Source organism: Cellulomonas sp. Leaf334 (assembly GCF_001424195.1).
Taxonomy (GTDB): Bacteria; Actinomycetota; Actinomycetes; order Actinomycetales; family Cellulomonadaceae; genus Cellulomonas.
On record NZ_LMOO01000001.1, the window covers coordinates 968588 to 1026258 of the forward strand.

Genomic DNA, 57671 nt, shown 5'->3' on the forward strand with positions numbered 1-57671 from the left:
GGCGTCGCGATCAGGGGCACGATCACCGCGAACGTCGAGTTGACCATCCCCACCTGCGCGAAGAGCCGGAACAACGGGATCATCGTCGCCGCGAACGGGATCATGATCGCCAGGAGGAGGATCGCCATCACGGTGTCCTTCGCCCGCGAGTGGTAGATCTCGAACGCGTACCCGGCGATCGAGCACAGGATCAGGGCGAGCACCGTCGTCGCGATGGCGTTGACCGACGAGTGGTAGAACGCCGACCCCAGGGGCTGGGAGTCGACGAGCGTCTGGAAGTTCTCGAGGAGGTGGCTTCCCGGCAGCAGCTTGGACGCCACGACCTCGTTGCTCGTGTTCGTCGCCGAGACGGCCATGAAGTAGAGCGGGAAGACCGACAGGACGACGGCGAAGGACAAGAACACGTATGCGGGGATCCGGCGAAGCTGTGTCTTAGTCACGCTTGTCGCCCACCTTCATTTGAATGGCGGCCAGAATGGCCACGATGATGAGGATCGCGTAGGAGATGGCAGCCGCGTACCCGAAGTTCGGGCTGTTGCGGAACGACACGTTGTACAGGTAGTGCGACACCGTCATCGTCGTGTTGCCCGGGCCGCCGTTCGTGAGGTTGAACGACTCGTCGAACATCTGCAGCGTCCCGTTGGTCGACAGGATCGCGCAGAGCAGGATGATCGGCTTGAGCTGCGGCATCGTCACGTACCAGAAGGTCTTGAACCCGTTCGCGCCGTCGACGCGAGCAGCCTCCAGCGTCGACCGGTCGATGTTCTGCAGCGCGGCCAGGAAGAAGATCATGTTGTAGCCGGTCCACCGCCACAGCAGGCCGAGGATGATCACCATCCGGGCGGTGCCGGTCTCGCCGAGCCAGTTGACGTTGGCGTCGAGCAGCCCGAACTTGATGAGCAGGTCGTTGGCGAGGCCGTCGGTCGCGAAGATCTGCCGGAACACCAGCGCGTACGACACCAGGCCCACCGCGCACGGCAGGAAGATCGCCGTCCGCCAGAATCCCTTGAACTTCAGCCACGGCGCATTGAGCAGGTTCGCCAGCACCATGGCGATGCAGAGCATGATCGGCACCTGGATGATCAGGTAGATGAACGTCGTGCTCATCGTCAGCCGGAAGGTCTCGTCCTGGAACAGCCGCTGGTAGTTCAACCACAGCGGCTCGGCCCAGCTCAGGCGGGTCCCGCGTCCCGTCTGCAGCGACAGGAACAGCGCCTGGATCATCGGCCAGAAGTTGACCAGCACGATGAGGGCTGCGGCGGGGATGATGAACGCCCACCCGGTCAGGCTGCGGCGGCGCGCTATCGCCGACAGGGGTACCCGCTTCGAACGGCCTAGGGACTCCTTCGTCCCTGGCGGGGGTGCGCTTGGTGCGCGGTCCTCGGTTGGTGCGGTGGGAGCAGACACGATCAGCTCACCTCTTCTTCGCCGTGACGGACTGGGCGGGGAAGCGGGCGGCGGAGCCAGGGACTGGCCTCCGCCGCCCGCCCGGGAATCACCCCATGGCGAACTCGACGGTCTGCTGCGCCTCCTCGAGCGCGGTGGCCGGGTCCGCGCCGTTGAGGATGTTCGTGATGGCCACGCTCACGGCGTCGCGTCCCTCGTAGTAGTAGGCACCCGTGTTGTTGCTGGGCACCTCCGCGGCGAACGTCAGGACGTCGGCGTAGATCGGCTGCCCGCCGAAGAACTCCTGCGGCTCGCTGTAGACGTCCGACTCACCCGCCGGGAGCCAGTTGGCGAGCGCGCCGGAGGCCGGGAGGATCGTGTCGTAGAACTCGGTCGAGCCGGCGAACGTCGCGTCCAGGAACTCGGCGGCGAGCGCCTCGTTGCCGTTCGGCGTGATCGCCCAGGACGAGCCGCCGTTCGCGGTGTAGTTGGTCGCACCGTCGACGCCGTCGAGCTTCGGGACGTTGGTGACGGCCCACTTGCCGGACTGGTCGGCGGCCGACTGGATCGAGCCGGAGATCCAGATGCCGTTGACGACACCGGCCGTGTTCGAGTTGACGATCGTGTTGATGTACTCGTCCCACGAGTTGACCTCGACGAAGACGCCGGCGTCGACGAGCTGCCCGTACATGTCGATGGCAGCCAGCAGCGCCTCGTTGTCCGTGATGGTCGGCTCGCCCTCGTCGTCGAACAGGCTCGCGCCGGCGCTCTGCAGCATCATCATGATCGTGTCGGCCGAACCGGCCTGGCCGGTGAGCATCGGCTTGCCGGTCTTGGCCAGCACGTCCTTGCCGAGGGTGAGGAACTCCTCCCACGTGATGTCCGTGAAGTCGTCGACCGTGTAGCCGGCCTGCTCGAGGAGGTCCGTCCGGTACGCGCCGATCGCGGTGCCGTTGTCGAACGGCACACCGTAGTTGACGTCGTCGTAGGTGGAGTACGAGACGACGGACTCGGGGAACTCGCTGAAGTCCACGTCGGAGTCCGCGAAGTCGGCGAAGATGTCCGGGTAGTTGATGACGTTCTTCTGGAACGCGTTGTTCTGCATGAGGAAGATGTCGGGCAGCTGGTCGGTCTCGCCGGACTGGGCGAGCGTGGTCAGCTTGGTCTGTACGTCCTCCCACGGCGTCTCGACGATCTCGAGCTCGAAGTCCGGGTTGTCGGCCTGGAAGACCTTCTCGGCCTCCTCGAGGGCGTAGATGTTGAAGGCCGGGTCCCATGCCCAGACCGTCAGCTTGTTGTCGCCGGAACCGCCGTCCGCGCCCGTGTCGTCGTCGCTCGAGCCGCCTCCGCCGCTGCAAGCGGCGAGGGCGAGGCTCAGCGACAAGACGGTGCCCAGCGCGCCGAGCGTGCGTGTCTTCTTCATCGGGTGATCCCTTCGTGCTGTCGGTCGTCCCGTGGACCGTCGCCGGCTCGCGCCGAGCCGCCGGCTCCCGCTCCCTCACCGCGACGTCGCGGTAGGTGAGCGGGACAGGTCGACTGTGCTGTTTGGAGGTTGTGCGCCGTGCTGAGGGTCAGGCGGTCTACCAGCTCCGCGCCGCGAGGGCCTGGTCCGCATCGACCGTGAGCGACACCTGCGTCGCTCGACCCCTCTGGCGTTTGGTGACGTCACCATAGCAGCGCCTCTCGGCTCCTTAGGCGACGCTTTGGTAACGGTCCGACACGCAACTTGGCTTCATGGTGACGTCACCATCCCCATTCACCACTAGCATCTGGCCATGACAACCGCGTCAGCACCTGGCCGCCGCCGCTCAGGTCCGTCGATCGGTGACGTCGCCCGCCTCGCCGGCGTCTCGCCCCAGACGGTCTCGCGCGTCTCGACCGGCGCTGACTCGGTCAGGCCGAGCACCCGCGCACGCGTCGTGCTCGCCATGGACCAGCTCGGCTACTCCCCGAACCGGGCGGCCCAGGCGCTCCGGAACGGCACGTTCGGCGCCATCGGAGTGCTCTCGACAGGCTTCCAGCGCACGGGCGAGGCCCTCACCGCCGAGGCCCTGGTGGAGGCCGCCGCGCTGGAGGACTACTCGGTCACGCTCCTGCACGTGCGCAACCCCGCTCGGGAGAGCTGGGACAGCGCAGCGCACCGCATCTCGCACCAGGCCATCGACGGCCTCGTCATCATGCGCGCCGAGCAGGCGTCACCGGCGACGCTCGCGCTCCCCGCGGGCATGCCCGTGGCGGTGTCCTTCTCCAAGTTCGCGGGCCACTACCCCACCGTCACCGCCGACCAGGTCCAGGGCACCGAGGACGCGGTCCGCCACCTGCTCGGTCTGGGACACCGCACCGTGCACCACCTCGCGGGGCCCCGGGACTCGGAGCACGCCCTGGTCCGCAGCGGCACGTGGCGCCGCTGCCTCCTGGAAGCCGGCCTCCGTCCGCCCGAGCCGGTGTACGGGGACTGGAGCGCGCACGACGGCTACGAGGCGGGGCAGCGGCTCGCGGCCGACCCCGACGTCACCGCCGTGTTCTGCGCCAACGACGAGATGGCGCTCGGCCTCGTGCGGGCACTGCACGAGGCGGGCCGCCGCGTGCCCGACGACGTGTCCGTGGTGGGCTTCGACGACATCGCCGTCGCCGGCTGGACCTCACCGCCCCTGACGACCGTCCGGCAGGACTTCCACGCCATCGGCCGCGCACTCATCACCCTCGTCGTCGGCCAGCTCCGCGTCCGTTCCGTCCCACCGCCGGCCCTGACGGTCGTGCCCACGGAGCTCATCGTCCGGGCGAGCACCGGACCACCTCCACGCTGAACCTCGACCCCGAGGTCGCCGACCGCGTCAGCCCCGGCGGACCGCGATCCGGACGGCCGCGGCCATGCCGCCGTCGCCGTACGTGACCTCCCCGACCGGAAGTGAGCGGTCTGCGGCCACGAGGTCCTCCCACCGTTCGGCCGCGTCCATGGCCCGGGCCTCGAGTGCCAGCAGCACCTCCCGCAGGTGCCGCTCGAAGACGGCGCGATGCTTGTCGACGAGCCCGCCGTAGAGCTCGAGCCGGGAGTCCATGGAGCGGACGTTCGCGGAGGCCGGCGCCGTCCGGTACTCGATGAGCGGCTCCCGCACGACGGTGACGTGCCCACCGTCGCCGACGAGCGACAGGAAGAAGTCCCAGTCCTCGAACCCGCTGCGCATGTCCTCGTCGTACCCGCCGCACGCACGCCAGGCGTCGCGACGCACCACCGCGGTCGCCGGGCAGGCGTTGCGGTGCAGGAAGTCGACAGCCGACCCTCCCCCGGGCCGCACGACCGCGTCGATCACGCCGTGCGCACGCAGCCACGACGACGCGGCGAGCGCGCCGGGATCACCCTGCAGGACCGCGACCGTCCGCTCGAGGAACGTCGGCGCGAGGCGGTCGTCGCCGTCCAGCACGGCCACGAGGTCGGTCCCCGCAGCGGCGATCCCCGCGTTCCGGGCCGCGCTGACCCCACGGTTGGGCTGCCGCAGCACCCTGACCCGACCGTCCCCCTGCAGCCGCTCGATCACCTCGACCGACTCGGCGTCGGTCGAGCCGTCGTCGACCACGATGACGGCATCCGGGGCGCGGGTCTGACGCAGGGCCGACCCGACCGCCTCGGCGACCAGCCCGCCCTGGTCGAACGCGGTGACGATCACGCTCACGCTCAGCACGCCTCATGCTGGCACGATCGAACCGGGGAGACGCCCCGACGTGCTCGGGGAGAGCAGCCACGTCCCCATCCCGTGTCCACCAAGACCGAAAGGCCGCTTCTCCACCAGGAGAAACGGCCTCGGACCTGATACTTCGGTGGAGCTGAGGGGATTCGAACCCCTGACCCCCTGAATCACCGCGCTGCATTCAGTCAGGCGGCAAATCTCGCCGATTCTCTGCGAATCACGCCGTGACCTGCCCGAACGCCGGGATCGGCATCCATCGCGCCACCATCGTATCGGCTCATTTCGGCACTTCTACAGGCAGCTCGACGCCATTAAGTGTCCTATTTCTGTCCGACGCCTGGAGAGCGCACCGTCGCCGATCCGAACTCTCGCAGGAGCCACCCTCCGCGCTCAGGCACACTCGCGGGTCACTCGGGCGCGCCCCCTCACTGCAACCCATCCTGCGACGCTGACACCCCCGAGGCGGGCATGACAAACGTCTCGCGCCGCGGGCCAGGTGTCGGAGGCTATGCGGGCAGGGCCAGCTACACCGGCAACGCATCGTGGACGTTGTCCTGTATCAGGACCACGTCGCGCGGCCTCCGTACAGCAAGGCCAAGATTGGTTCGGAGGACGTGCAGAACATCCAGGATGGCGCCGACTATAAGGACGATCCGTTCGCGCGAACTTCCTGCTCGAACTCGATCACCATTTGCTCCTGCACACAGCCACCACTACAGAAGCTCCTGGAGCCCGAGGATCGCTGGCCAGAATATAGCAACTGCCAATGCGCAGCTCGCAAATAGGCAAAGAAATGGCCATGCCCGACGCGGTCGTACGTCCCTACCGGCCACCGGCTCCGCGTCCGGATCCGAATCTGAATGATCTGAATCCGACCAGTTGACAACTGCGCGCAACGGGTCGAATCCCGTTCCCACGAGTAGGCATACATTCAGCAAGGAGCCGAGTAGCAACCCACCCCCGAAGCTGCCGGTTTGTAGGGAGATTCGCCAAGCGCCGAATCCCGCAAGAAGCGGAAGTGACGACGCGACGACAAAAGCCTTTTCGGGTTCGCGAGGGCCCCGAAGAGGGCGGAATGAGAAACCGACTACTGCGAGCCAGGTGAGGGCATAGATAATTGCAATAGTTCGATCCGTCATCTTTGCTTTTGCCGCGCAATCTTGTCCCAGTTGTCGACCATTTGTGTCATTCCAAAAACCGCGTACTGGACGTAGCTGCGATAGCCCCGAGCCCCCGGCAATCCTCGGTACGAAGGGTGCTTCGAAGCACGCAAGATCGCGCCGTCGACGCCCCCAAACCGACCGAGCCTACTATTGTTGTACGCGCGTGCGACCTTCGTCGCGGCTCGGCCAATCGCTCCCGTTCTAGCTGCCACCGAGGCGGCGCCCTTAAATGCGATTCTGCCAGCGCCGCCAAATGCAAGCCCCGCAGCCGTGGTCCCCAAAGTTCGCGCCCCCGTTGCGTAGTCCTTCGCTGCGAAGGACGCAAGCGCGCTACCCGTTCCGGCGACCAGAGCGACAGCACCGCAAATTTGACAGAACACAGCGGGCACGAAGCTAGCCGCCGTTGCGACGGCGTTGAGCGCAAGGGCAACACCCTTCCACGAGAGGCGACCATCAAGGTCAGTGCAGTTTACGGGGTCGGCCCTGCAGTAGTCGTAATCGTTCGCCGATCCGCCAGCCACGGGGTCAACTGAGAGGAATCTTCCGGTCGTTGGACTATAGAGCCGTACGCCCATGAGGATGGTGCCGGTGGGTGTGTCGGCGGAGCGTTGGGCGGCGCCGAGCCATCCGTAGCGTGGGGGTGCTTGCCCGGTCTGCCCGGAGGTCATGGGCTGGGGGACGCCGAACTCGTCGAAGGACGTCACACGCAGCGGAGTGAACGAGGGTGCCGTGTCGGGGTCGTCGTAGGGCACGGTGGCGATGACGTCGCCGTGCAGGTCGACGAGCTGGAGGACCCGGTCGCCGGTGGCGCTGGTCTGCGCTGCCATGGCGCCGTCCATGCCTTCGACGTAGCGGGTGACGCGGTCGGGCAGGGTGATGTCTTCGACGATCCAGGCGGGTTCGTCGTCGTCGCCGTCGTAGTGGCTGACCTGTTCGGTGGAGTTCACCCAGGCGCTGTTGATCCACTTGAAGGTCTGCTCCGAGGAGAACCGCTGCAGGGGGTCCAGTCCCCAGGTGCTCTTGGCGACGGCGGGCACTTCCTGGCTGGCGACCAGGTCGTTGACGAAGTACCCGTTCATGGCGGTGGCGCTGCCGTCGGCTGTCGGCATCGTCATCGTGCGACCGAACGCGTCGTAGGTCCAGGCCTTGCCGGTGGTCCCCGTGGTGGTGAGGAGACGGTCGGCCGAGTCGTACGTGGAGACTGCAGAGGTCGCACCTGCGGTGCCGGGACAGGCCGAGGTGCCGGCTCCTGCCGCCGAAGCGGTCTTGATTGACGTGCGGTTCGTGTGGGTGTCGTAGCCGTAGGTCCGCGAGGTGCATGTGCCCGTGGCGACTGATGCGTCGGCGACGTCGGTGAGTCGGCCGAGGCGGTCGTAGGTGTAGGTGCGAGTCCCGCTGTTGCTGTCGTGGGTGATCCATTGGCCGCGGTGGTTCTCTACGACCTTGTCGGAGTAGATCGTCTGTCCGTCGGCGGTGCGGGTGTAGGCCCGCTTGGTGGGGACGCGCGCGGTGTCGTAGGTGAGGGTGAGGGTCACACCGGCGGGCATCTTCTGCGATGCGAGTTGCCCGTCCGGTCCCCAGGTCGGCTCGAAGGTACCGGCGATCGGGTCCGTCATCTTCGTGACGAAGCCGCGGGGCTCTGCCTTTCGGTCGTAGACGTAGTCGCGTGTCCCGATCAGCGAGGTGCCGGCGAAGTTCTCGACCTTGATCGGCTGACCGAGCCGGTCGTAAGCCGTGGTGGTGACACCTCCATCAGCGTCGGTGTACTTGGTGAGCCGACCGAGGCCGTCGTACTCCTTGGTGATCGTGCCGCCTGATGTCGAGCTGTTCTCGACGACGTCACCGGTCGAGTTGTCGTACTTGGTGGTCGTGGTCCCCACCGCGGCGCCGGCCTCGGGGCTGTTGCCGGTCAGGGAGACGCTGATCACTCGGTCGGCGGCGTCGTAGGTAGTGGTCGCGGTGCGCTTGACCTGCCCGGCTCCGGCTGGGCCGACTGCGTCAGTCACGACGGTTGGTGAGCCGAACAAGTTGTAGGCCTCAACTCGCTTGACTGGCAGGTCAGCGCTTCGTGGGGTCGGGTCGCTCCACACCGCGGGGCCCGCTGCGCGGGTGACGCAGGGTTGGCCGGCCCATTCGGGCTTGTTTGCGCATGCGGGGTCGTCGGGGTTGGTGCCGGCGGTGTAGAAGACCGAGATCGTCGTTGCGGCGTCCGTCCCGGTCGAGCCGGGCTTGGAGGAGCGGATGGCCCGGCCTCGGGCGTCGTACACGACCGTGGAGGTCAGCTGGCTCGGTTGTCCGGCATCGACGGTGACCGAGGTCGGTTGGCCGTGCTTCCAGCCCGAGCTCGGGTCGAGCTTGGACACACCCTGCACGATCGGGTCGTACCCGTTCTTGGTCACCAACGGGTCGAACACGGTCCCAGTGGGGTACTCGACACCTGCCGAGGTCGTCGTGGTGAGCAGGTGGTAGGCGGCGCCGTCGGGCTTGCCCTCGTCGTAGACGTTCGTCGTGGTCGGACGCAGCGTGCGCACATCGTTCGCGTTGTTGTCGACAGCGAGACGCTGGAGCGGGCCGGTCTGGGAGAGCAGGTCGATTCCGTCATCGCTGTACGTGCTTCGGGTGTCGAGCAGTTGGGCAAGGTCGAGGGAGGTCTTGCCCTCCAGGCCGTACCCAGCCAGTGGGTCCGGTTCTGACCACTTCTTCAGCGCGTACAGGCGGTTGGTGGCGTCCAAGGTGCGTACGACATTGCCGCGTTTGTCGTACTCGGCAGTGTCGATGAACCCTTCGGCAGGAGCAAACCTGCCCATGGGCGAGGCGGTGTTGACCTCGAGGCCCGAGGAGTTCAGGTAGGAGATCGTGGCGTGCTTGTACTGATCCAGGGTGGGTGCATTCGGGGTCGCGGTGTTGACCCCGGGCGGGTTCAGCGGGTCGAAGATCGCGGTCGCGTCGGTGGGGCCGTCCTGCTGGGCCCAGTTACCGATCGTGGCGGCATCCAGGTCGTACGGCCCGCCGGCGCCGGTGGTCAGCGGCACGCCGTAGACGATGCTGGTGGTGTTGGTCGGGTGGTCGCTGTCGAGGCTGGCGCGGCTGACCGACAGCAGTCGACCGGGGTCGGGGTCGACCCAGTCCCCCGCACCCGTGGAGCTGTTGCCCGCGACGCCGTACGTGTAGGTGTACGGCTCCTCGCCCGGGGCCTTCACGGAGGCCAGCCGCCCGGCGTTGGCCTCGTAGCTGTAGGTGGTGACAAGCGGAGAAGCGCCTGCGGCCTCGATGCGGGGGTCCTTGACGGTGACCAGCTGGCCAGTCGAGTTGTACCCGTACTGGGCAACGGGCGTCTTGGCCATAGCCGTCCCGTTCCACGACCACACCGAGACCGTGGACAGTCGGCCCGCGAACGAATTGGGCTGGGTGCTGTCGCTGAAGTAGTCGAACTGCATGACCTCGCACCCCTTGGCGGGAGCGGCCTCGGGGAGATCGGTTCTGCAGGCTTGGGTGTTGGTGGGCCAGTCGTTCACGCCCGGCTCGATCGGCGCGATGATGCGCTTGAGCCGGGACACACCCTCAAGGGCGGTGTCGTAGACGTACTGGGCGCCGCCCGCTGCGGCCGGGGGTGTGGACATCCGCACGGGGAAGTCGCCGGTCGTGCCCGTGCGGGTGAAGACGGTGGTGGTGCCGTCGATCTCGGCAAGTTGGAAGGTGCCGGGGGCGACCGTGGTCAGGGTGAGGGCTTCGGCGCCGGGCTCGGGCCACCAGGTGCCGTTGCCGCCCTGGGTGAACCAGATCTCCCCGCCGCCGGTGAGCTGGACCGCGGCGATGTCGTCGTAGGGGCGGGTGACCTTGGTGTACGCGGTGCCGGAGGCGGCGTCGGTGGTGCCGGTGGACCACTCGGGGCCGAACGGGGACCACAGCTCGTTGACGGACAGGTCGTCGAAGTAGACGTCCTTGCCCGCGGCGCCGAACCCGTTGTACAGCCGCACGAGTGCGTCAGTCGCGGTGGCGGGGATGGTGACGTCGACGCTGATCTGCTGCCACGCATCCTTCAACGTCGGGAGGGGAGTTCGTGCCGTGTCGACCCAGTTGCCGTCGACCTTGGTCAGCACAGCGATCCCGAGCCCACGTGGGGAGCTCGGACTCAGGCCGGTCGCGGTGGGGACGTAGATCCATCCGGACATCCGGTAGGTGCGGCCGGCTCGCAGGGCACCGTTCGGCCCCCAGTTGGTCATGCCTGATCCCAGGGCGATGAAGGAGTCGACATTGCCGGACGCCGGGGGAAGCAACTTGAACGACGTCGTCCCGGTGTGGTGCCGCGTGGTGTCCACGCTGGCGATCGCGTTCGGGTTCGACGGCGTGGGCAGCGTGGTCGCGTCATGGTGGGCGGTGGGCACGAGGTCGGCCTGCAGCTGCAGGCCGCTGTCGGTGTCCCGTGAGGATGTTGTGCGCACCAGGGACAGGCCGAACTCTTCGGCGTCGGTGACCGACAGGGTGTGGTCACCGGTGAGCAGGTTGACCGAACCGGGGCCGATCGTGGTGGTGGCGGCGCCGTCGGCGTCCGGGTCGATGACGAGCGTGACCCACTGTGTCGGTGTCGGTGAGGCGCCGGTGGGCGAGGCGGACAGCTGCGCACGGACCTGGACCGGGCCGCCGGTGGACCCGAACTGACGACCCACATCCCACGTGGTGTAGCTGGTGCCGGTCGGCAGTTGCTGCCAATCGTTCGCCCACGTCAGCCCGGCGGACGTGGACAGCACCGCCGGCTTGATCGGTTCAGTCGTGGTCGCGTCAGGGCCGCGTCGCCACTCGAAGCTGACGTAGGTCAGGCTCGGCATCGCCTCCACGGACAGGCGCACCCGCCGCACGACGCGCGTGCCCTCATCCGGTCCGACGATGCCGCCCTTGCCGACCCGGAACGTGTACTTCGACGTCGCAGAGACGGCGCCGGCCCGGTCGATCGCCTGCACCTGCAGGGCATGCGTGCCGGCGTCCGCCGGTGACAGCTTCAACGCCGCGGGGTTACCGCCGGGCCCGGCGACCTGCTGGGCCGGGTCGGGAGCCTTGTCCAGCCCCCACCGGTAGGCCACGACCGTGTCGTCCTTCGGCGACATTGTGAAGTTGAAGGTTCCTTCGGTGCCCGGTTCCTGGGTCCAGCCAACGCTGGGGTACTGGGTGGACGTCACCGTCGGCGCCGGAGGTGCGGAGGTGTCGATGCCGAAGTTGAACCACGCCGAGCGAGGTCCCTCGATGATGTCGTCACTGACCCGTACCCGGAAGTAGTAGAAGTCGCTGTTGGTCACGACGTTCTTCGGGAGCGTGATGCTGGCTACCGAGCCCGACGGAACATAGAGAACGTTCTGGGTGTAGATGACCTGCTGGTTCTTGTCTGCGACCTCGAACATGCCGTGGATCTTGCCGCCGTCCGGGTCGGAGATCGTGGCGCTCAGTGTCGGGGTGTCCGACCGGGACCACGACCCGTTCGCCGACGGGTTCGGCGTCGCCGAGATCTGCAGCCCCGTGGGCATGCTCGGCGTCGAGTTGTACGTCATCCAGACCGACGGCACGTAGGCGCCGTAGTCGGCGGAGAAGAACTTCTTGAACCCGAAGTTGTCCGTCTCGGACTCGGCCCGGATCCCGACCCAGCCCTCGTTGCCGGACCCGTTGGCCCAGTCCCGGGCCATCGTGGTGATGTTCGCCGACGACCAACCACCGGCGCACGACGAGGAGTACCCGTGCGTGTCCGAGCTGGTGGCGTAGTGGCCACCCCACCCGGGCTGGTTCGCCCAGGTCGTGGCGGTGCTCGAGCCCCACGTGGACCAGACCTGCCAGTTCCGGGCCTGACAGGACCAGGAGTAGTAGTTGAGCCCCACTCGAAGTAGATGTCCGGGTCGACCACGACCGGGTAGGTCGTCTCGGGGTCCTGCAAGAAGTCATCCTGCGGCAGCAACGTGACCTGCGCGGTGTCCGCTGCGGGCAGCGTCACGGCCCGCTCGACCTCGATCGATCCTTCGGCGACGTCGATGGACCCGTCACCCACCACCGGCTCGGGCACCTGCGCCGCGGCCGCCGCGTCGACGGGCGTGTCATCTCCCTCCGTGGACCCGTTGCGGCCGTGGTCCTTGGCGACCACCCACGACGGCATCGGTGAGAGGCGGGGTGCGTCGGCGTCCTCTGCCGGCCGCTGTTCGGTCACCGGGTAGGCACGGCCCTGATCGGTGTCGGCGTCCCACATCTGCGCCACCGGCGCGGTCGCGACGACCTCACCGTCATCGACCACGCTCAGACCGCCATCGTCGGTCGCCGTGAGCTCAGCGCCCTCGGTCAGCACGGTCAATGGAAGCTCGAGCGGCGCCGCGCCCGGTTCGGGTCGCTCCGCCACCACGAAGAACTGCTCGAACCCGGTGCTGGTGGCCTCCAGGACCAGATCGACACCGGGACGCACGTTGTCGTAGGTCGCTCGGCGACCCTCCAGTCGCGGCTCCGGCAATGCACCGGTCCACTGCACGCGTGTCGAGACACCTGAGCTCGGGTCGGTCATCGTGACCACGTCCACCGGCTCGGTCCCTCCCGGCGTTCCACCGGAGAACGTGAGATCCCCACTTTGCGCGACCGGGCGCACTTCCCCGTCGTCGCTGACCTGCTAGGTCAGATCGACCGGTGCCCAGTCCTCGGTCGTCGTGCCGTCACCACCGAGTCGAACCCACACCGGGCCGGAGCCCTGGCCCGCCGCCATGGTCCCGTCGGGCAGAGCGAACACCGAGCCCACCTCGGTGCGCAGCCCGAGGACCTCAACCGGCTGGTCCTCCAGCCGGGCGATCGCCCGTGCGGACACCTCATCCGGCGCAGACAACGGCTCATCGCTGGCCGTAGCAGCCGTCGCCTCAGGCGACGTCGACGCCTCCGGCGCGGCGGCTGCGGCCGGCAGACCTGCAGCTCCCACGCCGAGCCCGGCCAGAGCTGCCGTGACGGGCACGAAGGTGCGCCAAGCCGCGGGGACACCGAAGAACGAACGCAAACCAGACACCAAAGACCCCGCACGAGAAGGCACCAGCCCCCTCAGTGGGACCGGGCGATGAATAGCGCGAAAGGAACGCGCCCGCCGAGGACTCACCAACACTGGGACCCGATCGGCGGCGGAACAGTAACCCGGAAAACGCCTACCGTCGAATTCGTCGGTCCTCCGTGCCGGGTTCGAGCAAATTCTCCGAAATGGCCCGCAAAACGCGCCCGGTGAGCGCTGAGATTCGGCACTCACGGGGTACTCACGTGCTGGCGCACCTACAGCCAGCGGCGCTGACAGGAGTCGACGCCCACGTTCTCCGGAGGCGTCCTGCGGCTCGCGCCAACGACGTCAGCATGATCTGCGCCACTGACCCGGACATCAGTCCGAAGGAGACCGGCCTGCCTGGCCTGGCAGTCGCGAAACAGGTCGTGGGGGCTCTCTTGATCTGAGGGCTCGTGGCATGCGCCGCGGCTCTGGAGAGTGATCAGTTGGGCGGTTGCCCGCCAGCGTGCGTCGGCGCATTCCGGTGTTGGCCCCGCTCGTCGGCTCGCGAGAGCCCCTCTCCGGGTCAGCACTTGGCGGAGCACGAGGAGCCCCGGTGTCTCCATCGCATCGGGACCTAGGCCCCGGCCGCGAGACTTCCAGGTCGGCTACAGCCCGAGGTCGCGGCTGGTGGTGATGGCCAGCGCCTCCATGGGGCGGATGTAATGCTCGATGAGGACCTTGAGGTGGCGGTGGCGGGTCTGGGCGGCGATGCGGTCCAGGGGCACGCCGGCGGCTGCGGCGGTGGTGGCGTGTCCGGCGCGCAGGGAGTGTCCGGTGATGTGCGGGGCGGGTAGCCCGGCGGCGCGAGCGCGACGGGTGACGATCTTCGAGGCGGCAGTGGCGGATATCGGGTCGCCGGTCGGCAGGCGTAGGTTGCGTAGGGCGGTGAAGACCGGGCCGGGCGCCGTTCCGCGCTGGTGCAGCCAGGCGTCCAGAGCGGCCAGCGGGCAGGTGGCACGGTGGTGGCCGGGGGCGACGGCGATGACTTGGCCGCGGGCTTCCTGGTCGGACTTGGACCGGCGCACGTGAAGCAGTAGCCCGGCGGGGTGCGGCTCGAGGTCGGCCAGGGTGAGGGCGGCGAGCTCGCCGGGGCGCAGTGCGGAGGCGAAGCCGAGCAAAATCAACGCTCGGTCGCGCGCGCTGGCTCGCCTGCTGTGGTCGATGGCGTCGACGATGGTCCCGATCTCGATCAGGTCCAGGGCGTGCGCTGGGCGCCGGGCGGCGGTGCCGACGGTGCGGCGCAGGCCGCGGCGGACCTGGCGGACGGTGTCGTCCCGGATCGGGTCGGCCAGGTCCCGGGCACGGTGGTGGGCGCCGATCGCGGCGCAGGCCAGCTCGAGGGTGGACATGCTGGCTCCGGTCTCGGCGCGTTCGGTGAGGTAGGCGCAGACCAGATGCGGTGACGCCGGCACCGGCGGCAGGTCGCGGCCTGCGCACCAGCGGGTCCAGGCCCGCCACGCAACGGCGTACACGGCGCGAGTGGCCGGGGCACGCCCGGCCGCTACGGCCGCGGTGATGCGGGCGACGTCGGCGGCGGTGAGACCGGTGGGCAGGGACGGAGATGCGGGGGCGGTGGGCATGGCCCAGTACCCGCGCTCGCGGCAGCGCGGGAAAGATCCCAATAAATGGCCGATGGCCACGTCGGGCTCCTAGGTTCAGGATCCCGGCGTGGCCTCTGACCAGCACTTTCGGTGGAGCTGAGGGGATTCGAACCCCTGACCCCCTGCATGCCATGCAGGTGCGCTACCAGCTGCGCCACAGCCCCGCGGCCCCCACGAAGGGGAGCCACCTACGCCCGTAGGCGCTCGGAGAGTCTAGATCGAACGCGGGCCGAAACGCTAATCGGGGTCCCGCGTCTCGGCGTCGGCGTCGTGGGTGCTGTCCGGGCCGGCGTTCCAGTCCGTCGACGCGTCCGTCGGACCGAGGTTGTACCCGACCATCCGCCAGGACGGCGAGAAGTCGCCGCGGGTGGCCACGAGCTCGGTCCAGTGGGCGTTCAGCATGCCGGCGAAGCCGTGCCAGTCGGTGGGCATGCCGAGCAGGTCACCGACGGCGCAGCTGATGGCGGAGCCGTGCGAGACGACGACGAGGGTGTCGTCGGGGCCGAGGGCTGCGGCGTGCTCGAGGATGCCCTCCCGCACGCGCTGCGCGACCTCCGCGCGGGTCTCCGCACCGACCCCTTCCGGCTGCCCACCGGCACGCCACACGGCGAACTCGTCGGCCCAGTCACGCCGCAGGTCGTCGCCGGTCAGGCCCTCCCAGAGCCCGAACGCCCGCTCCCGCAGGCGGGCGTCGACCGAGAGGGCGAGGCCGGCTGCTCGGGCCAGGAAGCTGGCCGTCTCGTGCGCGCGGCTGAGGTCGGACACGACGATCGCCGTCGGCTCATGTCGGGTCAGCAGCCGGGCGGCGGCGGTGCGGGCCTGCCAGCGGCCGACCGCGTCGAGCGGGATGTCCACCTGACCCTGCAGGCGCGCCTCGGAGTTGTACGCGGTCCGGCCGTGCCGGACCAGGAGCAGACGCCCTGCCGTCACGCGTCGGTGCCCTCGTCGGTCCCCCGCGCGTCAGCGGGGAGGTCGATCACGGGGCAGTCCTTCCACAGCCGCTCGAGGGCGTAGTACACCCGGTCCTCGGCGTGCTGGACGTGCACGACGACGTCACCGAAGTCCACGAGGACCCAGCGGCCCGCGGACTTGCCCTCGCGACGGATCGGCTTGGCGCCGAGCTTGAACAGCGCCTCCTCGACGGCGTCGACGATGGCGCCGACCTGCCGCTCGTTGGTGCCGGACGCGATGAGGAACACGTCGGTGAGGACGAGCTGCTCGCTGACGTCGAGAGCGATGATCTCCTCGGCCTTGATGTCGGAGGCGGCACGAGCGGCCGCCACGGCCAGCTCGATCGCTCGTTCGGTCGCAGCCACAGGTCTCCTTGGTTCGGGGGCAGGCAGGTCAGGCAGGTCCGGCCGGCAGGCCGGCCGTGACGTGGACGGTCGAGGGCGCCGCCGCGGTGGAGCCGGGGTCCTCTCCCGAGTTGTTGCTCAGCAGCAGGACGATGAGGAAGCCGAGCACGAAGGCGACGAGGGCCAGCACGATCAGGTGCAGCCATGTGTACGGGTGGCGCGGACGCTCGTCGTAGTCGTCGTCATCGTCGTAGTCGTCGTCATCGTCGTGGCTGACGCCGAACCCGACCCGGTCGGGCTGGCCGGTCGACGATGCGGCGGACGCCGGTGCGGCGGGCTCTCCCCCGGCACGCGGGGCGGGCACGGTGCCGGCGGACGACAGGCCCGTCGGGGCCCACGCAGCCGGTGCGGGAGCCGCATCCGGCGCCGGTGCGGCGGGCGCCTGGGCTCCGGACCAGCCGGGCTGCGCGGTGGGCTGCGCGGCGGGACGGCTCGTCGCGGGAGCGGCAGTCGTCCGTGCGGCCGACGGCGTGGCCTGCCACGGGGCGGGCTGGGCGGTGGGAGCCGGTGCCTGGGCGGGCTGCCACGGTGTCTGCGGCGGTGCGGAGGACTGCGGCGCCGGGGCCTGCGGCGCGGACGGCTGCGTGCCCCACGACCCGACGGTCCCGGCTGCTGCACCGGAACCTGCTCCGGTCCAGCTCGGGCTCTCGCGTCGGACGGGCGGTGCGGCGGATCCGCTCTGCGGGGGGTTCGTCGTGCGCTCCTGCGACGGCGACCACCCGGCGCCCGGCGCGGCCGGACCGGCCGGCTCGGCACTGCGCTGACCCCACTGCCCCGGAGCGCCGGACGAGGGCGCCGGACGGGAGGTGGCCGGGCTGCTCGGGGCGGGGGCGGCGGGGCGGGACGCCGCCGGGGGCCGCGAGATGGCGGGAGCGGTGCTGGAGGGCGCCTGACGGGGCGGGGTCGGCGGGGCGGCGGGGCGGCTGGTCGGCGAGGCGGCCGGGCGGCTGGTCGGCGGTGCGGCCGGGCGGCTGGGCGCCGGAGCGGCCGGCGGCTGCGTCGACCAGGCGGGGGTTCCGGCGCTGGCCGGGGCCGGACGCGAGCTCGTCGGGTCGAGCGACGTGTCGCGGATGGACCGCCGAGAGCGGCTGGCGTCGGCCGCGGTCCCGCGAGGCGGGGTGTCCTCGGCTCCGCTCGGCCCGCGCATGGCACGACGGGAGACGGGGGCGTCCGGACGTGCAGGGGTCCCCTGCGCTGCAGCGGACCCGGGGTCGGGTGCGCCGCCCTGGACGTCACCCGTCTCAGGGTTGCGATGGAGCTCGCGACGGCGTCGCCGCTCTCCCGGTTCACTCATGACTGACCTCGATACAACCTGTGCTTGGCGATGTACTGGACGACCCCGTCGGGGACGAGGTACCAGACGGGCTGCCCGGCGTGGGCACGTGCGCGGACGTCGGTCGAGGAGATCGCCAGTGCGGGGACCTCCAGGACGTGCACACGATCACCGGGGAGCCCGTCGACCGACAGTGCGTGCCCGGGGCGGGTGACCGCCACGAACTGCGCCATCGAGAAGAGCTCGTCGGCATCCTTCCACGTCAGGATCTGTGCGATGGCGTCCGCACCTGTGATGAAGAGGAGTTCGGCGTCGGGGCGTGCAGTCTTGAGGTCACGGAGGGTATCCACGGTGTACGTCACACCCGAGCGGTCCACGTCGACACGGCTGACCGTGAACCGTGGGTTCGACGCGGTGGCGATGACCGTCATCAGGTAGCGGTGCTCGGCGGTCGTGACGTCCTGGTCCAGCTTGAACGTCGGCTGGCCCGTCGGGACGAAGACGACCTCGTCGAGGTCGAAACGCGCGGCGACCTCGCTCGCGGCGACCAGGTGACCGTGGTGGACGGGGTCGAACGTGCCGCCCATCACCCCCAGACGGGTCCTGTGCGTCCTGCGAGGCCGCTCGGTCATCTGTTCGGTGCCTTCCGGTCCGTCGGTCAGTGGCGCGTCCCGACACTCCGGAAGGCGAACGTGATGAGCAGCATGGCGACGAGACCGACGAACGCACCGACGCCGAACACCACGGGCGGGAACGGCAGCTCGTTGGTGTGCTCGGCGGCCTCAGCAGCGGCGATCAGGGCAGCGTGCACGTCAATCCTCCAAGGTGGGCGAGAGCCCTCAGTGTCGCACGGTCGGCTGTGCGATCAGGGTCGTACGTGCCCGTCTCCGTGCACGATCCACTTCGTGGTGGTGAGCTCGGAGAGGCCCATCGGCCCCCGCGCGTGCAGCTTCTGCGTCGAGATGCCGATCTCGGCTCCCAGGCCCAGCTGACCGCCGTCCGTGAACCGCGTCGACGCGTTGACCATGACGGCCGCGGAGTCCACCTCGGCGACGAACCGTTCCGACGCCGCGAGGTCCCGCGTGACGATCGCCTCGGTGTGCCCGGAGCTCCACTCACGGATGTGCTCCAGAGCCTCGTCGAGCGAGTCCACCACCCGGACCGCGAGGTCGAGCGAGAGGTACTCGGTCGCCCAGTCCTCGTCGGTCGCGGGCACGCAGGACACCTCGTCGGGCGCCAGGGCGAGGGTCGCCTCGTCGCCGTGGATCGTCACGCCCGCGTCGGCGAGCATCGCCAAGGCGACCGGCAGGAACTCGTCGGCGACCGCCTGGTGCACGAGCAGCGTCTCCGCGGCGTTGCAGACGCCGACGCGCTGCGTCTTGGAGTTCAGCAGGATCGGGATGGCGACGGCGAGGTCGGCCGTCTCGTCGACGTAGACGTGCACGTTGCCGACGCCGGTCTCCACGACCGGCACCGTCGACTCGCGCACGACCGTCCGGATGAGGTCCGCCCCGCCACGAGGGACGAGCACGTCCACCAGGCCACGGGCGTGCATGAGCGCCACGGCGCCCTCCCGCCCCCACGCGTCGATGGACTGGACGAGCGCGCCGGGCAGGCGTTGCGCGACGAGGGCCTGCGACAGGACGTCGACGATCACCTCGTTGCTCGCCGCCGCCGCCGAGCCGCCCCGCAGGATGACGGCGTTGCCGCTCTTCAGCGCGAGCCCGGCGGCGTCGACGGTCACGTTGGGCCGCGCCTCGTAGATCATGCCGACCACACCCATCGGCACCCGGACCTGACGCATCCGCAGGCCGTTCGGCAGGGTCTGGCCGCGCACGACCTCCCCCACCGGGTCCGGCAGGGCAGCCAGCTCCCGCAGCGCGTCCGCGATCGCCACGATGCGCTCGGGCGTCAGGGCGAGCCGGTCCAGCAGTCCCGCGGAGGTGCCGTTCGCCCGGCCGCGCTCGAGGTCCACGGCGTTGGCGGCGACGATCTCGGGGGTAGCCGCGACGAGCGCGTCGGCCATCGCGCGCAGCGCGGTGTCCTTGGTCGCGCGGGTGGCGGTGGCGAGCCGACGGGAGGCGACCTTGGCCCGCTCGGCGACCGCACGGACCTGCGCGGTCACGTCCGTCTCGGCTGTCGTCTGCACCGGCTGGTCGAGCGACGTCGTCATCCGACCAGGGTAGTCCCGGCGCCGCGGAGGCCGACGGCCCGTCTCAGACCGCCACGTCCGTGCGCTGGTCAGCGGCGTCTGCGGACCAGGACCAGGTCGTCGCGGTGGACCAGCTCGCGGTCGTAACCCGGGCCCAGCGACGCGCGCAGCTCGGAGGTCGAGCGGCCCAGGAGCGGCGGCACCTCGTCGGCGTCGTACGAGACGAGCCCGCGCGCCACGAGGAGTCCGTCCGGGCCGACGAGCTCGACGGGGTCGCCGGCTTCGAACGTGCCCTCGACCCCGGTCACCCCGGCGGGCAGCAACGACGTCCCCCGCTCCAGCACGGCCCGTACGGCGCCTGCGTCGAGCATCAGCCGCCCGCGCGTGTTGGCAGCGTGCGCGAGCCAGAGGCGACGGATCGACGTCCGCCGGCCGGTCGCGGTGAACCACGTCCCGACGTCCTGCCCGGCCAGCGCCTGCGCGGCCTGCGCGGCGGACGTGAGGACGACGGGCACCCCGGACTGCGTCGCGATGGCGACCGACTCCAGCTTGGTCACCATCCCCCCGGTGCCGACGGCGCTGCCACGCGAGGCGACGTCGATGCCCTCGAGGTCCTGCGCGTGGACCACGGACGCGATGCGCCGGGACCCGTCGCGCGACGGCGGGCCGGTGTAGAGGGAGTCGACGTCGCTGAGCAGGAGCAACGCGTCGGCGTGCACCAGGTGCGAGACCAGCGCGGCCAGACGGTCGTTGTCCCCGAACCGGATCTCGTCGGTGGCCACGGCGTCGTTCTCGTTGATGACGGGCACGATCCCGAGGTCGAGCAGCCGGGTCAGTGCGCGGTGCGCGTTGCGGTAGTGCACCCGCCGGACGGTGTCGTCGGCGGTCAGCAGCACCTGCCCGACCTGCAGCCCGTACCGCGCGAACGCGGCGGTGTAGTGCGCGACGAGCAGCCCCTGACCGACGGAGGCCGCTGCCTGCTGGGTCGCCAGGTCCCGCGGCCTGGTGGCCAGCCCGAGCGGGCCGAGACCCGCGGCGATCGCGCCGGACGACACCAGCACGACCTGCCCGCCGGCGGCCCGGCGCGCAGCCAGCACGTCGACCAGGGCGTTCAGCCGCTCCGGGGCGAGCCGACCGTCCGGCCCGGTCAGCGACGACGAGCCGATCTTGACGACCACCCGGGACGCCGAGACCAGCTGCTGGCGGTCCTGCAGGGCGTCGACGGTCACGTCCCGCATTCTGCCGCGCACACGCCGCGGGTCACGCGCTTATCCGGGGACCGGACGATCAGCTCTCCGCCGCGTCGGTCCAGACGCCGGCCTCGCGCTCGGTCCACAGCTCCTCGCGCGCCTCCGTCTTGGCGTCCATGCGCTCCTTGTACTCCTGGCGCTTCTCGCCGCGCGTCGGGCGCGAGTGGTCCTCGAGCCGCAGGTCGACACCGCGCGGCCCACCGAGGAACTCGGACCCGGTCATGAGCGTGGGCTCCCAGTCGAACACCACAGCGTTGTGCTCCGGGCCGATGCGCACCTCGTCGCCGGCGACGGCACCCGTCGCGAACAGCTTGTCCTCGACGCCCAGCCGCGCCAGCCGGTCGGCCAGGTAGCCCACGGCCTCGTCGTTGGAGAAGTCGGTCTGGCGCACCCAGCGCTCGGGCTTCTCGCCGCGCACCCAGAAGTACACGCCCTGACCCTCGACCTCGCGGCGCGTCACGGTGAACCCGGCGTCGTCCACGGCCTTGGGACGCAGCACGACGCGGGTGTTCTCCGGCGCAGGCGCGTCGCGACGGGCCTTGTCGACGATCTCCCCGAGCGCGAACGTCAGCGGACGCAGACCCTCGTGGCTCGCGGTCGACACCTCGAACACGCGGAACCCGCGGGCCTCGAGGTCGGGCTTGACCAGCTCGGCGAGCTCACGTGCCTCGGGGACGTCGATCTTGTTGAGCACGACGATCTGCGGCCGCTCCAGGAGCGGCACACGACCACCCTCGATGCTCAGGTCGCCGGCGTAGGTCCGCAGCTCGACCTCGATGTCCTCGAGGTCCGAGAGCGGGTCGCGGTCGGGCTCGAGCGTCGCGCAGTCGAGCACGTGCACGAGGACGGCGCAGCGCTCGATGTGCCGCAGGAACTCCAGGCCCAGGCCACGCCCCTCGGACGCGCCCGGGATGAGGCCGGGGACGTCGGCGACGGTGTACCGCGCACTGCCCGCCTGGACGACTCCCAGGTTGGGGACCAGCGTCGTGAAGGGGTAGTCGGCGATCTTCGGCCGGGCCGCGGAGATCGCGGCGACGAGGCTCGACTTGCCGGCACTCGGGTACCCGACGAGCGCGACGTCGGCGATCGTCTTGAGCTCGAGGACGATGTCCTGCTCGGTGCCGGGCTCGCCGAGCAGCGCGAAGCCGGGTGCCTTGCGACGCTGCGAGGCGAGCGCGGCGTTGCCGAGCCCACCGCGACCGCCGGCAGCCGCCACGTACTCGGCGCCCACGCCGACGAGGTCGGCGAGCACGGTGCCGTCGGGAGCCTTCACGACGGTGCCGTCCGGGACACCGAGCACCAGGTCGGTGCCGGTGGAGCCGGAGCGGTGGTCACCCATGCCCTGCGTCCCCGACGGGGCGTGCCGGTGGGGCGAGTGGTGGTAGTCGAGCAGCGTGGTGACCTGCGGGTCGACCGCGATGATCACCGAGCCGCCGTTGCCGCCGTTGCCCCCGTCGGGGCCGGCGAGCGGCTTGAACTTCTCCCGGTGGATGGACGCACAACCGTGCCCACCGTCACCGCCGGTCGCATGCAGCACGACCCGGTCGACGAATGTCACCACGGCTGAACCTCCCTCGCATTGCTACATCTCGATACTCACACGCAGAAGGGGCGCACCGCACCGGTGCGCCCCTTCCACGAATGACCCGACGCGGACCGATGCCGCATCGTCCTGAAAACTCAGACCTCGGCCGCCACGACGATGTCGATGACCTTGCGGCCACGGCGCGTCCCGAAGGTCACGGCGCCAGGGGCGAGGGCGAACAGCGTGTCGTCGCCGCCACGGCCGACGTTCACGCCGGGGTGGAAGTGCGTGCCGCGCTGGCGGACGATGATCTCGCCGGCCTTGACGACCTGGCCACCGAAGCGCTTGACGCCCAGACGCTGGGCGTTCGAGTCGCGACCGTTGCGCGAGGAGCTCGCGCCCTTCTTGTGTGCCATGACGAACCTGCTTTCGTGCTCAGAGAGTGGGGTCCGCAACCTGCCGGCCGCGGCGCGGGAATCAGGAGATCTCGGTGACCTTCAGGCGGGTCAGCTTCTGGCGGTGACCCTGGCGCTTGCGGTAGCCGGTCTTGTTCTTGTACTTGAGGATGTCGATCTTGGGACCCTTCTCGTCCCGCACGACCTCCGCCGTCACCTTCACCTTGGCCAGCGCCTTGGCGTCGGTGGTGACCTTCTCACCGTCGACGAGCAGCAGGGCGGTCAGCTCGATGGTCGACCCGGCCTGCGCGGCGAGGCGGTCGACGACGACGACGTCGCCCACCGCGACCTTCTCCTGGCGGCCGCCAGCCTTCACGATCGCGTACACCACGTTGCTGCTCATCTCTGCTCGTCGAACTGCCTAGGTCACTAACGCTCTGGGTGCGCCCTGCCTGCGCCCGCGCACATCCCGCTGCCACCGGTTGTCGCCGGTCCCGTGGGGGTTCGCGTCGGCGCCGCTGCGGCGGCACACCTGACCAGCGCGCACACGACGCGCCGACGTTCTAGGGTACGGACCGCACGCCGCAGGGTCAAACGTGGCCGTGCCGCGACAGGTCCGACGTGACGGAACGCACGTCGCCCGCGGCGAGCCGCGACTCCAGCCCGCGCACGATCACGTCGACACCGAAGGCGAACCGCTCCTCGACGTCCTCGCCGACGCCCGGCGGTTGCGCCTGCTCCTCCACCGCGAACCCCTGCACGAACGCGAGCAGCGTCCCCCAGCCGCGCGTCGCGTCGGGCACCGAGAAGCCGGCGTCGACGAGGATCGACAGCGGCAGCTCGACCCACCCGGCCAGCCGCTCGTCGGCGAGGTAGGTCCCGCTGAACACCCGGGCGCCGTCCCGGCGGGCCAGCAGCGCCGCGCGGAACCGGTCGGCCGAGAGCTGCACGCAGTCCTGCCACGGCTCCCCCGCCAGCGCGGCGAGCTCGTCGTTCGCCTGGTCGATGAGGTCCCGGAGCATGGTCGTCGCCATCTCGTCGAGCAGCGCCGCCTTGCTGGGTACGTGCCAGTACAGCGCCGCGGCCTGCACCCCGAGGTCGCTCGCCAGCCGGCGGAGCGTGAGCCCGTCCAACCCGACCTCGTCGAGCAGGTCGAGGGCGCGCCGGACGATCCGCTCGCGATCCAGTCGCTGCGCCATCCCACCGCCCTCCCCTCAGGTACCGCCCCACCTTGACAACTGAACGGCGTTAAATCAATCTAACAGCGTTCAAGTTAACACCGTTCAAGGAGCCCCCGTGCGCACGATGGTCGTCGTCAACCACCCCTACGAGGGCAGCTTCTGCCACGCGCTCGCCGACGCTGCGGTGCAGGGCGCGCGGCGGGCCGGACGCGAGGTGGACCTGCTCGACCTCGACGCCTCGGGCTTCGACCCGGTCATGCGCCGCGCGGACCTGGCGGCCTGGCGCGCCCACACCACCATCGACCCGGTCGTCGCGGACCTGCAGCGCCGGATCGACGCCGCGGACCACCTCGTCCTGGTGCACCCCGTCTGGTGGGAGACCGCACCGGCGGTGATGAAGGGCTTCATCGACAAGGTGCTGGTGCCCGGCTGGGCCTACGACGACGGCATCCTCGGTCTGCCCCGGGCACGGTTCGTCCGGCTCCAGCGCGTCACCGTGGCGACGACCATGGCGACCCCGGGACCCGCGTACCGATGGGTGTTCGGCAACACCGCGCAGAAGGCGTCCGTCCGCGGGGTCTGGCACAAGATGGGTGTGCCGGCGCGGTGGCTGAGCCACCCGCGCGTGGCCGAGGTGTCCCCGCAGCGACGGGCGCGGTGGCTCACGCGCATGGAGGACCGGGTCGCCGGCGTGCGGCTCGCACCGCGCGACGAGGCGCTCGTGCCGGTCGGCTGACCGGCACGAGCCCGTCGTCAGTCCTGCTCGGTCCCGGCGTCGTCGACGGGCGTGCCGGCGTCCGCCTCGAACACGTCCGCGGGCACCGCCGTCAGCTCGAGCTCCTCGACCGGCCCGTCGGACCCGGGCTCCGCGGCCTTCGAGCCGGCGAACTCGGCGAGCACGTCGAGCGCGGGTGCACCCGGCGCCGCCGGCTCGGGCTTGGCAGCAGCCGGCGCATGGTGCTCGTGCTCGTGCGCGTGGGCGGCGGCCGCGGCGATCGTCGCGAGCGTCGCCTTGACCGCCTCGCGGGCCTCCGGCAGGACCGGCACCCCCACGTGCGGGACGTGCGCGACCGGCTCCTTGGCACCGCCGCGCTTGCGGCGCGACCGCTTGGCCTCGCCGTCGGACGTCGCGGCGGGCTGCTGCTGGGCACCGGCGTCGGGACGCTGGTTGTTCTTCTCGATCGGCTCCTCGTGCACGATGAAGCCGCGCCCGTGGCAGTGCTCGCACGTCTCGCTGAACGCCTCGACCAGACCCTGGCCGACGCGCTTGCGCGTCATCTGGACCAGGCCGAGCGACGTGACCTCGGCGACCTGGTGCTTCGTCCGGTCCCGGCCGAGGCACTCGACGAGGCGGCGCAGCACGAGGTCGCGGTTGGACTCGAGCACCATGTCGATGAAGTCGATGACGATGATGCCGCCGATGTCCCGCAGCCGGAGCTGACGGACGATCTCCTCGGCGGCCTCGAGGTTGTTGCGCGTCACGGTCTCCTCGAGCGTGCCGCCCGACCCCGTGAACTTGCCGGTGTTGACGTCGACGACCGTCATGGCCTCGGTGCGGTCGATGACCAGCGAGCCACCCGACGGGAGCCAGACCTTGCGGTCCATGCCCTTGGCCAGCTGCTCGTCGATGCGGTGCTCGGCGAACACGTCCGCGGCGGACTCCCAGCGGGACACCTTCTGCGCCAGGTCCGGGGCGAGCTCGTCGATGTACGACGAGATCGTGGACCAGGCGTCGGCGCCCTCGACCACGAGCGAGGAGAAGTCGTCGTTGAAGATGTCGCGGACCACGCGGATGGCCATGTCCGGCTCGCCCTGGAGCAGCGCCGGTGCCGACGCGGTCTTCGACTTCTTCTCGATGGCCTCCCACTGCCCCTGCAGGCGGGCGATGTCGGCGCGCAGCTCGTCCTCGCTGGCGCCCTCGGCCGCGGTGCGCACGATGACGCCGGCGGTGTCCGGCACGATCTCGCGCAGGATCTTCTTCAGGCGGTTGCGCTCGGTGTCGGGCAGCTTGCGGCTGATGCCGGTCATGCCGCCGCCGGGCACGTACACGAGGTAGCGGCCGGCGAGCGTGACCTGCGAGGTCAGGCGGGCACCCTTGTGGCCGATCGGGTCCTTGGTGACCTGCACGAGGACCGGGTCGCCGGACTTGAGCGCCTGCTCGATGCGTCGTGCGGAACCGCCCTCGAGCCCGGCCGCGTCCCAGTTGACCTCACCGGCGTAGAGCACCGCGTTGCGACCCTTGCCGACGTCGACGAACGCGGCCTCCATGCTCGGCAGCACGTTCTGCACGCGACCGAGGTAGACGTTGCCGACCATCGACGACTGCGCCTGGTTGGACACGTAGTGCTCGACGAGTACCCCGTCCTCGAGCACGGCGATCTGGGTCCGGGCGTTCTTCTCCCGCACGATCATCGAGCGGTCGACCGACTCGCGACGGGCCAGGAACTCGGACTCGGTGATGATCTGGCGGCGACGGCCGGCGTCACGGCCGTCCCGGCGGCGCTGGCGCTTGGCCTCGAGCCGGGTCGAGCCGCGCAGGGCGGTGACCTCGTCGCTCGGTGCCCGCGTGCGGGCCGGGCGGGCGTCCCCCTGGTCCCCGGAGTCGCCGCGCGAGGAACCGCGACGACGGCGGCGACGGCGACGGCTCGAACCGTCGCTCTCCCCCGCGGCCTCGTCGGAGTCGGACTCGGTGTCGCCCTCGGCGCCCTCGTCGGACTCGTCGTCGGGCTCGTCTGCGTCCTCGGTCCCGCCGGACTCGGGACGACTGCGCCGGCCCCGGCCGCCGCGTCGACGACGACGACGCGGTGCACCGGGGGTGCCCTCGTCGGACGCCTCGGTGTCGTCGTCCTCGTCCGTGTCGACCTGCTCGTCGGCGGTCTGGTCCTCGGCGACCTCGTCGGCGGGGGCCTCGTCCTCGGTCTCGACGTCCTCGACGACGACGTCCTCGGCGGGTGCGGCGTCGCCGCTGCGACCGCGACGACCCCGGCGGCGCGAGCCGCGCGACGCGGGCGCGGCGGCCTGCTCCGACGGCTCGGCCTGCTCGACGGCCTCGGTCGCGTCCGGGGCTGCCTCGCGGTGGGCGGCCTCGGAGATCTCCTCGGGCGAGCCCGTGCTGGCCTGGGCGCGGCGGCGGCGCGGGCGCGCTGCCGACGGGTCCGGTGCCTGGAAGAGCAGAGCCGTCGTCGCGAAGCGTGACCCGGTGGAGGTGCTGCTCGTGGTGGCGTTGGCCGGCTCGGGCGCCACGTCGGACTCGACCGGCGCGCCCGCGGCGGCCAGCTCGGCCAGGACGTCGAGCGTCGCTGCACCCTCGGCCTCGACCTCGTCCTCGTCCTCGACGAGCGGCTCGACGACCGGCTCGGGCGCCGGCTCCGGTGCGGCCGCGGCGCGGGTCCCGGAGCGACGGCGGCGCGGCGCAGCCTTGACAGGCTCCTCCGCGACGACCTCGGCGGCCGGCGCCTCGTCGACGAGGGCCGTCTCCGGCGTCGGGGCCTCGACGGGGGCCGGCGGAGCGTCGTCCGACGACGTGACGACGACGGTGCGGGTCACGCGGCGCGACTTCTTCTTCGGCGGTGCGGCCGGGGCGTCGTCGCTCGGCGTCTCGACGACCGGTACGGGCGGGGCTGTCGGCTCGACGACGGGCTCGACGGGCGCCTGCACGGTGACCACGGCGTCGGCCGGCGCCTCGTTGCTGGGAGCGGCGGTCACGCGGGTGGCACGGCGGCGGCGCGGAGGTGCGGGCGGTGCCTCACCCCCGGCGGTCGTCACGTCTGCGGTGGGGGTGTTCTCGTCGGTCACGCGAAGTGCTCCTGGGTACCGCACATCGCCACCCACACGCGGCGCTGCTCGGTCGGTCGGTCGTCGCACGCGTGCTGCGCGGCGACGGAAAGTCGGCGGTCGTGGCTGCTGCACCCGGTCGGCGCCATCGCCTGCGGGGCCGGAGCCGTCAGTCCCGATCGGGGACCAGCGGGCGGCGAAGCGGCGGCTGGCGCGCACGACATGCTGGTGCTGCGAGCTCAAGGGTCCCGAGACGGTGTGGTCGTCCTAGGAGCCGGGGTCAGTATCGCACAGGGGTCTTCGCACGGCGTGCCGTCCCCTCTCGTCGGCGCGTCCCGGTGTGATGCACACCCGGTCGTGCCTGGCTTCCGGCACCACGACCGCAGGGGCAGACTGGACCCGGTCCTCGCGTTCCTGTCCAGGCCACCTGACCTGGACGGTCGTCTCGTCCGTCGGGCGCGCGGACCTTCTACCCGACGGCACGCCTCGCCCCTCGGAGGACTCGTGGACACGCTGGACGTGGCACGGTGGCAGTTCGGCATCACGACCGTCTACCACTTCATCTTCGTCCCGTTGACGATCGGCCTGGCGCCGCTGGTCGCGATCATGCAGACGGCGTGGGTGCGGACCGGGAACGAGCGCTGGCTGCGGCTGACCAAGTTCTTCGGCAAGCTCCTGCTCATCAACTTCGCGATCGGTGTGGCCACCGGCATCGTGCAGGAGTTCCAGTTCGGGATGGCGTGGAGCGAGTACTCCCGCTTCGTCGGGGACGTCTTCGGTGCCCCGCTGGCCATGGAGGCGCTCGCCGCGTTCTTCGTCGAGTCGACGTTCCTGGGACTCTGGATCTTCGGCTGGGACAAGCTCCCCAAGAAGATCCACCTCGCCTGCATCTGGGCGGTGGCGATCGCGACGAACCTGTCCGCCTACTTCATCCTCGCGGCGAACTCCTGGATGCAGCACCCGGTCGGCGCCACGTTCAACGAGGAGCGCGGCCGCGCCGAGATGACCGACATCGGCGCGGTGCTGTCGAACAACACGCTGCTCGCGGCGTTCCCGCACACGATCTCGGCCGCGTTCCTCACGGCGGGCACGTTCGTCGCCGGCATCGCCGCGTGGTGGATGGTCCGGCTGGTGCGCGCAGGCCAGGCCGAGAAGGCCCGCGACGTGTACCGACCCGCCGTGGTCCTCGGTGTCATCGTCATGGTGATCTCGGGGGTCGGTGTCGCCCTGAGCGGCGACCAGCAGGCCAAGCTGATGTTCGAGCAGCAGCCGACGAAGATGGCGGCCGCCGAGGCGCTGTGCCAGACCACGTCCAGCGTGCCGTTCTCCATCCTCGCGATCGGGCCGCTCGGCACGGGCGACGACTGCGACAAGGTCACCCACCTCCTCGAGATCCCCGGAGCCCTCTCGTTCCTGGCGACTGGCGACTTCTCGGCCACCCTGCAGGGCACCGACCAGCTGCAGGAGGAGTACGAGGAGCGGTTCGGGTACACCGACGCGAACGGCGAGCCCATCAGCTACATCCCGAACCTCGCCGTCACCTACTGGGGCTTCCGCCTCATGATCGGGTTCGCCCTCGGGTCGGCCGCGCTCGCGCTGGTGGCGTTCTGGGTGACCCGCAGAGGTCGGGTCAGCGGCAACGTGTGGGTCGGCCGGCTCGGCATCGCCGCGATCGCGACGCCGTTCCTGGCGTCGTCGTTCGGCTGGATCTTCACCGAGATGGGCCGTCAGCCGTGGGTCGTCGCGCCCAACCCGAACCCGGGCGGCGTCGACGGCGTCTGGCTGCTCACCGCACGCGGCGTCTCGACGGTGACCAGCACCGGGACGATCCTGACCAGCCTGATCGCGTTCACGCTGCTCTACGGGATCCTCGCGGTGTTCTGGTTCCGGCTCATGCACCGGTACGCGATCCAGGGCGTGGCGGACAGCGAGCACGACCCCAGCCCGGACAACCCCGACAACGACCCGGACACGGCGCACGAGCGCCCGCTGTCGTTCGCGTACTGAGCGGAGCCGACGACCATGGAGCTCACGACCGTCTGGTTCATCCTCATCGCGGTCCTCTGGACCGGCTACCTCGTGCTGGAGGGGTTCGACTTCGGCGTCGGGATGCTGCTCGGGCTGCTGTCCCGCGGCGACCGCGCGACCAAGGACCGGGACCGTCGCGTCATGATCAACACGATCGGCCCGGTCTGGGACGGCAACGAGGTGTGGCTGCTCACGGCCGGCGGCGCGACGTTCGCGGCGTTCCCGGAGTGGTACGCGACGATGTTCTCCGGGTTCTACCTGCCGCTCCTGCTCATCCTGCTCGCGCTCATCGTGCGGGTGGTCGCGTTCGAGTGGCGGGGCAAGATCGACGACCCGCGCTGGCGGTCGCTGGCCGACCGGTGCCTGATGGTGGGTTCGTGGGTGCCGGCCGTGCTCTGGGGCGTGGCGTTCGGCAACCTGGTCCGCGGTGTACAGCTCGACGCCGACCACCAGTACGTCGGGGGCTTCTGGGCGCTGCTCAACCCGTTCGCCCTGCTCGCGGGCGCGACGACGGCGCTGATCTTCCTCACGCACGGCGCGGTGTTCCTGGCGCTGAAGTCCGACGGTGACGTCCGCGCCCGCGCCGGGGCGTTCGCGGCGAGGGCGTCCGTCGTGACGCTGGTCGTCGCCGGGACCTGGGCCGTCTGGGCGCAGGTCGCGTACTCGGTGCCGTGGACGTGGGCGGCCGTGGTCGTCGCGGCCGGGGCACTGGTCGTGCTCGTCGTCGCGACGCAGCGCCGCAAGGAAGGCCTCGCGTTCACCGCCTCGGCCGTCGCGATCGTCGCCGCGGTCGTCCTGATCTTCGGGTCCATGTACCCCGACGTCATGCCGGCGTTCGACCCGGCCAACTCGCTGACGGTCACCAACGCGTCGTCGACCGACTACACGCTCACGGTGATGACGTGGGTGGCCGCGTTCCTCACCCCGCTCGTCCTGCTCTACCAGGGGTGGACGTACTGGGTGTTCCGCAAGCGGATCTCCGCGGACCGGATACCGGACCACACGGGCCTCACGTTCGAGAAGGTCACCGCACCCTCCGCCGACCGGTGAGGCCCCTGGACCCGCGCCTGCTGCGGCACGCCCGAGCCGCCCGCGGATACGTCGCGCTGACCGCGGCGCTCGGCGTGCTCACCGCGGCTCTGGTCGTCGCGCAGGCGCTTCTGCTCGCCCGCGCGCTCGGTGCCGCCGTCTCGGACGGGGCCACGCTGGAGGTCCTGGCTCCGACGATCGTCTGGTTGGCGGTCGTCGTCGCCGTCCGGACGCTGGTGACCGCGACGCAGGAGCGCTTCGCGCACCGTGCCGCCACCCGGACGATCGCCGAGCTGCGCGAGCAGGTGGTGGCGCACGCCGTGGCGCTCGGGCCACGCTGGCTGGCATCCGGCGAGGGGCCGTCGGTGGTCACGCTCGCCACCCGGGGCCTCGACGCGCTCGAGCCCTACTTCGTCCGGTACCTGCCGCAGCTGGTGCTCGCGGCCACCGTGACGCCCGGCGTCCTGCTCGTCGTGCTCGGGCTCGACTGGATCTCCGCGGGGATCCTCGTCGTCGTGATCCCGCTGGTGCCGATCTTCATGGTGCTGGTCGGACGCCTGACGCAGGGACGCTCCGAGCAGGGCCTGGTCGCCATGCAGCGGCTCGGCACCCAGGTCCTCGACCTGCTGGCGGGTCTGCCCACGCTACGGGCGCACGGGCGGGAGCGCGGTCCGGGGGCCCGGGTGCGGACCCTCGGCGACGCGCACCGCCAGGCGACGATGGGGACGCTGCGCATCGCGTTCCTGTCGGGCATGGTGCTCGAGCTGCTGACCACCCTGTCGGTGGCCCTCGTCGCGGTCGGGATCGGGTTGCGGCTCGTGGAGGGGCACCTCGACCTGGTCACCGGGATCGCCGTCCTGGTCCTGGCGCCCGAGGTCTTCCTGCCGCTGCGCCAGGTCGGGGTCCAGTTTCATGCCGCGGCGGACGGCGTCGCGGCGGCGGGTCGGGCCTTCGAGGTGCTGGAGACCCCGCTCCCGCCGAACGGGACGCGGACCGCACCGGACCTGCGGACGGCGACCCTGCGGCTCGACGGCGTCGCGGTGCGGACCTCGGGCGGGTGCACCCCCCACGGGCTCGACCTGGTGCTCCCGCCCGGCACGGTCGTCGCGCTGACCGGGCCGAGCGGCGTCGGCAAGACCACCGCGCTCGAGGTCGTCCTCGGGCTGCTGCGACCCGACGACGGCCGCGCGTCCATCGACGGCGTCGACCTCGCCGAGATCGACCTGCCCTCTGTGTGGACGCAGGTGTCCTGGCTGCCGCAGCGACCCGTCCTCGAGCCGGGGACGATCGCCGAGCTCGTCGGGGGCGACGAGGCGTCCCGCGCGGCGGCGGCCGCGCTCACCGGGCTCGACGCGGTGCTCGCCACCCTGCCCGACGGCTGGGCCACCTCTCTGGGCCGCGGCGGTGCCGGGCTGAGCCTGGGCCAGCGGCAACGTGTCGCCCTGACGTGCACCCTCCTGGCGGCGACACCGCTGGTCGTCCTCGACGAGCCCACCGCCCACCTCGACGCGGCCGGCGAGCAGGTCGTCCTCGACACCGTCCGGGCCCTGCGGCACGCGGGCCGGACCGTGCTGCTCGTCGCGCACCGCCCCTCGCTGGTCGCGGTCGCCGACGACGTCGTGCACGTCCGGTCGACCGCGGCGGTGCTCGCATGACCCGCGGCACCCTGCGGCGCGCCGTCCGCCTCCTCGACCTCGACCCGCGCAGGTTCGCGCTCGCCCTCCTGCTCGGGACGCTCGCGCTCGGCTGCGGCGTGGCGCTCGCGGCGGTCTCGGCGTGGCTGATCGCCCGCGCCTCCCAGATGCCGCCCGTGCTGCAGCTGTCGGTCGCAACCGTCGCGGTGCGCGCCTTCGGCATCGGCCGCGGGGTGCTGCGCTATCTGGAACGACTCGTGTCCCACGACGTCGCCCTGCGCGGCATGACCGAGCTGCGCACCACCCTGTACGAACGGCTCGCGGCGGCGCGGCCCGACACACTCCTGCGGGTGCGACGCGGGGACCTGCTCGCCCGCGTGGGCGCGGACGTCGACACGGTCGGCGACGTCGTGGTCCGCGGGCTGCTGCCGGCGGGGGTCGCCGCCGCGCTCGGTGCGGGCACGGTGCTCGCCATGTGCGCGTTCTGGCCGCCTGCCGGGCTCGCGCTCGCTGCGTGCCTCGTGCTCGCGGGCGTCGTCGCCCCCGCGATCGCCGCCCGGGCCGCGCGCACGACCGAGCAGCGCGCGGTGCAGAGCCGCGCGGACATGAACGCGACCGCCCTCGGCCTGCTCGACGACGCCGGTCCGCTGCTCGTCGGCGGGCGGGCGGGCAGCGAGCTGGCGGCCCTGCGCGCGTCCGACCGCCGCCTCGCGGCCGCCACCGACGCCGGCGCCGGTCCGGCCGCGGTCGCCGCGGGGCTCGGTCAGCTCGCGGTCGGCGTGGCGATGCTGGGGGCCCTGCTCACCGGCGTCCCGGCCGTCGGTGCCGGTCTCCTGACGCCCGTCGAGCTCGCGGTGGTCGTGCTCACCCCGCTCGCGGCGTTCGAGGCGACGTCGCTGCTGCCCGCCGCCGCGATCCAGGTGCAGCGCTCGCGTGCCGCGGCGGTCCGGGTGCTGGCGCTGCTCGACGCCCCGCCCGACGTCCCGGCCACCGACACCGCCGCCGGACGACCCCCGCTCGTCGCGACGGACCTCGCGTGCGGCTGGCCGGGGACGGCACCGGTGGTCACCGGGCTCACGCTCGACCTGCGGCCCGGCCGTTCCGTCGCGATCGTCGGACCGTCGGGTACGGGCAAGACGACCACCCTGCTCACGCTCGCCGGGCTGCTCCCCCGGCAGGCGGGCACCCTCACGCTCGACGGGCACGACGTGGACCACCTCGACCGGCACGCCGTCGCCGCCGCGGTCGTCGTGGGTACCGAGGACGCCCACGTCTTCGGGACCACCGTGCTGGAGAACCTGCGCGTCGCGCGCGGCGACCTCACGGCCGCGGAGGCGACCGAGGTCCTGGCGCGCGTCGGTCTGGCGGAGTGGCTCGTCGGTCTTCCAGACGGCCTCGACACCGTCGTCGGCCCGGACGCCCGCACGGTGTCCGGGGGCGAGCGGCGCCGGCTGCTCGTCGCGCGCGCCCTGGTGTCCCCGGCTGAGCTCCTGCTCGTCGACGAGCCGGCCGAGCACCTCGACCCCGAACGTGCCGACGCGCTGGTCACCGACCTGCTGAACGACCCGCGCGGGGTCGTCGTCGTGACCCACCGGCTCAGCCCGCTCGCCGCCGCCGACGAGGTCGTCCTGCTCGACGCCGGCCGTGTTCTCGCACGCGGATCCCATGCCGACCTCGCCGCGACGGTCCCCGACTACCGTGACGCCTGGGAGCGAGAGCGCGCGATCGACTGACGCGAGGCCGGCAGGGTCGTCGACGAACGTCGCGGTGATGGCTCCGGAGGCACTGCGTGCGGCCTCGGTGGCATCGTTGCGACGGTGACCACGATCCTGCTGCCCACGACGATGTCCGACGACCCGACGCTGCCCGAGGACGTCCGGGTGGTGCGCTACGACGTTCACGAGCCGGTCCCCGCGGACGCCCTCGACGCCGAGGTCCTCGTGCTCTGGGGCAACGAACCGGAGCAGACCGCCGACGCCGCCCGCCGCCTCACGCACCTGCGCTGGGTGCAGACGCTCGCGGCAGGTCCGGACGCGGCGCTCGCGGCCGGGTTCGCCGACGACGTCGTCCTCACGTCCGGCCGTGGCCTGCACGACGGACCGGTCGCGGAGCACACCCTGGCCCTCGTGCTGGCGGCGGCCCGGCGGATCCCGGACCTCGTCCGTGCGCAGGGTGAGCACCGGTGGGCCGGTGAGCTCGGTGGCATGCAGGAGGCGCAGCCCGGCCAGGCGTTCCGGACGCTCGACGGGGCGCACGTGCTCATCTGGGGCTTCGGGTCGATCGCCGCCCGCCTCGCTCCCCTGCTCAGCGCCCTGGGCGCCCAGGTCACGGGCGTCGCGACCGCCGCGGGCGACCGGCACGGCTTCCCGGTCGTCTCGGCGTTCGACCTGCCCGACCACCTGCCGCACACCGACGTCCTGATCTCGTTGCTGCCCGCCACCGACCAGACCCGGCACGCGGTCGACGCCGGCGTCCTGGCCCTCCTGCCTGCGCGCGCGTGGGTGGTCAACGTGGGCCGCGGCGCGACGCTCGACGAGTCCGCGCTGCTCGACGCCCTGCGGTCCGACCGGCTCGCGGGCGCCGCTCTCGACGTGTTCGAGACCGAACCCCTCCCGGCCGGCTCCCCGCTGTGGGACGAGCCACGCCTCCTGATCAGCCCGCACGCCGCGGGCGGGCGGCCGAGGGGCGCCGGCGACCTGGTGGCCGCGAACCTTGCCGCGTTCCTCGCCGGTGGCGAGCTCCGCAACGTCGTCGCGCGCTAGAACCGACCGCGGCGCGGGCGCGGCTGGCAGCGCGGGCAGCTGTACGAGGAGCGGTTCATGAACTCGTCGCGACGCACCGGTGTGCCGCAGCGGGGGCACGGCCGGCCCTCCTGCCCGTACACGGCCAGCGAGCGGTCGAAGTACCCGGAGGCTCCGTTCACGTTGACGTAGAGCGCGTCGAAGCTGGTCCCACCCTGCACGAGCGCCTCGGTCATCACCTCGGCAGCACCGTCGAGGGCTCGCTCGACCTCGGCACGGCGCAGCGTCTCCGTCGGCCGCGCGTAGTGCAGCTGCGCCCGCCAGAGGCCCTCGTCGGCGTAGATGTTCCCGATCCCGGACACGACGGTCTGGTCGAGGAGCGCCCGCTTGATGCCGGTCCTGCGCCGGCGCACCGCTGCGACGAGCGCCGCCCGGTCGAGCACCGGGTCGAGGAGATCGCGGGCGATGTGCGCGACGGGCTCCGGGACCACCGGCAGCGCCGACCCGAGCCCACCCGGTGCACCGTCCGGCGTCGGGACGAGGTCAGGGACGCTCAGGTGCCCGAACGTGCGCTGGTCCACGAAGTCCAGGGCGGACCCGTCGTCGAGGTCGAGGCGGACACGCAGGTGCGGGTGCTCCGGTCGTGCCGCTCCCGCGTCGCGCACGAGCAGCTGACCGCTCATGCCCAGGTGGGCCATCAGGGCGTCGTCGTCCTCGTCGAGCAGCAGCCACAGGAACTTGCCGCGCCGGACGGCGGCCTCCAGGCGTCGACCGCGCAGCCGTCCCGCGAAGTCCAGCGGCCCGTCGACGTGGCGGCGCACGCTGTAGTCGCGCCGCACCTCCACCCCGGTGACCGTGCGGCCCAGCACGTGCCGTGCCAGCCCGTCCCGGACGGTCTCGACCTCGGGCAGCTCGGGCACGTCAGGGCTGCAGCTGTGCGGCGAGCACCCGGTACGCGTCCGCTGCGGCGTCCTGCTCCGCGAGCTTCTTGGCGGGGCCGACGCCGACGCCACGCGGCTCCCCGGCGACGATCGCGCGGGCCGTGAACGTGCGGGAGTGGTCGGGACCCTCACCGGTGACGTCGTAGCTCGGCGCACCGAGGCCCAGGGCCGCGGACAGCTCCTGCAGCGACGTCTTCCAGTCCAGGCCGGCGCCGAGCTCCGCCGCGGCGACCAGCGACGGACCGACCAGACGCTCGACGACCGCGCGGGCGGTCTCGACGCCGTGGTTCAGGTAGACGGCGCCGAACACGGCCTCGAGCGTGTCGGACAGGATCGAGTCCTTGTCCCGTCCCCCCGTCGACAGCTCGCCCTTGCCGAGCAGCACGTAGTCACCCAGGTCGAGGTCCCGCGCGACGAGCGCCAGCGCACGCTGCGACACCGTGGCGGCCCGCATCTTCGCGAGCGCACCTTCCGGCAGGTCCGGGTGCGCGCGGTACAGCGACTCGGTGACGACCAGCCCGAGCACCGCGTCCCCGAGGAACTCGAGCCGTTCGTTGGTGGGGATGCCCCCGGCCTCGTGCGCGAACGAGCGGTGCGTCAGGGCAAGCACGAGAAGCTCGGGGTCCAGACGGACCCCGAGCTTCTCGTGCAACAGCTCTGCCGCCGCACTCACGCCGGTCCTCCGGTCATCGAATGCTCCACGGCAGACTGGCGAAGGCTCAGCGAACCTCGAACTCGGTACGCACGGCCTCGGCGTAGGCACGGCCCTTGTAGGTGCCGCACGACGGGCACGCCGTGTGCGGCATCTTGTTGGCCTTGCACTGCGGGCACGTGTGGAGCGTCGTGGCAGTGGTCTTCCACTGCGACCGACGCGCACGGGTGTTGCTGCGCGACATCTTGCGCTTCGGAACAGCCACGGCTAGCTCTCTTTCGTCTCGTCGTTCGAACCCAGCAGGCTGCCCAGAGCGGACCAGCGGGGGTCAAGCGTCTCATGCGAGTGGTCAGGGTCGTCCGCCAGCCGCGCTCCACACTCGGAGCACAGGCCGGGGCAGTCGGGACGGCACAGCGGCTGGAACGGCAGAGCCGGCACGACCGTGTCCCGCAGCGCAGGTTCCAGGTCGACCAGGTCGCCCTCGAGCTCGCGCACGTCCTCCTCGTCGTCGCCGTCCTCGACCGCGACGGCCGCGCGCTCGGGGTAGACGTAGAGCTCCGTGAGCGAGACGTCGACGTTCTCGACGACCTCACCCAGGCAGCGCACGCACTCCCCGATCGCCCGACCACGGACGGATCCGGTGACCAGGACCCCCTCCATGACCGCCTCGAGCCGCAGATCCAGCTCGACGTCGGTCCCGGTGGGGATGCCGATCACGTCGGTCCCGAGATCTTCCGGGGCACCCACGGTGCGCTGCACGGTCCTCGTCGATCCCGGACGTCGACCGAGCTCGTGCGAATCGAGCACGAACGGCGAACGGGGATCGAGGTGAACAGGGCGCGGCACGGCCAGGGTCCCCTCGTTGATCTCGGTCCAGCCATGAGCGGCAGAACCAACGGATAACTCTACGGCACAGGTCAGGGGCCACCCAAATCCTCGACGAGTGGCGCAGGTCTCAGCTCTCATCGGCCCCCAGGCGCCCCGCGAGCTTGGCCCGACCCGCCTGCACCTGGCTCAGCACCTTGCCCAGGTCGATCTCGAAGTCCGCCAGCCGGCGGTCGCAGTAGTCGTCAGCGTCCCGCTGGAGACCGTCGGCCACGCGCTCGGCCTCCGCGACCAGCTCCGCGGCGCGCTCCTGCGCGGCGACCACCACGGCCTCCCGGTCGACGAGGGCCGCAGCCTGCTCACGCGCGCGCGCCAGCAACGCGTCGGCGTCCGCCTGCGCGACCGACCGCGCGGAGTCCGCGTCGGCCAGCACCTCGTCGGCCCGCGAGAGCTGGCTGGGCAGCACGTCGCGCGCCTGGTCCACCAGGTCCAGCAGCTCGGCGCGGTTCACCAGCACCGACGACGACATCGGCATCGCCCGGGCGTTCGCGACCGCCGACGCGATCGCGTCCAGCACGCCGGTGAGGCCCTCGGGCCTGGTGGTCGGGTCCTCGTCGGTCATCCTGCGTCCCCTCCTCGTAGTGCTGCCCGCACCGCGTCCGCCACGCCGGCCGGAACCAGGTCGTCGATCGGACCGCCGTGGCGCGCCACGTCCTTGACCAGCGACGACGCGATGTGCGCCAGCGCCTGGTCGCCGACCACGAACACGGTCTCGACACCCGACAGGTGCCGGTTCATCAGCGCCATCGGCAGCTCCGCGTCGAAGTCGGCACCACCGCGCAGCCCCTTGACGACGGCGACGGCACCCACCGTACGGACGAAGTCGGCGAGCAGCCCGTCGACGGCCTCGACCCGGACCCCGTCGACGTCCGCGAGCGCCGAACGCGCCAGGGCGACCCGTACCTCGACCGGGAGCAACGACGCCTTCGACGAGTTCCGTGCGACACCGACGACGACCTCGTCGAACATCGAGCGAGCACGGAGAACGACATCCACGTGCCCGAGCGTGAGGGGGTCGAAGGACCCGGGGCAGACGGCAGTGGTCACCCGGTCAGGGTAGGCCAGCGCCCCGTCGCGACCACCGGAACGCGCGGCAGCCCTACGCTCGAACCATGCCTGGCGACGTCGTCCTGGACCCCGCGACCGCGGTCGACTCCCCCGCGATCCGCACGCTCCTTGCCCGCGCCTACCGCACGAACCCGCTGATGACGTGGGCGCTGCCCGACCTCGCCACCCGCGACGACGCCTGCGCCGCCTGGCTCGGGCCGTCCGTCGACCGCTACCTGGCGGCCGGTCGCGTGGACGTCGCCCGGCTCGACGGTCGGGTGGTCGGTGTGGCCGCGTGGCGGCTGCCCGGAGCCGTGGCGCCGCCGGACACGCTGCCCTCCCCGGCGGGTGTGCTCGCCGCGCTCGTGGGCCGTACGCGGGCCGACGAGATCCTGACCGCCCTCGGTTCCGCGGCATCTCTCGCACCGACCGGCCCGGCCGCGTACCTCAACTACCTCGCGGTCGACCCGGACCTGCAGGGGCGGGCGATCGGCCGGTCCCTCGTCGAGTCGGGCATCGCCTCAGCGTCGGACCTCGGAGTCGGCACCTACCTAGGGACGACGGACCCGCGGAACGTGCCGTTCTACGAGCGGCTGGGGTACGCCGAGGCGGGCGCGGTGACGCTCGGGCCTGACGGGCCGGTGCTCACCGTGCTGCACCGCGGTCAGGACCCGGACAGCTCCGCGAACCACATGACGGTGTCCCCGTAGGCACGCCGGTCGAAGCGGACCAGTGCCGTCGGCCAGGTCGGCTCCGGCGTCCGGGACGCGCGCTCGACGACGACGACCGCGTGGGCGGACAATCCCGGGCCGACGCCGCCCAGCACCGCGGCCAGGTCCTCCTCCGGGAGGTCGTACGGCGGGTCGACGAGCACGAGGTCCCACGGTGCGACGGCCGCACGCTGGGAGAATCGCTCGGCCTTCTCGGCGACCACCTGCACCGTGGCCGCCAGCCCGAGCGTCGTCACGTTGCGCCGGCACACGTCGGCGGCGTCCCGGGCCGCCTCGACCAGTGTCACGTGCGCGGCGCCGCGGCTCGCGGCCTCGATGCCGAGCGCCCCCGAGCCCGCGTACAGGTCGAGCACCCGGGCTCCGTCGACCACGTCGAGGTGCTCCAGGCGGGAGAACAGCGCCTCGCGGACACGTTCGCTCGTCGGTCGGGTACCCGCACGTGGCACGGCGAGCGTCCGCCCGCCGACCGTCCCGGCGACGACCCGGGTCACCGGCGCGCTGCCCTCTCCTGCTCCTGGGCGTCCATCAGGGACTCCATCAGCGACCGCGTGCGGATGGACGAGGCGATCGCCACGGCGATGATGGACAGGACGATCTGCGCGTAGAGCAGGGGGGCGTTCACGGTTCGCAGCAGCACCGCGATCCACACCGGCAGCAGGCACAGGATGACGAGGTCCGGCCCGCGGGCGAGCACGGTCGCGACGCCCGTAGGCAGGGCACCCATCGGCGTCGAGACCAGGGCACCGCCCCAGTCGGGTGCCGGTCGGTAGGACCCCCGCACGGCAGCGGCCGCCCACACGGGTGTCGAGGCGATCCCCAGCGCGATCCAGCCCGGCACGTCGGACGCCCACCGACCGACCGCCGCGAACGCGACCAGCGACCACAGGAGCATCGCCGCGGCGGGCACGACCATCCGCAGGCGCCGGACGGTCTTCGCCTCGAGCGGCAGCAGCCGGTCCAGGATCGGCGCCATCTCGGCGCGCCGGGCACCCTCACCCGTCGCGCTCATCGCGACCGACCCGGCGATGAGCACCGCGAACAGCACACCGATCGGGCTGGCGAGCTGCGGCACGGTGCTGACCAGGACGGGGACCAGCGCCGCGACGACGAGCTGCACGACGTGCCGGGCGGACCGGCGGAGCACCACCAGGTCGGCCGTGACCAGCGCGGACGCGGGGCCGCGTGCGGTGGTCAGGGGCGAGAGCCATCGGCGCACCGGTGCGGCCGCGCCGTCGGTCAGGGCCCGACCCAGCTCACGGGAGTCCATCGACACCACCGCACCGACCGCCTGCGTGGCCACCGAGCCGCTCTCCCGCAGCGTCCGGGACGGGATCCGGCCGAGCCGTCGGTCGACGACGACGGCGAGCGCCGCGACCACGGGGACGAGCCCGACCACGAACCACCAGGGCGCACCCGGCACCTCGTCGACGGACCAGCCGACCCGCGCGAGGACCACGGCGGCGACCGGGGCGAGGAAGAGCAGGACGTCCCCGGCGAGCGCGAGCGAGCGCCGGGACACCCCCGCCGACTGACCGACCGCCGCGAGCAGGACGATCCCGACGGCGACGAGGGCCGCCGTCGTCGCCACCCGGGCGACGCGCAGACCCGGGTCGGCGAGCAGCCCGGCGTCCAGGAGCGCGACGAGGATCGCCGCGACGAAGCCGGCGAGCAGCGGGAGCCGTCGCGCCGCGGGGCGCAGGAGCCCACGACGGTCGACCGGCAGCGCGAGCCACCAGGCCGCCTCCGCTCCCCCGGCGCCGACGGGGCCGAGCCGGCCGGCGAGCGACAGGAGCGCACCCGCCAGCGCCACGATGATGACCACGACGAGGGTCGCGAGGCTCAGCTGCAGCGGCGCCTCGACGTCGGGCGCCTCGGGCAGGGACGCGCGCATCGCCTGCGCGGCACCGAGGGCGACAGCGACGCTGATCGCGATGCTGATGACCGCGTAGTACACGCCGCCCAGCAGCGAGCCGATGGTGGCACCGCCGCGGGAGTTGGCCGCCTGGGACGTGAACCGGCGGATGCTCTTGGCGGACGGGACCTCACCGACCTCGAAGGGCTGGACCTCGGGCTCGTCGTCGTGGTCGGTCGTGGTCACGGGTTCTCCCGCGAGATCAGGTCGGCCGCCTGGTCGGTGGGCAGCAGGCGCGTGACGTCGTCCGCGACGTGCACGGCCCGGTCGGCGACGGCGCGCAGCAGGTCGGGGTCGTGCGTGGCCAGGAGCACCGCACCGCCCGCCTCCTTCTCGGCGACGATGCGCGACGCGAGCCGGTCCCGCATCGCGCGGTCGAGCCGCTGCTCGGGTTCGTCGAGGACCAGGAGGGAGCGGGGACGGACGAAGCCCGCGGCCAGCAGCAGCCGACGTCGCTGACCCGACGAGAGCGCGACCGGCAGCGAGCGGGCGTGGTCGGTCAGCCCGAACTCGGCGAGCAGCCCGGCGACGACCTCCTGCGCACCGTGCACGCCGTGCCCGCGGGCGGTCAGGTACAGGTGCTCGGAGACCGTGAGGGCCGGGAAGTAGGCGTCGTCGTCGAGGACGCTGGCCACCTTCGTGCGGAAGGCGACGTCCCGCTCGTCGACGGGGTTGTCGAACACGCGCAGCGTGCCGCCGGACGGTTCGAGCAGCCCGATCACGGCCCGCAGGACGGTCGACTTCCCGGAGCCGTTCGCTCCGACGAGAGCGACGACCTTGCCTGCTGCCAGCGTGAACGTCACGGGTGCGCAGACGGGCGCCCCGCCGTAGCCGACGATCAGGTCCTGGGCGCGGATGACGGGCTTCTTGGGCACGTGCGCCAGGGTATGCGAGGTTGTGGCCCTCCGAGGCGGCCCCCGACGCAGGCTCAGCTCTGGCCCAGGAACTCCTCGCGCCCGTCGGCGAGCTGGACGTCGATCGCGGCGCGCAGGGCCGGCCACGCGGTGAGCTCGGGGTCGGCCTCGACCAGTGCCCGCGCGTCCTCACGCGCGCGATCGATGACCGCGCCGTCGCTGACGACGCGCAGGAACCGCAGCGCCCTGCGCCCGCCGGACTGCGCCGAGCCGAGGACGTCGCCCTCCTTGCGCAGCTCGAGGTCGACGCGTGCGAGCTCGAACCCGTCGGTCGTCGCTGCGAGCGCGCCCAGTCGCTGCGCCGCCACGGTGCCCTCGGGCGCGTCCGCGACGAGCAGGCACAGCCCCGGAGCGCTCCCCCGGCCCACCCGGCCGCGCAGCTGGTGCAGCTGGGAGAGCCCGAAGACGTGGGCGTCGAGGATCACCATGATCGTGGCCGCGGGCACGTCGACACCGACCTCGATGACCGTCGTCGACACGAGCACCGGGGTCTTTCCCGACGCGAAGTCCGCGATCGCCCGGTCCTTGTCCTCGCTCGTCATGCGCCCGTGCAGGAACCCGACCGCGACGCCGCCGAGCCGCGGGTCGGTCCGCAGCGTCTCGGCGACCTCGAGGACGGCGCGCAGCGGCTTCTTCGGTGCGCGCTGCGCGGCAGCCTGCGCCTCGCCGACGGTCGTCGGCTCGTCGGGGGCAAGGTCGGCACCGTCGGCACCATCATCGGCCTCCTCGTCGGCGTCGATCCGCGCGCACACGACGAACGCGCGACCGCCGCGCTCGACCTCCTCCCGGACCCTGCTCCACGTCCGGTCCATCCACGGCCGGTTGTCCGCGGGCACGACGTGGGTGGTGATGCCGCTGCGGCCCGCCGGGACGTGGCGCAGCTCCGAGATCTCCAGCTCCCCGAACACCGTCATCGCGACGGTGCGAGGGATGGGCGTGGCCGTGGTGACCAGCAGGTGCGGCGTGTTCGCGGCCTTGGCCTGCAGCCGGCCGCGCTGCTCGACGCCGAACTTGTGCTGCTCGTCGATGACCACGAGCCCGAGGTCCGCGAACTGCACCGGGTCCGACAGCAGCGCGTGCGTGCCGACGACGATCCCCGCCTGCCCGCTGGCCGCCTCCAGCAGGTTGCTGCGCCGCTCGGCGGTGCTCTGCGCCCCGGTGAGCAGCGCGACCCGGGTGCCGATCTCCGAGCCGCCCAGCAGCCCGCCCTCGGCGAGGTCGCCCAGCATCGCCCGGAGGGTGCGCACGTGCTGCCCCGCGAGCACGGACGTGGGTGCCAGCAGCGCGGCCTGTCCGCCCGCGTCGACGACCTGCAGCATCGCGCGCAGCGCCACGACGGTCTTGCCCGAGCCGACCTCCCCCTGGAGCAGCCGCTGCATCGGGTGCGCACGCGCCAGGTCGGCGGCGATCTGCTCGCCGGCGGCGACCTGCCCGTCGGTGAGGACGAACGGCAGCCGCGCGTCGAACGCCTCCAGCAGCCCGCCGGACCGGGCCGGGCGCGCCGTCGACTCCTCGCGCTGCGCGTGGGCCCGACGACGGGCCAGCTCGGCCTGGAGGACGAACGCCTCCTCGTAGCGCAGACGGGCCTGGCCCTTGCGCCAGTCCTCCTCGGTCTGCGGCACGTGGACGGCGCGCAGGGCGCTCCAGCGCGACGCGAGGTGACGCTGCTCCCGCACGACGTCCGGCACCGGGTCGGACACGTCCTGCTCGGTCAGCGGGTCGAGCGCCGACCGGACGGCCGCCCGGATCTTGTCCGACTCCAGCCCGGCGGTCGCGGGGTAGATCGGGATCGGCCACTCGGCCTCCTCGAGCGCCACCGCCTCGTCGATCTCGTGCCCGAAGATCGCGTACGTGGGGTTGGCCAGCTGCAGGCGGCCGTTGAAGATGTTGATCTGCCCGGAGAACAGCCCCAGCGACCCGGGGACCAGACGCTTGACGTGGAAGTCCGCCGCACCGCGGTGCGGCATGAAGATCACCAGGTCGAGCGTGCGTGAGCCGTCCGTGACCTTCGCCTCGACGCGCGGCTTGCCCGTCCTCTGCGCCAGCTTGACCTCGGCGCTGCGCACCTGGGCGACGAGCGAGACGTTGCGCCCCACGGCGAGGCTCGCGATGTCGGTGACCTCGCGCGAGTCGGCGTAGCGCCAGGGGTAGTGGGACAGCAGGTCCCCGACCGTCTCGATGCCGAGCGCCGCGAGCTTCTTCAGCTCGGCGGGCTTGCCCGGCGGTCTCTCGTCGAGCGCGTCGACGTGCGTGTGCACGCTGTCCTGGTACCGGATGCCCTTGCTCGTCGCCACGGTCAGTCCAGCCCCAGCACGAGAGCGGGGCCGTGCCCCGTCGGCCCGACCGCGGTGACCTCGACGCCGGGGTGGTGCGTCGCGAGGTGGGCGACGACCGCGTCGAGCAGCTCGTCGTCCGGAGCGTCGCGCCACAGCATCGTCAGGCTCTCGGCCGGGGTGGTGCGAGGTGCCCGGACGAGGGCGTCGACGACCTCGGTCGCGACGGCTGGCGAGGCGACGTCGACGGTGCCGAGACGTCCCAGCGCCGCCTGCGCCGCCGCGCGCCCCTGGGCCGTCGGACCCTCGCCGGCGAGCGCCAGCGACGCGACCACCGCGCGTACCTCGTCGGACGCGTCGAGCGTCTCGACGAGCACGCCCGGGACGGACGGCTGCGTCGAGGCCTCCGTCCCCGTCCCCGGCAGGAGGACCACGTGCGCCGCTCCCGTGTCCGTGACGGCGCGCTCGAGGTGCTCGGACCGGACGGGCGCCTCGGGGCAGCGGACCAGGACGACCGCACCCATCGCGGCGTACCACGCCGCCAGGTCGGGCGCCGCGGTGCAGACCACGACGCCCCACCGCTCCCGACCGTCCGCCCGGTCGTGCAGGGCCGACCCGCCCGCGTGCGCTCCGGCCAGCAGGCGGACGAGGACCTGCTCGCGCCGGCCGAGCGCAGCAGCAGCGATCGCGGCGGTCGGCTGGTCGGTGTGGACGTGCACGTGCCACCACCCGTCCCCACCGACGACGGCCACGGAGTCGCCGAGCCCACCCATCCGTCGCCGGAGCTCCGCGCCGGTGTCGGCCACCGCTGCACCGCCGGCACCGTCATCGCTGACCAGCAGCATGACCTCGTAGGCACCGCCGCTCGGTCCGACCGTCGCGTGCTGCGCGGCACTCGTGGGCAACCAGTCGAGCGGGACGTGCACGGGCCGCTCCTCGCCGACGCAGCGGGCGAGCGCGTCCAGGACGACCAGCAGGGCGCAGGCGCCGGCGTCCAGCACGCGAGCGGCACGCAGCACCGGGTGCAGGGCGCTGATCCGCCGGAGGGCACGCAGCGCCTCCGCGACCGCCTCGGCGAGCATCGTCGGCAGGTCCGCTCCCGCGTCGGCCGCGCTCGACGCGGCCACCGAGACGACGTCCGCGAGCGTGAGGACCGTGCCTTCCTGCGGCTCGACGGTCGCCTCCCGGGCCGCCCGTGCCGCCACCGCCAGGGCCTCGGCCACCTCGCGTGCACCCGCCTGCGCGGGCAGCGCCCGGGCGAAGCCCGTCAGGTACTGGCTGATGATGACGCCCGAGTTGCCGCGCGCCGCGAGCAGCGCGCCCCGGCCGAACGCTCGCGCCACCTCCGTCGCCAGGGCGTCCGCCGGTGCGTGGGCGACCGCGTCCGCGCCGCCCACGACGGTCAGCAGGACGTTCGTGCCCGTGTCGGAGTCGGCGACCGGGAAGACGTTGACGGCGTCGATCCGGTCCGCCGCCACCTCGAGCGCCGTCCGTGCCGCCGCCGCCCAGGCGCGCACCGCCGCTGCCTCCAGCAGATCCACCACACCTCCGCCGTGTCGTCCCGCTGCAGCACCATCATCGCCAGAGCCGAGGCACCACCCTGCCTCATCCCACCCACATTTGGGTCGACGTGCCCGATGGGCTAGTCTTGAGCGGTTGTCCGGCCTCGCTGGACACTGGTGGTGCCCGGTGGCGGCCCCCGAATCCTCGTCCGGAAACGGTATGGAGACGGTGTCGCTCGTGCGCCCCGACCCCTGACTTCGCCGCACACGCGGCTCATGATCCGCAAAGAGCAACAGGAGAAGACCGTGGCTGCCAACTGCGACGTCTGCGCCAAGGGCCCGAGCTTCGGGCACAGCATCTCGCACTCGCACGTGCGCACGAAGCGGCGCTGGAACCCGAACATCCAGCGCGTGCGTGCCGTCGTCGCGGGGACGCCCAAGCGTCTCAACGTGTGCACGTCGTGCCTCAAGGCCGGCAAGGTGCAGCGCGCCGTCTGACGTCGACCCGACGCATCGAAGGCCCGTGAGGTTGTCACCTCGCGGGCCTTCGTCATGCCCGGTCCGTGTGGCAGGGTGACGTCCATGGTGGAGCAGCTGGACGAGGTGACGATCCGTGTCGCCACCGAGGGGGACGCCGCAGGCATCGCCCGGGTGCACGTGCGGTCCTGGCAGGAGGCGTACGCGGGCATCGTGCCCGACGCGTACCTCGCCTCCCTGGACGCCGACGCGCGCCTGGCGCAGTGGCGCACGTACCTGCGCGAAGGTCCCGGGGACGAGATCCATACCTGGGTGGCCCTCTCGGGCGACCGCGTGGTCGGCTTCGTGACCGTCGGGCCCAGCCGCGACGACGACGCGCGACGCGGTGACCGCGAGATCTTCTCGATCTACCTCGACCCGGGCACCTGGGGCCACGGTGTCGCGCGTGACCTCATGCGGACCGTGATCGCGGAGATCGGCGAGAAGACCACGGTCACGCTCTGGGTCCTCGCGGACAACGAGCGTGCGCGGCACTTCTACCGTCGGCACGGCTTCCAGGCCGACGGTGTCGACCGGTACGACGACATCGGTGGCGCGAGCCTGCTCGAGGTCCGCTACCGCCGCGGCTGAGCCTCACCCCGCGAAGTGGTCCCACCCGGACCGCGCGGGTGCCGGGACGCCGTCGACGCTCACCCCGGAGCCCTCCCCCACGCGACCGACGGCCCGGAACGGCGCAGGCAGCGGGGAGCCGGCGGGGAACGTCGCCAGCAGGCCGTGGTCCTCCCCACCGTCGAGGACCCAACGCTCCGCGACGCCGCCGAGCTCGCCCGCGACGCTGCGCAGCCGGTCCCGGTCCGCGGCGAACGCGGGCGCGTCCAGGTCGATCCGCACCCCGCTGGCGCGCGCGATCCGGCCCGCGTCGCGCAGCAGCCCGTCGGACACGTCGAGCATCGCCGTCGCGCCCGCCGCTGCGGCGACCGGCCCGGCAGCCAGCGGTGCGACGGGGTGCAGGTGAGCGTCCACCAGCGCCCGGTCCAGCTCCGGACGACCCGCCTCCAGCAGCGCGAGACCGGCCGCAGACCGTCCGACCACCCCTGCGTGCGCGACGACGTCCCCCGGCCGGGCACCCGAGCGCAGGACCGGCGCACGCCCGGCGAGGTCGCCGTGCGCGGTGACGGCCACGACGACGACCGGCCCGCCGGACAGGTCGCCGCCGACGACACCGACGCCGAGCGGCGCACACTCGGCGGCCAGCCCGCGCGCCAGCCCTTCGACCCACGACACCGGCAGGTCCCCCGGGATCACCAGGCACACGACGAGGCTCGTGGGCCGTGCGCCCATCGCGGCGACGTCGGCCAGGTTCTGCACCGCGGCACGCCGGCCGACGTCCTCGCCGGAGGACCACGTCCGGCGGAAGTGCCGGTCCTCGACCAGCACGTCGGTCGTGACGACGAACCGGCCGTCGGGAGCGGCCACGACCGCGGCGTCGTCGCCCGGCGGCACGTGCGTGTCGGCGCCGACCGGCAGGAGCGGGAAGATGCGGGCGAGGAGGGCGTCCTCGGACAGCTCCGCGACGAGGAGGTCGTCGGACGCTGCGGGGGTGTCGGCGGTCACCCGGACACGGTAGAGGTTCGGCGCTGCCCCCGGGTTACGGTGAGCCGGTGCCCCGGATCCGCTCCCTGATCGCCCCCGTCGTCGGCGTCGTGGCCCTCGGCGGGTGCGCCGCCGCCGTCCCCGTCGAGGTGGCCCCGCACGCGACCGAGCCGGTGTGCGCCAGCGTCGTCCTGGCGATGCCCGACTCGCTCGGCGACGGGTTGCCGCAGCGGGAGACCACGGCCCAGGCGACGACCGCGTGGGGCACCCCGGCGGCGCCCGTCGTCCTGCGCTGCGGCGTCGAGCCGCTCGGGCCGACGACGGAGCACTGCCAGACCGTGGAGACACCGGGCGGGGTCAGCGTCGACTGGGTCGTGCTGGAGGGCGACGACGGCTGGACGTTCACCACCTACGGGCGCGAACCGGCCGTCGAGCTGCACGTCCCGGCGGAGGTCGCCGAGCAGCGCTCGACGGCGTTCGTCGACCAGCTGGGCCCGGCGGTCGCCCTGACCGAGCAGGTCCGCTCCTGCGTGTAGCCCGTCAGCGCCCGTACTGGGCGGCGACCGGGCAGTCGAACGCGGCCCGGTCGGCCAGACCGACGCGGTTGAGGTACGCGACGATGATCTTGTACGACCGGAAGAACCCGACCTCGGTGTACTTCACGCCGAGCTGCTCGCAGTAGTCCCGCACGACGGGCTGCACGTGCTTGAGGTTCGGTCGGGGCATGCTGGGGAACAGGTGGTGCTCGACCTGGTAGTTCAGGCCACCCATCACGAAGTCGACGGCCACGCCGCCCTTGATGTTCCGGGACGTGAGGACCTGCCGACGCAGGAAGTCGACCTTCATCCCGGCCGGGATGATCGGCATGCCCTTGTGGTTCGGCGCGAACGAGCCGCCGAGCAGGACACCGAACAGGGCCATCTGCACCCCGATGAACGCGAAGGCCTTGCTGGGCGGGAGCAGGTAGAACAAGGCTCCGACGTACAGGGCGAGCCGGGTGATCACGATGGGCGCCTCGACCCAGCGGTGCGGCACGGGCTCCTTGGCGAGCAGCAGGCGGACGCTGGAGATGTGCAGGCTCAGCCCCTCGAGCATGAGGAGCGGGAAGAAGAACCAGCCCTGGTTGCGGCCGAACCAGCCCTTGAGCCCGGTGCGGGTGTCCAGGACGTCCGACGTCCACACGACGACCCCGGGCGCGATGTCCGGGTCCGTGCCCTGCTGGTTCGGGGAGGCGTGGTGCCGGTTGTGCTTGTTGCGCCACCAGGTGTGGCTGAGACCGGCGAACGCCCCGGCCAGGATCCGGGACGTCCAGTCGTTCCAGGGGCCGGAGACGAAGATCTGGCGGTGCGCGCTGTCGTGGCCGAGGAACGCGATCTGCGTGAGCACGAGGGCGAGCCCGGCGGCGACCGCGAGCTGCCACCACGAGTTGCCGACGAGGACCACGGCGACCCAGATGCCCGCGAACGCCAGGACGGCGGCGATCAGGCGCGTCCAGTAGTAGCCGTAGCGGCGCTTCAGCAGGCCGGACTCACGCACGTAGGCCGCGAGCGCGGTGTAGTCCTGGGCGTTCTTGCCCACGCGCGCCGCAGCGGCGGGGGGCGGGGAGACGGCGGCGCTCACGCGAGGCGACCGGGAACGGTGTCGACGGAGAGGCGACGCGGTGAGGCGGCGTGGGGAGCACCCATGACGGTCACGACCGATCTGCGGAGAGCCGTCACTGCGTGTCGGCCAGGCGGCGCAGCCCCGACCCGGGGTGCGGTGGGGCGCCCGGAGGACGTCCCGGTCGTGCGGGGAGCGAGTGCGGCCACGGCTGTGGCGTTCTTGCCCGATCCGTCAAGACCTACGGAAGCGTAACCTGCGCGGCTGGGAACGCCCACAGGTCACCGCAGCCCGGTGGGGCGCGCGAGCGCCAGGCGCAGCAGCTCGTCCACCAGCTCGGCGTAGCCGACGCCGGAGGCCTCCCACAGCCGGGGGTACATCGAGTACGGCGTGAACCCCGGCATGGTGTTGATCTCGTTGACGACCACACCGCCGTCCGGGGTCACGAAGACGTCGACGCGGGCGAGCCCTTCGCACCCGACGGCCTCGAACGTCCGCACGGCCACGTCGCGCACGGCCTCGACGATCCCCTCGGGCAGGTCCGCCGGGCACGCGAGCGTGACGCCGGCCTCGTCGAGGTACTTCGCCTCGAAGTCGTAGAAGGTGTGCCGAGGGTCGGTGACGACGATCTCGCCGGGGAGCGACGCGCGCGCCCGGTCGCCGTCGTGGCCGCCGAGCACCCCGCACTCGATCTCGCGTCCGACGATCGCGGCCTCGACGATGATCTTCGGGTCGTGCACGGCGGCGGCGGCGATGGCGGCCGGCAGGTCGGCCAGGTCCGTCACGCGGGAGATCCCCAGGCTGGAGCCGGCGCGGGCGGGCTTGACGAACACCGGCAGCCCGAGCTCGGCGATCCGTGCGGTGACTCCGTCGGGGTCGCGGTCGAGCTCGCCCGGGAGCACGACGCGGAACGGGCCGACGGGCAGCCCGTGGCCGGCGAGGACGAGCTTCATCATGTGCTTGTCCATGCCGACCGCGGAGGCGAGCACCCCGGCGCCCACGTAGCGCACGTCGGCGAGCTCGAGCAGGCCCTGCAGCGTGCCGTCCTCACCGAACGGTCCGTGCAGCAGCGGGAAGACGACGTCGACCTCGCCGAGCACACGCGGCAGCCGGCCCGCCTCGAGCACCTGGACGTCACGGTCGTCCACGGCCTGCGGGAGCAGCACGTGCGCGGCGGTGTCCTCCACCTGCGGCAGGTGCCCGTCGGAGATCGCCCAGCGCTCGGGGTCGTCGTCGGCGAGCACCCAGCGACCGGCCGGCGTGATGCCCACGGCGAGGACGTCGTAGCGGTCGCGGTCGATGGCGCGCAGCACGCCGCCGGCGGTCGCGCAGCTGATCGCGTGCTCGCCGGAGCGCCCGCCGAACAGGACCATCACACGGGGGCGGCGGCCGCTCCCGGGGATCTGTCCACGGGTCTGAGTGGGGGTCTGGTCGTGGCCCGAGGGCTCGGAGGTGGCGTCCATCGCGCCCGACCCTACCCGGCGAGGACGGCTCGTCAGGGCCGTCCGGGGGATCGGTGGACGCATCCGTGGGTCAGCCCACCGCTGCCTCCGAGGGGAGGCCCCCGGGTAACGTGCGACGCGTGACCTCCGACCCCCTGGACGCCCTCTCCCCCGCGACGCTCGTCGTCGTCGCCGCCGGCCGGCCGGACCGCGCGCAGGGTGCACCCGTGAACCCGCCCCTCGTGCTCTCCTCGACGTTCGTCTCGCAGGGTGTGCCCGGACCGGGCGAGCCGCTGTACGGCCGCATGGATGCCGCGACGTGGCACCCGTTCGAGGAGACGCTCGGCACGCTCGAGGGCTCCACGCACCCGGCGCTGGTGTTCGGCTCGGGGATGGCGGCCATCGCGGCAGCCCTGTCCCTGGTGCCACCCGGAGGACGCCTGGTCCTCCCGCGGCACGCGTACCAGGTGACGCTCGGCTACGCGCAGGACCTCCGGGACCGGCTCGGCATCGACGTGACCTTGGTCGACATCGACGACACCTCCGCCGTGGTCGGGGCCCTCAGCGAGCCGCGCCCCGCGTCGATGCTCTGGGTCGAGACGCCGACCAACCCGATGCTCGAGGTCGCCGACCTGCCGGCACTCGTCGACGCGGCGCACGCCGTCGGTGCGCTCGTCGGCGTCGACAACACGTTCGCCACCCCGCTGGTCCAGCGGCCGTTCGAGCACGGCGCGGACGTCGTGGTGCACTCCGTGACCAAGTACCTCGCCGGGCACACGGACGTCGTGCTCGGCGCCGCGCTGGCCGACGACGACGCCCTGCACGCGCGGCTGCACGCGTACCGCACGCTGCACGGGTCGATCGCCGGCCCGTTCGAGGTGTGGCTGGCCCTGCGCGGCCTGCGCACGCTCGCGCTGCGGGTCGAGCGGGCGCAGAGCAACGCCGCCGAGCTGGCCCGGCGACTCAGCACGCACCCTGCCGTCGCGGAGGTCCGGCACCCGAGCCTGCCCTCCGACCCGGGCCACGAGCGGGCGACGCGGCTCATGGACGGCTTCGGTGCGATCGTCGGCCTGCGCCCGCACGGCGGACCCGACGCGGCCGACGCCGTCGTCGCGGCCCTGCGCCTCTGGGTCCCCGCGACGAGCCTCGGCGGCGTGGAGTCGACGCTCGAGCGCCGGCGACGGTTCGCCACCGAGTCGGTCACCGTGCCGGAGGACCTGCTGCGGATGTCCGTCGGCATCGAGGACGTCGAGGACCTCTGGAACGATCTGGCGCAGGCCCTCGCGGCTGCTCCTCGTCCCCTCTAGGCGCCTTCCGCCTTGTGCGGCCTCGCCAGCAGCAGCGGGGCCAGCTGGTCGACGGGCAGACCCTCGTGGAGCACCCTCACGACCGCCGACGTGATCGGCATCTCGACTCCGAGGGTCGTGGCGAGCTCCAGGACCGACCGGCACGACTTCACGCCCTCCGCGGTGCCCCCGGTGGCGGAGATCGCCTCGTCGAGGGTCATCCCGCGGCCGATGTGGCCGCCGAGCGTGTGGTTGCGCGAGTCCGGCGAGGCGCACGTCGCCATCAGGTCGCCGAGGCCCGCGAGCCCCGGGAACGTGTCCGCGTCCGCGCCGAGCGCCAGCCCGAGCCGCGTGATCTCCACGAGGCCCCGCGTGATGACCGTCGCCATCGTGTTGTAGCCGAGGCCGCGACCCTGCGAGATGCCGACCGCGAGCGCGATGACGTTCTTCACGGCGCCGCACAGCTCGACGCCGACGACGTCGTCGTTCGTGTACGGCCGGAAGTACGCGGACGCGCACGCCCGCGCCACCAGCTGAGCCGTCGCCGCGCTGGTGGAGGCCACGACCGTCGCGGTCGGCTGCCGGTGAGCGATCTCGAGCGCCAGGTTGGGCCCGGAGACCACGGCGATCCGGTCGACGGGGATCCCGAGCGACTCCGCGACGACCTCGCTCATGCGACGGTCCGTCGACAGCTCGACGCCCTTCATCAGCGAGACGGCCACGGCATGGCCCGCGACGGCGTCGGCCAGGGGCGTGAGGGTGGCGCGCGCGCTCTGCGACGGGATCGCGACCGCCACGACGTCGGCGTCGGCGAGCACCGCCCGGGCGTCGCCCGACGCGGTGACCCGCGCGGGGAGCTCGACACCGGGCAGGTACGCCTCGTTGCGGTGCTCGTCGGCGATCTGCCGGCAGACCTTCTCGTCGCGACCCCAGACCGTCACGTCGCACCCGGCGTCGGCCATCACGGCCGCGAACGTGGTGCCCCAGGCTCCGGCGCCCAGCACCGCCGCCCGCAGTCGCGGTGCACCCGGGGGGTGCGGCCGGTCGTGCGTGACCTGGTCCGCCGTCACGGCAGCTCGGGATGGGTCGCGTGGTCCCCGCCGACGCGCTTCTCGCCCTGGGCGAGCGGCTTGCGCATGTCGTAGCGGATCGCCGGCGGCTCCTCGTCGCGCACCTGCGCGAGCAGCGCCGTGATCGCGTCCATCACGCGTTCCGTCGCCTCGCGCAGCGTGGCGGTGTCCTGGGGTCGACCGTAGAGGTCGTCCAGCACCACGGGAGGGCCGGCGACGACGGTGACCAGCTTGCGCGGGAACGGCTTGAGCAGCTTGCCGTAGCGGGCCAGCAGGTTCTGCGGGCCCCACTGGGCGACGGGGATGACCGGCGCCTGGGTGGTCAGCGCGAGGCGCGCGATCCCGGTCTTCCCGACCATCGGCCACAGCTCCGGGTCCCGCGTGAGGGTGCCCTCCGGGAACACCGCGACCACGTCACCACCCTGGATCGCCGTGACCGCCGCGGTCAGCGACTCCCCCGCCGACGAGGTGTTCCGGTACACGGGGATCTGCCCGGTCGCGCGCAGGACGCCCGCCAGCACGGGCACCTTGAACAGTGGCGCCTTGGCCAGGATCTTGGGCGCGACGCCGTTGTCCCACAGGTAGTGCGCGAACGTCAGCGGGTCGATGTTCGTCATGTGGTTCGAGGCGACGATGAACCCGCCCTCGCGCGGGAAGTTCTCGGTCCCGCTCCAGTCGTGGCGCGTCATCGCGCGCAGGAGAGGTCGCACGATGCGAGCGACGTTGCGGTAGGCGCGATTCGATCTGGCCGGCGGTTGCACGGGAGCCGATGCTACCTGTCAGTCGCGGCTGAACTCGGCGCCGAGCGCCCCGAGCTTCGCCATGAAGTGCTCGTACCCGCGGTCGATGAGGCTGATGCCCCGCACCGACGAGGTGCCCTTGGCGGTCAGGGCGGCGATCAGGTGGCTGAAGCCGCCGCGCAGGTCCGGCACCTCGATGTCGGCGGCAGCGAGCGGCGTCGGGCCCGAGACCACGGCCGAGTGGTAGAAGTTGCGCTGCCCGAACCGGCATGGCCGGCCGCCCAGGCACTCCTTGTAGACCTGGATGGTCGCACCCATGCCGACGAGCGCGTCGGTGAACCCGAACCGGTTCTCGTACACCGTCTCGTGGACGATCGACAGGCCCTTGGCCTGGGTGAGGGCGACGACCAGCGGCTGCTGCCAGTCGGTCATGAAGCCCGGGTGCACGTCCGTCTCGAGCGTGATCGAGCGCAGGTCGCCGCCGGGGTGGAAGAACCGGATGCCCGCGTCGTCGATGGCGAACTCCCCGCCGACCTTGCGGAACGTGTTGAGGAACGTCGTCATCTCGGGCTGCGTCGCACCGCGGACGTAGATGTCGCCGCCGGTCGCCAGGGCCGCCGACGCCCACGATGCCGCCTCGATCCGGTCGGACAAGGCCGTGTGCTGGAAGCCGACGAGGCGGTCGACGCCCTCGATCCGGATCACGCGGTCCGTGTCGACGGAGATGATCGCGCCCATCTTCTGGAGCACGTTGATGAGGTCCAGGATCTCGGGCTCGATCGCGGCGTTCGACAGCTCGGTGACCCCCTCCGCCCGGACAGCCGTCAGCAGCAGCTGCTCGGTCGCCCCGACGCTCGGGTACGGCAGCGCGATCTTGGTGCCCTGGAGCCGTCGCGGGGCGCGGATGTGGATGCCGTTGTCGGTCTTGTCCACGACCGCACCGAACTGGCGCAGGATGTCGAGGTGGTAGTTGATCGGCCGGTCGCCGATGCGGCAGCCGCCGAGGTCCGGGATGAACGCCTCCCCGAGCCGGTGCAGGAGCGGCCCGCAGAACAGGATCGGGATGCGGCTGGACCCGGCGTGCGTGTCGATGTCCGCGACGTGCGCCGACTCCACGTCCGTCGGGTCCAGGTGCAGGACGCCCGCCTCGGCGTCGGCGTCGACCGTGACCCCGTGCAGCTCAAGCAGCCCGGTGACCACGGCGACGTCGCGGATCTGCGGGACGTTGCGCAGCACGCTCGGTGTCTCCCCGAGCAGCGCCGCGACCATCGCCTTGGAGACGAAGTTCTTGGCACCGCGGACGGTGATCTCGCCCGAGAGCGGGTTGCCACCGTTGACGTACAGCAGATCGGTCATCGAACCATCGTCTCCCACGCGCGAGCATGCTCCTGACCGCACCGGCACCGGCACGCCGGGCAGGGTACGAAACCTTCACCAGATCGGGCCGGACGTCACTTCTTCTTGGCGCCGCCCTTGCCGGACTTCTTCTTGTCCTTGGCGTCGGCCTTCTTCTTCTTGGCGTCGGCCTTCTTCGCGTCGGACCGCTTCTTCGCGTCGGCCTTCTTGGCCGCGTCGGCCCGCTTCTTGACGTCGGCCTTCTTCGCCTCGGCCTTCGCCTTCGCCTTGGCGCTCGCCTTCGCTCCGGACGTCGGCTTGCTCGACGGCTTGGCTGCGACGCCGGCCGTCTCCGTCGGCGCCTTCGCCTTCCGTGCCGCACCCGCGGCGGCGGGCGTCCCGGTGGCGGCCGGCTCCGCGACCCGGGCCGGCTCGGGTGCCGCCAGACCCTGCAGCGAGCTCAGGTCCGCGACCGAGCCGAGCGGCTCGCCGGAGCCGTCGGCGACCCGGGCACGCAGCGTGGCACCGGGGTGGAACCGGGCGACCGTCGTCGCGGGCACGTCGAGCGCCTCGCCGGTGCGCGGGTTGCGCCCCGTGCGAGCTGCGCGCCCCGTGGCCTCGAACGTCCCGAACCCGGTGAGCGTCACGCGTTCCCCGGCCGCGAGCGCGGTCGTGATCTCGTCGAGCACGGCCTCCACGGCCGCAGCGGCGGCGGCTCGAGAGGCACCTCTCGCGGCGATCCGGTCGGCGATCTGCGACTTCCCCGGCATGGTGATCCTCCCTCGGCCGGCGCGCACTGCACCGTGGCCCAGCGCACACGCTAGCCACTGCACGGGCCCGGCGCGCCGCGAGGTGGTCGACGCGCCGGACCGGGGTCAGGGGCGGTGGCCGATCTCCACCGGTACCCCGGCCGGCCGCGCCGCCACGATCTCGACCGGCGGCAGGTGCTTGGCGGGCAGCGTGGCGGGGCGCCACGACTCGCGACGCGCCTCGAACTCGGAGATCTCGTCGGCGTGCTCGAGCGTCAGCCCGATGTCGTCGAGGCCCTCCATGAGCCGCCACCGCGTGTAGTCGTCCACCTGGAACGGGACCACGACGTCGTCGCAGGTGATCGTCTTCGACTCGAGGTCGACCGTCACCTCCGTGCCCGGACGCGTCTCGAGGATCTTCCAGATCAGCTCGATGTCCTCCTGCGCCGCCTGGGCCGCGAGCAGTCCCTGCTTGCCGGAGTTGCCGCGGAAGATGTCCGCGAACCGGTTCGAGATGACGACCTTGAACCCGTAGTCCTTGAGCGCCCAGACCGCGTGCTCGCGGGACGAGCCGGTGCCGAAGTCAGGGCCGGCGACGAGCACGGAGCCCGACGCGTAGGCCTCCTGGTTGAGGATGAACGACGGGTCGCCGCGCCAGGCGGCGAACAGCGCGTCCTCGAACCCGGTGCGCGTGACGCGCTTGAGGTAGACGGCCGGGATGATCTGGTCGGTGTCGACGTTGCTGCGGCGCAGCGGGACCCCGACGCCGGTGTGCTGGCTGAACTTCTCCATGACGTTCTTCTCGCTTCCTTCGGTCAGACCGTCTGGAGGTCGGTGAGGGGGCTTCCGTCGGGTGTCGGCGCCCCGGTGTCGAGGTCCGCGTAGGACGACAGCGTGCCGCGGATCGCGGTCGCGGCGGCGACGAGCGGCGAGACCAAGTGCGTGCGCCCGCCCTTGCCCTGCCGGCCCTCGAAGTTGCGGTTCGACGTGGACGCCGACCGCTCTCCCGGTGCGAGCTGGTCGGGGTTCATGCCCAGACACATCGAGCAGCCGGCGTTGCGCCACTCGGCGCCGAAGTCGAGGAAGATCTTGTCGAGCCCCTCGGCCTCGGCCTGGAGCCGCACGCGGGCCGACGCCGGCACCACGAGCACGCGGACGTCGTCGGACTTGTGCTTGCCGCGGACGACCTTGGCCACCGAGCGCAGGTCCTCGATGCGGCCGTTGGTGCAGGAGCCGATGAAGACCGTGTCGACCTTGATCTCGCGCAGCGGCTGTCCCGGGGTCAGGCCCATGTACTCGATGGCCCGCTCG

51 protein-coding genes and 1 tRNA gene (2 of these 52 running past the window's edge) are annotated in these 57671 nt (G+C 72.0%); 12 read left to right on the top strand and 40 right to left on the bottom strand.

Annotated elements, in window-relative coordinates; translation table 11 throughout:
* The 3 genes from ASF78_RS04300 to ASF78_RS04310 form a co-directional block, all read right to left on the bottom strand.
* Positions 1-440 carry the 5' portion of a carbohydrate ABC transporter permease gene (locus ASF78_RS04300; RefSeq protein WP_056585151.1) on the bottom strand. 373 nt of this gene lie to the left of the window's left edge, so the window shows 440 of its 813 coding nt (coding positions 1-440); it begins with the start codon at positions 438-440; its stop codon lies off the left edge, out of view.
* Positions 433-1407, bottom strand: coding sequence for a carbohydrate ABC transporter permease (locus ASF78_RS04305; RefSeq protein ID WP_235518377.1), 975 nt, complete (start codon positions 1405-1407; stop codon positions 433-435). The genes ASF78_RS04300 and ASF78_RS04305 overlap by 8 nt, the downstream gene beginning before the upstream one ends.
* Positions 1408-1495: 88 nt before the next feature.
* Positions 1496-2809 carry an ABC transporter substrate-binding protein gene (locus ASF78_RS04310; RefSeq protein ID WP_056585154.1) on the bottom strand — a complete coding sequence of 438 codons (1314 nt, stop codon included), beginning with the start codon at positions 2807-2809 and terminating at the stop codon, positions 1496-1498.
* Between the two features lie 352 nt (positions 2810-3161).
* On the opposite strand from ASF78_RS04310, the gene ASF78_RS04315 reads away from it, so the two are divergent.
* Entirely contained in the window at positions 3162-4193 is a 1032-nt protein-coding gene (locus ASF78_RS04315) for a LacI family DNA-binding transcriptional regulator (RefSeq protein WP_056585156.1), read from the top strand.
* Positions 4194-4220: 27 nt separating this feature from the next.
* Here ASF78_RS04315 and ASF78_RS04320 read toward each other — a convergent pair whose 3' ends face one another.
* The 16 genes from ASF78_RS04320 to ASF78_RS04395 form a co-directional block, all read right to left on the bottom strand.
* Positions 4221-5057, bottom strand: a complete 837-nt coding sequence (locus ASF78_RS04320; protein WP_235518380.1) for a glycosyltransferase family A protein — start codon at positions 5055-5057, stop codon at positions 4221-4223.
* Positions 5058-6207: 1150 nt separating this feature from the next.
* Positions 6208-11907, bottom strand: a complete 5700-nt coding sequence (locus ASF78_RS23280) for an RHS repeat-associated core domain-containing protein (RefSeq protein WP_156374032.1) — start codon at positions 11905-11907, stop codon at positions 6208-6210.
* Positions 11908-12866: 959 nt separating this feature from the next.
* The gene (locus ASF78_RS22930) at positions 12867-13274 is read right to left on the bottom strand and encodes a hypothetical protein (protein WP_235518382.1); all 408 of its coding nucleotides are present in this window, start codon (positions 13272-13274) and stop codon (positions 12867-12869) included.
* Positions 13275-13879: 605 nt separating this feature from the next.
* The gene (locus ASF78_RS04335; protein WP_056585163.1) at positions 13880-14914 is read right to left on the bottom strand and encodes a tyrosine-type recombinase/integrase; all 1035 of its coding nucleotides are present in this window, start codon (positions 14912-14914) and stop codon (positions 13880-13882) included.
* Positions 14915-14966: 52 nt separating this feature from the next.
* Positions 14967-15039 (bottom strand) — tRNA-Ala (locus ASF78_RS04340).
* 73 nt (positions 15040-15112) lie between these two features.
* Entirely contained in the window at positions 15113-15805 is a 693-nt protein-coding gene (locus ASF78_RS04345) for a histidine phosphatase family protein (protein WP_056585165.1), read from the bottom strand.
* Complete coding sequence (gene rsfS / locus ASF78_RS04350) at positions 15802-16191, bottom strand: ribosome silencing factor (protein ID WP_056585167.1); 390 nt, start codon at positions 16189-16191, stop codon at positions 15802-15804. Before rsfS ends, ASF78_RS04345 begins: the two co-directional genes overlap by 4 nt.
* Before the next feature lie 28 nt (positions 16192-16219).
* Positions 16220-17377 carry a hypothetical protein gene (locus ASF78_RS22250; RefSeq protein WP_156374034.1) on the bottom strand — a complete coding sequence of 386 codons (1158 nt, stop codon included), beginning with the start codon at positions 17375-17377 and terminating at the stop codon, positions 16220-16222.
* Between the two features lie 143 nt (positions 17378-17520).
* Positions 17521-18135 (bottom strand): nicotinate-nucleotide adenylyltransferase, encoded by a 615-nt coding sequence (gene nadD, locus ASF78_RS04365; RefSeq protein WP_082494788.1) that lies wholly within the window; start codon positions 18133-18135, stop codon positions 17521-17523.
* A gap of 26 nt (positions 18136-18161) precedes the next feature.
* The gene (locus ASF78_RS22695) at positions 18162-18314 is read right to left on the bottom strand and encodes a hypothetical protein (RefSeq protein ID WP_200940513.1); all 153 of its coding nucleotides are present in this window, start codon (positions 18312-18314) and stop codon (positions 18162-18164) included.
* 54 nt (positions 18315-18368) lie between these two features.
* A complete protein-coding gene (locus tag ASF78_RS04370) occupies positions 18369-19676 on the bottom strand; it encodes a glutamate-5-semialdehyde dehydrogenase (RefSeq protein WP_056585175.1) in 1308 nt (435 codons plus the stop codon).
* Between the two features lie 68 nt (positions 19677-19744).
* Positions 19745-20893 (bottom strand): glutamate 5-kinase, encoded by a 1149-nt coding sequence (proB, locus tag ASF78_RS04375; protein WP_056585178.1) that lies wholly within the window; start codon positions 20891-20893, stop codon positions 19745-19747.
* Between the two features lie 49 nt (positions 20894-20942).
* The gene (obgE, locus tag ASF78_RS04380; protein WP_056585179.1) at positions 20943-22466 is read right to left on the bottom strand and encodes a GTPase ObgE; all 1524 of its coding nucleotides are present in this window, start codon (positions 22464-22466) and stop codon (positions 20943-20945) included.
* Positions 22467-22585: 119 nt separating this feature from the next.
* A complete protein-coding gene (gene rpmA / locus ASF78_RS04385; protein WP_055913072.1) occupies positions 22586-22846 on the bottom strand; it encodes a 50S ribosomal protein L27 in 261 nt (86 codons plus the stop codon).
* Positions 22847-22907: 61 nt separating this feature from the next.
* Positions 22908-23216 carry a 50S ribosomal protein L21 gene (gene rplU, locus ASF78_RS04390; RefSeq protein ID WP_200940564.1) on the bottom strand — a complete coding sequence of 103 codons (309 nt, stop codon included), beginning with the start codon at positions 23214-23216 and terminating at the stop codon, positions 22908-22910.
* A gap of 199 nt (positions 23217-23415) precedes the next feature.
* On the bottom strand, positions 23416-24024 hold the full coding sequence (locus tag ASF78_RS04395; protein ID WP_056585184.1) for a TetR/AcrR family transcriptional regulator C-terminal domain-containing protein: 609 nt from the start codon (positions 24022-24024) through the stop codon (positions 23416-23418).
* 106 nt (positions 24025-24130) lie between these two features.
* Here ASF78_RS04395 and ASF78_RS04400 point away from each other — a divergent pair, with 106 nt between their 5' ends.
* The gene (locus ASF78_RS04400; RefSeq protein ID WP_235518501.1) at positions 24131-24742 is read left to right on the top strand and encodes an NAD(P)H-dependent oxidoreductase; all 612 of its coding nucleotides are present in this window, start codon (positions 24131-24133) and stop codon (positions 24740-24742) included.
* 17 nt (positions 24743-24759) lie between these two features.
* Here the strand turns inward: ASF78_RS04400 and ASF78_RS04405 are convergent, their stop codons facing one another.
* Positions 24760-27801, bottom strand: coding sequence for a ribonuclease E/G (locus ASF78_RS04405; protein ID WP_056585187.1), 3042 nt, complete (start codon positions 27799-27801; stop codon positions 24760-24762).
* A gap of 483 nt (positions 27802-28284) precedes the next feature.
* Here ASF78_RS04405 and ASF78_RS04410 point away from each other — a divergent pair, with 483 nt between their 5' ends.
* The 5 genes from ASF78_RS04410 (at position 28285) to ASF78_RS04430 (ending at position 35233) form a co-directional block, all read left to right on the top strand.
* Positions 28285-29787, top strand: a complete 1503-nt coding sequence (locus ASF78_RS04410) for a cytochrome ubiquinol oxidase subunit I (protein ID WP_056585191.1) — start codon at positions 28285-28287, stop codon at positions 29785-29787.
* 15 nt (positions 29788-29802) lie between these two features.
* Positions 29803-30858, top strand: a complete 1056-nt coding sequence (gene cydB, locus ASF78_RS04415; RefSeq protein WP_056585193.1) for a cytochrome d ubiquinol oxidase subunit II — start codon at positions 29803-29805, stop codon at positions 30856-30858.
* A complete protein-coding gene (cydD, locus tag ASF78_RS04420) occupies positions 30855-32492 on the top strand; it encodes a thiol reductant ABC exporter subunit CydD (protein WP_056585195.1) in 1638 nt (545 codons plus the stop codon). Before cydB ends, cydD begins: the two co-directional genes overlap by 4 nt.
* A complete protein-coding gene (gene cydC / locus ASF78_RS04425; protein ID WP_056585197.1) occupies positions 32489-34204 on the top strand; it encodes a thiol reductant ABC exporter subunit CydC in 1716 nt (571 codons plus the stop codon). The genes cydD and cydC overlap by 4 nt, the downstream gene beginning before the upstream one ends.
* 111 nt (positions 34205-34315) lie before the next feature.
* Positions 34316-35233 (top strand): NAD(P)-dependent oxidoreductase, encoded by a 918-nt coding sequence (locus ASF78_RS04430; protein ID WP_056588136.1) that lies wholly within the window; start codon positions 34316-34318, stop codon positions 35231-35233.
* Here ASF78_RS04430 and mutM read toward each other — a convergent pair.
* From mutM to coaD, 6 genes are all read right to left on the bottom strand, one after another.
* On the bottom strand, positions 35230-36132 hold the full coding sequence (gene mutM / locus ASF78_RS04435) for a bifunctional DNA-formamidopyrimidine glycosylase/DNA-(apurinic or apyrimidinic site) lyase (protein ID WP_056585199.1): 903 nt from the start codon (positions 36130-36132) through the stop codon (positions 35230-35232). The genes ASF78_RS04430 and mutM overlap by 4 nt on opposite strands.
* 1 nt (position 36133) lies before the next feature.
* Positions 36134-36826 (bottom strand): ribonuclease III, encoded by a 693-nt coding sequence (gene rnc, locus ASF78_RS04440; RefSeq protein ID WP_056585201.1) that lies wholly within the window; start codon positions 36824-36826, stop codon positions 36134-36136.
* A 46-nt stretch (positions 36827-36872) separates the two neighbouring features.
* Positions 36873-37070, bottom strand: coding sequence for a 50S ribosomal protein L32 (gene rpmF / locus ASF78_RS04445; RefSeq protein WP_056585203.1), 198 nt, complete (start codon positions 37068-37070; stop codon positions 36873-36875).
* A 2-nt stretch (positions 37071-37072) separates the two neighbouring features.
* Positions 37073-37651: a DUF177 domain-containing protein gene (locus ASF78_RS04450; protein WP_056585205.1), complete on the bottom strand. Its 579-nt coding sequence runs from the start codon at positions 37649-37651 to the stop codon at positions 37073-37075.
* Between the two features lie 109 nt (positions 37652-37760).
* Complete coding sequence (locus ASF78_RS04455) at positions 37761-38252, bottom strand: hypothetical protein (RefSeq protein WP_056585207.1); 492 nt, start codon at positions 38250-38252, stop codon at positions 37761-37763.
* On the bottom strand, positions 38249-38737 hold the full coding sequence (coaD, locus tag ASF78_RS04460; protein WP_056585209.1) for a pantetheine-phosphate adenylyltransferase: 489 nt from the start codon (positions 38735-38737) through the stop codon (positions 38249-38251). The genes ASF78_RS04455 and coaD overlap by 4 nt, the downstream gene beginning before the upstream one ends.
* Positions 38738-38802: 65 nt before the next feature.
* Here coaD and ASF78_RS04465 point away from each other — a divergent pair, with 65 nt between their 5' ends.
* A complete protein-coding gene (locus tag ASF78_RS04465; RefSeq protein WP_056585211.1) occupies positions 38803-39447 on the top strand; it encodes a GNAT family N-acetyltransferase in 645 nt (214 codons plus the stop codon).
* On the opposite strand, the gene rsmD is transcribed toward ASF78_RS04465, so the two are convergent.
* Genes rsmD through ASF78_RS04490 form a run of 5 tightly spaced genes read right to left on the bottom strand, consistent with a single transcriptional unit; the run spans position 39402 to position 46108 of the window.
* Positions 39402-39959, bottom strand: a complete 558-nt coding sequence (rsmD, locus tag ASF78_RS04470) for a 16S rRNA (guanine(966)-N(2))-methyltransferase RsmD (protein WP_056585212.1) — start codon at positions 39957-39959, stop codon at positions 39402-39404. The two genes, ASF78_RS04465 and rsmD, sit on opposite strands and share 46 nt — an antisense overlap.
* Positions 39956-41566 carry a DUF6297 family protein gene (locus ASF78_RS04475; protein WP_056585214.1) on the bottom strand — a complete coding sequence of 537 codons (1611 nt, stop codon included), beginning with the start codon at positions 41564-41566 and terminating at the stop codon, positions 39956-39958. The genes rsmD and ASF78_RS04475 overlap by 4 nt, the downstream gene beginning before the upstream one ends.
* On the bottom strand, positions 41563-42255 hold the full coding sequence (locus ASF78_RS04480; RefSeq protein ID WP_056585216.1) for an ABC transporter ATP-binding protein: 693 nt from the start codon (positions 42253-42255) through the stop codon (positions 41563-41565). The genes ASF78_RS04475 and ASF78_RS04480 overlap by 4 nt, the downstream gene beginning before the upstream one ends.
* A gap of 53 nt (positions 42256-42308) precedes the next feature.
* On the bottom strand, positions 42309-44588 hold the full coding sequence (locus ASF78_RS04485; RefSeq protein ID WP_369816302.1) for an ATP-dependent DNA helicase RecG: 2280 nt from the start codon (positions 44586-44588) through the stop codon (positions 42309-42311).
* Between the two features lie 2 nt (positions 44589-44590).
* On the bottom strand, positions 44591-46108 hold the full coding sequence (locus ASF78_RS04490; RefSeq protein ID WP_162243338.1) for a DAK2 domain-containing protein: 1518 nt from the start codon (positions 46106-46108) through the stop codon (positions 44591-44593).
* 267 nt (positions 46109-46375) lie between these two features.
* On the opposite strand from ASF78_RS04490, the gene rpmB reads away from it, so the two are divergent.
* Both rpmB and ASF78_RS04500 read left to right on the top strand, forming a co-directional pair.
* Positions 46376-46567 (top strand): 50S ribosomal protein L28, encoded by a 192-nt coding sequence (gene rpmB / locus ASF78_RS22575; RefSeq protein WP_029289091.1) that lies wholly within the window; start codon positions 46376-46378, stop codon positions 46565-46567.
* An 84-nt stretch (positions 46568-46651) separates the two neighbouring features.
* Positions 46652-47176 (top strand): GNAT family N-acetyltransferase, encoded by a 525-nt coding sequence (locus ASF78_RS04500; RefSeq protein WP_056585220.1) that lies wholly within the window; start codon positions 46652-46654, stop codon positions 47174-47176.
* A gap of 3 nt (positions 47177-47179) precedes the next feature.
* On the opposite strand, the gene ASF78_RS04505 is transcribed toward ASF78_RS04500, so the two are convergent.
* Complete coding sequence (locus ASF78_RS04505; RefSeq protein WP_056585222.1) at positions 47180-48160, bottom strand: thiamine-phosphate kinase; 981 nt, start codon at positions 48158-48160, stop codon at positions 47180-47182.
* 47 nt (positions 48161-48207) lie between these two features.
* Between ASF78_RS04505 and ASF78_RS04510 the strand changes: the two genes are divergently transcribed.
* A complete protein-coding gene (locus ASF78_RS04510) occupies positions 48208-48675 on the top strand; it encodes a DUF3515 family protein (protein ID WP_056585224.1) in 468 nt (155 codons plus the stop codon).
* A gap of 4 nt (positions 48676-48679) precedes the next feature.
* On the opposite strand, the gene ASF78_RS04515 is transcribed toward ASF78_RS04510, so the two are convergent.
* Both ASF78_RS04515 and ASF78_RS04520 read right to left on the bottom strand, forming a co-directional pair.
* The gene (locus tag ASF78_RS04515) at positions 48680-49759 is read right to left on the bottom strand and encodes an acyl-CoA desaturase (RefSeq protein ID WP_200940514.1); all 1080 of its coding nucleotides are present in this window, start codon (positions 49757-49759) and stop codon (positions 48680-48682) included.
* A gap of 260 nt (positions 49760-50019) precedes the next feature.
* Entirely contained in the window at positions 50020-51201 is a 1182-nt protein-coding gene (locus tag ASF78_RS04520) for a D-alanine--D-alanine ligase family protein (RefSeq protein WP_082494790.1), read from the bottom strand.
* 119 nt (positions 51202-51320) lie between these two features.
* Here ASF78_RS04520 and ASF78_RS04525 point away from each other — a divergent pair, with 119 nt between their 5' ends.
* Entirely contained in the window at positions 51321-52487 is a 1167-nt protein-coding gene (locus ASF78_RS04525) for a PLP-dependent aspartate aminotransferase family protein (RefSeq protein ID WP_056585228.1), read from the top strand.
* On the opposite strand, the gene ASF78_RS04530 is transcribed toward ASF78_RS04525, so the two are convergent.
* The 6 genes from ASF78_RS04530 to leuC form a co-directional block, all read right to left on the bottom strand.
* On the bottom strand, positions 52484-53536 hold the full coding sequence (locus tag ASF78_RS04530; protein ID WP_082494791.1) for an NAD(P)H-dependent glycerol-3-phosphate dehydrogenase: 1053 nt from the start codon (positions 53534-53536) through the stop codon (positions 52484-52486). The genes ASF78_RS04525 and ASF78_RS04530 overlap by 4 nt on opposite strands.
* Entirely contained in the window at positions 53533-54297 is a 765-nt protein-coding gene (locus ASF78_RS04535; RefSeq protein WP_056585230.1) for a 1-acyl-sn-glycerol-3-phosphate acyltransferase, read from the bottom strand. Before ASF78_RS04535 ends, ASF78_RS04530 begins: the two co-directional genes overlap by 4 nt.
* Positions 54298-54315: 18 nt before the next feature.
* Positions 54316-55632 (bottom strand): UDP-N-acetylglucosamine 1-carboxyvinyltransferase, encoded by a 1317-nt coding sequence (gene murA, locus ASF78_RS04540; RefSeq protein WP_056585232.1) that lies wholly within the window; start codon positions 55630-55632, stop codon positions 54316-54318.
* A gap of 95 nt (positions 55633-55727) precedes the next feature.
* The gene (locus tag ASF78_RS22700) at positions 55728-56381 is read right to left on the bottom strand and encodes an HU family DNA-binding protein (RefSeq protein ID WP_056585234.1); all 654 of its coding nucleotides are present in this window, start codon (positions 56379-56381) and stop codon (positions 55728-55730) included.
* A gap of 105 nt (positions 56382-56486) precedes the next feature.
* Positions 56487-57152: a 3-isopropylmalate dehydratase small subunit gene (gene leuD / locus ASF78_RS04550; RefSeq protein ID WP_056585236.1), complete on the bottom strand. Its 666-nt coding sequence runs from the start codon at positions 57150-57152 to the stop codon at positions 56487-56489.
* 23 nt (positions 57153-57175) lie between these two features.
* A protein-coding gene (leuC, locus tag ASF78_RS04555) for a 3-isopropylmalate dehydratase large subunit (RefSeq protein ID WP_056585238.1) crosses the window boundary here: on the bottom strand, positions 57176-57671 show its 3' end. Its footprint extends 959 nt past the window's final position; the window shows 496 of its 1455 coding nt (coding positions 960-1455); its start codon lies beyond the right edge, outside the window; the stop codon is at positions 57176-57178.

Coding starts and splice junctions, on each gene's coding strand:
- ASF78_RS04310 (WP_056585154.1), bottom strand. CDS start 2,809: ATGAAGAAGACACGCACGCTCGGCGCGCTGGGCACCGTCTTGTCGCTG.
- ASF78_RS04315 (WP_056585156.1), top strand. CDS start 3,162: ATGACAACCGCGTCAGCACCTGGCCGCCGCCGCTCAGGTCCGTCGATC.
- ASF78_RS23280 (WP_156374032.1), bottom strand. CDS start 11,907: ATGGCCCGGGACTGGGCCAACGGGTCCGGCAACGAGGGCTGGGTCGGG.
- ASF78_RS22250 (WP_156374034.1), bottom strand. CDS start 17,377: ATGCGCGGGCCGAGCGGAGCCGAGGACACCCCGCCTCGCGGGACCGCG.
- nadD (WP_082494788.1), bottom strand. CDS start 18,135: ATGACCGAGCGGCCTCGCAGGACGCACAGGACCCGTCTGGGGGTGATG.
- ASF78_RS04370 (WP_056585175.1), bottom strand. CDS start 19,676: ATGACGACGTCGCTCGACCAGCCGGTGCAGACGACAGCCGAGACGGAC.
- proB (WP_056585178.1), bottom strand. CDS start 20,893: ATGCGGGACGTGACCGTCGACGCCCTGCAGGACCGCCAGCAGCTGGTC.
- rpmA (WP_055913072.1), bottom strand. CDS start 22,846: ATGGCACACAAGAAGGGCGCGAGCTCCTCGCGCAACGGTCGCGACTCG.
- ASF78_RS04395 (WP_056585184.1), bottom strand. CDS start 24,024: ATGGCGCAGCGACTGGATCGCGAGCGGATCGTCCGGCGCGCCCTCGAC.
- ASF78_RS04400 (WP_235518501.1), top strand. CDS start 24,131: ATGGTCGTCGTCAACCACCCCTACGAGGGCAGCTTCTGCCACGCGCTC.
- cydB (WP_056585193.1), top strand. CDS start 29,803: ATGGAGCTCACGACCGTCTGGTTCATCCTCATCGCGGTCCTCTGGACC.
- cydC (WP_056585197.1), top strand. CDS start 32,489: ATGACCCGCGGCACCCTGCGGCGCGCCGTCCGCCTCCTCGACCTCGAC.
- ASF78_RS04430 (WP_056588136.1), top strand. CDS start 34,316: ATGTCCGACGACCCGACGCTGCCCGAGGACGTCCGGGTGGTGCGCTAC.
- ASF78_RS04455 (WP_056585207.1), bottom strand. CDS start 38,252: ATGACCGACGAGGACCCGACCACCAGGCCCGAGGGCCTCACCGGCGTG.
- ASF78_RS04465 (WP_056585211.1), top strand. CDS start 38,803: ATGCCTGGCGACGTCGTCCTGGACCCCGCGACCGCGGTCGACTCCCCC.
- ASF78_RS04500 (WP_056585220.1), top strand. CDS start 46,652: ATGGTGGAGCAGCTGGACGAGGTGACGATCCGTGTCGCCACCGAGGGG.
- ASF78_RS04520 (WP_082494790.1), bottom strand. CDS start 51,201: ATGGACGCCACCTCCGAGCCCTCGGGCCACGACCAGACCCCCACTCAG.
- murA (WP_056585232.1), bottom strand. CDS start 55,632: ATGACCGATCTGCTGTACGTCAACGGTGGCAACCCGCTCTCGGGCGAG.
- ASF78_RS22700 (WP_056585234.1), bottom strand. CDS start 56,381: ATGCCGGGGAAGTCGCAGATCGCCGACCGGATCGCCGCGAGAGGTGCC.
- leuD (WP_056585236.1), bottom strand. CDS start 57,152: ATGGAGAAGTTCAGCCAGCACACCGGCGTCGGGGTCCCGCTGCGCCGC.